This window comes from Stenotrophomonas sp. Steno-Z1 (genome assembly GCF_056393175.1).
Window position 1 is genome coordinate 1 of sequence record NZ_JBWJPB010000002.1, and the last position, 55406, is coordinate 55406.

The 55406-nt window shown below is 65.2% G+C and carries 52 protein-coding genes, 2 tRNA genes and 1 pseudogene (1 of these 55 running past the window's edge); 34 read left to right on the forward strand and 21 right to left on the reverse strand.

Annotated features, from left to right (window positions below; translation table 11 throughout):
* Window positions 1-181: 181 nt before the first annotated feature.
* The 3 genes from AC06FD_RS06685 to AC06FD_RS06695 all read right to left on the reverse strand — a co-directional run bounded on the left by AC06FD_RS06685 (window position 182) and on the right by AC06FD_RS06695 (window position 3412).
* Window positions 182-952, reverse strand: coding sequence for an NYN domain-containing protein (locus AC06FD_RS06685; protein WP_478077384.1), 771 nt, complete (start codon window positions 950-952; stop codon window positions 182-184).
* 80 nt (window positions 953-1032) lie between these two features.
* A complete protein-coding gene (locus AC06FD_RS06690) occupies window positions 1033-1860 on the reverse strand; it encodes an HNH endonuclease (RefSeq protein ID WP_478077386.1) in 828 nt (275 codons plus the stop codon).
* A 154-nt stretch (window positions 1861-2014) separates the two neighbouring features.
* Entirely contained in the window at window positions 2015-3412 is a 1398-nt protein-coding gene (locus AC06FD_RS06695) for a site-specific integrase (RefSeq protein WP_478077387.1), read from the reverse strand.
* A gap of 524 nt (window positions 3413-3936) precedes the next feature.
* Between AC06FD_RS06695 and AC06FD_RS06700 the strand changes: the two genes are divergently transcribed.
* The gene (locus AC06FD_RS06700) at window positions 3937-4326 is read left to right on the forward strand and encodes an H-NS histone family protein (RefSeq protein ID WP_074726082.1); all 390 of its coding nucleotides are present in this window, start codon (window positions 3937-3939) and stop codon (window positions 4324-4326) included.
* A 71-nt stretch (window positions 4327-4397) separates the two neighbouring features.
* Here AC06FD_RS06700 and AC06FD_RS06705 read toward each other — a convergent pair whose 3' ends face one another.
* Both AC06FD_RS06705 and AC06FD_RS06710 read right to left on the reverse strand, forming a co-directional pair.
* Window positions 4398-6599 carry a hypothetical protein gene (locus AC06FD_RS06705; RefSeq protein ID WP_478077388.1) on the reverse strand — a complete coding sequence of 734 codons (2202 nt, stop codon included), beginning with the start codon at window positions 6597-6599 and terminating at the stop codon, window positions 4398-4400.
* Window positions 6600-7125: 526 nt separating this feature from the next.
* Complete coding sequence (locus AC06FD_RS06710) at window positions 7126-7473, reverse strand: helix-turn-helix domain-containing protein (RefSeq protein ID WP_478077757.1); 348 nt, start codon at window positions 7471-7473, stop codon at window positions 7126-7128.
* A 117-nt stretch (window positions 7474-7590) separates the two neighbouring features.
* On the opposite strand from AC06FD_RS06710, the gene AC06FD_RS06715 reads away from it, so the two are divergent.
* The 3 genes from AC06FD_RS06715 to AC06FD_RS06725 are packed head-to-tail and all read left to right on the forward strand — an operon-like array spanning window position 7591 to window position 8619.
* Window positions 7591-8049 carry a hypothetical protein gene (locus tag AC06FD_RS06715; protein WP_478077389.1) on the forward strand — a complete coding sequence of 153 codons (459 nt, stop codon included), beginning with the start codon at window positions 7591-7593 and terminating at the stop codon, window positions 8047-8049.
* Window positions 8050-8062: 13 nt separating this feature from the next.
* Window positions 8063-8362, forward strand: a complete 300-nt coding sequence (locus tag AC06FD_RS06720) for a hypothetical protein (RefSeq protein WP_478077390.1) — start codon at window positions 8063-8065, stop codon at window positions 8360-8362.
* Window positions 8363-8400: 38 nt separating this feature from the next.
* On the forward strand, window positions 8401-8619 hold the full coding sequence (locus AC06FD_RS06725) for a hypothetical protein (RefSeq protein ID WP_478077391.1): 219 nt from the start codon (window positions 8401-8403) through the stop codon (window positions 8617-8619).
* A 105-nt stretch (window positions 8620-8724) separates the two neighbouring features.
* Here AC06FD_RS06725 and AC06FD_RS06730 read toward each other — a convergent pair whose 3' ends face one another.
* On the reverse strand, window positions 8725-10551 hold the full coding sequence (locus AC06FD_RS06730; protein ID WP_241874602.1) for an ATP-binding protein: 1827 nt from the start codon (window positions 10549-10551) through the stop codon (window positions 8725-8727).
* A 317-nt stretch (window positions 10552-10868) separates the two neighbouring features.
* On the opposite strand from AC06FD_RS06730, the gene AC06FD_RS06735 reads away from it, so the two are divergent.
* Complete coding sequence (locus tag AC06FD_RS06735) at window positions 10869-12434, forward strand: MobA/MobL family protein (protein WP_478077392.1); 1566 nt, start codon at window positions 10869-10871, stop codon at window positions 12432-12434.
* A gap of 495 nt (window positions 12435-12929) precedes the next feature.
* On the opposite strand, the gene AC06FD_RS06740 is transcribed toward AC06FD_RS06735, so the two are convergent.
* Window positions 12930-14354, reverse strand: a complete 1425-nt coding sequence (locus AC06FD_RS06740; protein WP_478077393.1) for a DUF6538 domain-containing protein — start codon at window positions 14352-14354, stop codon at window positions 12930-12932.
* Between the two features lie 82 nt (window positions 14355-14436).
* Window positions 14437-14529, reverse strand: a tRNA-Ser gene (locus AC06FD_RS06745).
* Between the two features lie 136 nt (window positions 14530-14665).
* Here AC06FD_RS06745 and dnaX point away from each other — a divergent pair.
* The 4 genes from dnaX (at window position 14666) to AC06FD_RS06765 (ending at window position 18093) form a co-directional block, all read left to right on the forward strand.
* Window positions 14666-16609 carry a DNA polymerase III subunit gamma/tau gene (gene dnaX, locus AC06FD_RS06750; RefSeq protein ID WP_478077394.1) on the forward strand — a complete coding sequence of 648 codons (1944 nt, stop codon included), beginning with the start codon at window positions 14666-14668 and terminating at the stop codon, window positions 16607-16609.
* A gap of 6 nt (window positions 16610-16615) precedes the next feature.
* Window positions 16616-16936, forward strand: a complete 321-nt coding sequence (locus AC06FD_RS06755; RefSeq protein ID WP_259210031.1) for a YbaB/EbfC family nucleoid-associated protein — start codon at window positions 16616-16618, stop codon at window positions 16934-16936.
* 97 nt (window positions 16937-17033) lie between these two features.
* A complete protein-coding gene (recR, locus tag AC06FD_RS06760) occupies window positions 17034-17633 on the forward strand; it encodes a recombination mediator RecR (protein ID WP_478077395.1) in 600 nt (199 codons plus the stop codon).
* Window positions 17634-17733: 100 nt separating this feature from the next.
* Complete coding sequence (locus AC06FD_RS06765; protein WP_259210034.1) at window positions 17734-18093, forward strand: histidine triad nucleotide-binding protein; 360 nt, start codon at window positions 17734-17736, stop codon at window positions 18091-18093.
* 276 nt (window positions 18094-18369) lie between these two features.
* Here the strand turns inward: AC06FD_RS06765 and AC06FD_RS06770 are convergent, their stop codons facing one another.
* From AC06FD_RS06770 to AC06FD_RS06785, 4 genes are read right to left on the reverse strand one after another with little or no spacing between them, the layout of a single operon-like run.
* Window positions 18370-18897, reverse strand: coding sequence for a Slp family lipoprotein (locus AC06FD_RS06770; protein ID WP_259210035.1), 528 nt, complete (start codon window positions 18895-18897; stop codon window positions 18370-18372).
* A complete protein-coding gene (locus AC06FD_RS06775; RefSeq protein ID WP_478077396.1) occupies window positions 18894-20843 on the reverse strand; it encodes a transglutaminase TgpA family protein in 1950 nt (649 codons plus the stop codon). The genes AC06FD_RS06770 and AC06FD_RS06775 overlap by 4 nt, the downstream gene beginning before the upstream one ends.
* A complete protein-coding gene (locus AC06FD_RS06780) occupies window positions 20836-21792 on the reverse strand; it encodes a DUF58 domain-containing protein (RefSeq protein WP_259210037.1) in 957 nt (318 codons plus the stop codon). The genes AC06FD_RS06775 and AC06FD_RS06780 overlap by 8 nt, the downstream gene beginning before the upstream one ends.
* A gap of 2 nt (window positions 21793-21794) precedes the next feature.
* A complete protein-coding gene (locus AC06FD_RS06785; RefSeq protein WP_259210038.1) occupies window positions 21795-22721 on the reverse strand; it encodes an AAA family ATPase in 927 nt (308 codons plus the stop codon).
* A gap of 67 nt (window positions 22722-22788) precedes the next feature.
* Between AC06FD_RS06785 and AC06FD_RS06790 the strand changes: the two genes are divergently transcribed.
* A complete protein-coding gene (locus AC06FD_RS06790) occupies window positions 22789-24636 on the forward strand; it encodes a glycosyltransferase family 39 protein (RefSeq protein WP_259210039.1) in 1848 nt (615 codons plus the stop codon).
* A gap of 16 nt (window positions 24637-24652) precedes the next feature.
* Here the strand turns inward: AC06FD_RS06790 and AC06FD_RS06795 are convergent, their stop codons facing one another.
* Window positions 24653-25225: a Maf family protein gene (locus AC06FD_RS06795; RefSeq protein WP_478077397.1), complete on the reverse strand. Its 573-nt coding sequence runs from the start codon at window positions 25223-25225 to the stop codon at window positions 24653-24655.
* 112 nt (window positions 25226-25337) lie between these two features.
* Between AC06FD_RS06795 and AC06FD_RS06800 the strand changes: the two genes are divergently transcribed.
* The 19 genes from AC06FD_RS06800 (at window position 25338) to AC06FD_RS06890 (ending at window position 41105) form a co-directional block, all read left to right on the forward strand.
* Window positions 25338-25847 carry a YceD family protein gene (locus AC06FD_RS06800; protein WP_259210041.1) on the forward strand — a complete coding sequence of 170 codons (510 nt, stop codon included), beginning with the start codon at window positions 25338-25340 and terminating at the stop codon, window positions 25845-25847.
* 108 nt (window positions 25848-25955) lie between these two features.
* A complete protein-coding gene (gene rpmF / locus AC06FD_RS06805; RefSeq protein WP_038690090.1) occupies window positions 25956-26153 on the forward strand; it encodes a 50S ribosomal protein L32 in 198 nt (65 codons plus the stop codon).
* Between the two features lie 88 nt (window positions 26154-26241).
* The gene (locus tag AC06FD_RS06810; protein ID WP_259210044.1) at window positions 26242-27219 is read left to right on the forward strand and encodes a beta-ketoacyl-ACP synthase III; all 978 of its coding nucleotides are present in this window, start codon (window positions 26242-26244) and stop codon (window positions 27217-27219) included.
* A 74-nt stretch (window positions 27220-27293) separates the two neighbouring features.
* A complete protein-coding gene (locus AC06FD_RS06815) occupies window positions 27294-28076 on the forward strand; it encodes a BUD32 family EKC/KEOPS complex subunit (RefSeq protein WP_478077398.1) in 783 nt (260 codons plus the stop codon).
* Window positions 28077-28508: 432 nt separating this feature from the next.
* Entirely contained in the window at window positions 28509-29453 is a 945-nt protein-coding gene (gene fabD, locus AC06FD_RS06820; RefSeq protein ID WP_478077399.1) for an ACP S-malonyltransferase, read from the forward strand.
* A gap of 70 nt (window positions 29454-29523) precedes the next feature.
* Entirely contained in the window at window positions 29524-30267 is a 744-nt protein-coding gene (gene fabG / locus AC06FD_RS06825; RefSeq protein ID WP_259203563.1) for a 3-oxoacyl-ACP reductase FabG, read from the forward strand.
* 153 nt (window positions 30268-30420) lie between these two features.
* On the forward strand, window positions 30421-30660 hold the full coding sequence (gene acpP / locus AC06FD_RS06830; protein WP_017357544.1) for an acyl carrier protein: 240 nt from the start codon (window positions 30421-30423) through the stop codon (window positions 30658-30660).
* 136 nt (window positions 30661-30796) lie between these two features.
* The gene (gene fabF / locus AC06FD_RS06835; protein ID WP_259203566.1) at window positions 30797-32059 is read left to right on the forward strand and encodes a beta-ketoacyl-ACP synthase II; all 1263 of its coding nucleotides are present in this window, start codon (window positions 30797-30799) and stop codon (window positions 32057-32059) included.
* Window positions 32060-32144: 85 nt separating this feature from the next.
* The gene (locus AC06FD_RS06840) at window positions 32145-33500 is read left to right on the forward strand and encodes an aminodeoxychorismate synthase component I (RefSeq protein ID WP_259203568.1); all 1356 of its coding nucleotides are present in this window, start codon (window positions 32145-32147) and stop codon (window positions 33498-33500) included.
* 66 nt (window positions 33501-33566) lie between these two features.
* Window positions 33567-34625, forward strand: a complete 1059-nt coding sequence (gene mltG / locus AC06FD_RS06845) for an endolytic transglycosylase MltG (RefSeq protein ID WP_259203570.1) — start codon at window positions 33567-33569, stop codon at window positions 34623-34625.
* On the forward strand, window positions 34622-35281 hold the full coding sequence (gene tmk, locus AC06FD_RS06850; RefSeq protein ID WP_478077400.1) for a dTMP kinase: 660 nt from the start codon (window positions 34622-34624) through the stop codon (window positions 35279-35281). The genes mltG and tmk overlap by 4 nt, the downstream gene beginning before the upstream one ends.
* Window position 35282: 1 nt before the next feature.
* A complete protein-coding gene (locus AC06FD_RS06855; RefSeq protein WP_478077401.1) occupies window positions 35283-36242 on the forward strand; it encodes a DNA polymerase III subunit delta' in 960 nt (319 codons plus the stop codon).
* Window positions 36239-36592, forward strand: coding sequence for a PilZ domain-containing protein (locus AC06FD_RS06860; RefSeq protein ID WP_259203574.1), 354 nt, complete (start codon window positions 36239-36241; stop codon window positions 36590-36592). Before AC06FD_RS06855 ends, AC06FD_RS06860 begins: the two co-directional genes overlap by 4 nt.
* Window positions 36593-36657: 65 nt before the next feature.
* A tRNA-Val gene (locus tag AC06FD_RS06865) sits at window positions 36658-36732 on the forward strand.
* A 198-nt stretch (window positions 36733-36930) separates the two neighbouring features.
* Window positions 36931-37410 carry a hypothetical protein gene (locus AC06FD_RS06870; protein WP_478077402.1) on the forward strand — a complete coding sequence of 160 codons (480 nt, stop codon included), beginning with the start codon at window positions 36931-36933 and terminating at the stop codon, window positions 37408-37410.
* A gap of 123 nt (window positions 37411-37533) precedes the next feature.
* A complete protein-coding gene (locus AC06FD_RS06875) occupies window positions 37534-37830 on the forward strand; it encodes a hypothetical protein (RefSeq protein WP_478077403.1) in 297 nt (98 codons plus the stop codon).
* Window positions 37831-38291: 461 nt separating this feature from the next.
* Window positions 38292-38675: a YbjQ family protein gene (locus AC06FD_RS06880; protein WP_259203585.1), complete on the forward strand. Its 384-nt coding sequence runs from the start codon at window positions 38292-38294 to the stop codon at window positions 38673-38675.
* On the forward strand, window positions 38638-40137 hold the full coding sequence (locus AC06FD_RS06885; RefSeq protein ID WP_478077404.1) for a serine hydrolase domain-containing protein: 1500 nt from the start codon (window positions 38638-38640) through the stop codon (window positions 40135-40137). The genes AC06FD_RS06880 and AC06FD_RS06885 overlap by 38 nt, the downstream gene beginning before the upstream one ends.
* Before the next feature lie 89 nt (window positions 40138-40226).
* Window positions 40227-41105: an SDR family NAD(P)-dependent oxidoreductase gene (locus AC06FD_RS06890; protein WP_478077405.1), complete on the forward strand. Its 879-nt coding sequence runs from the start codon at window positions 40227-40229 to the stop codon at window positions 41103-41105.
* A gap of 90 nt (window positions 41106-41195) precedes the next feature.
* Here AC06FD_RS06890 and AC06FD_RS06895 read toward each other — a convergent pair whose 3' ends face one another.
* From AC06FD_RS06895 to AC06FD_RS06915, 5 genes are all read right to left on the reverse strand, one after another.
* A complete protein-coding gene (locus AC06FD_RS06895) occupies window positions 41196-41993 on the reverse strand; it encodes a hypothetical protein (protein WP_478077406.1) in 798 nt (265 codons plus the stop codon).
* A gap of 74 nt (window positions 41994-42067) precedes the next feature.
* Window positions 42068-42865 carry a hypothetical protein gene (locus AC06FD_RS06900; RefSeq protein ID WP_478077407.1) on the reverse strand — a complete coding sequence of 266 codons (798 nt, stop codon included), beginning with the start codon at window positions 42863-42865 and terminating at the stop codon, window positions 42068-42070.
* A 30-nt stretch (window positions 42866-42895) separates the two neighbouring features.
* Window positions 42896-43078 (reverse strand): hypothetical protein, encoded by a 183-nt coding sequence (locus AC06FD_RS06905; protein WP_478077408.1) that lies wholly within the window; start codon window positions 43076-43078, stop codon window positions 42896-42898.
* On the reverse strand, window positions 43075-44211 hold the full coding sequence (locus AC06FD_RS06910; protein WP_478077409.1) for a PepSY-associated TM helix domain-containing protein: 1137 nt from the start codon (window positions 44209-44211) through the stop codon (window positions 43075-43077). The genes AC06FD_RS06905 and AC06FD_RS06910 overlap by 4 nt, the downstream gene beginning before the upstream one ends.
* Before the next feature lie 58 nt (window positions 44212-44269).
* Entirely contained in the window at window positions 44270-45193 is a 924-nt protein-coding gene (locus AC06FD_RS06915) for a LysR family transcriptional regulator (RefSeq protein ID WP_478077410.1), read from the reverse strand.
* Window positions 45194-45299: 106 nt separating this feature from the next.
* On the opposite strand from AC06FD_RS06915, the pseudogene AC06FD_RS06920 reads away from it, so the two are divergent.
* A pseudogene (locus AC06FD_RS06920) lies at window positions 45300-46821 on the forward strand (MFS transporter).
* Window positions 46822-46824: 3 nt separating this feature from the next.
* On the opposite strand, the gene AC06FD_RS06925 reads toward AC06FD_RS06920, so the two are convergent.
* Window positions 46825-48195, reverse strand: coding sequence for a sensor histidine kinase (locus tag AC06FD_RS06925; RefSeq protein WP_478077411.1), 1371 nt, complete (start codon window positions 48193-48195; stop codon window positions 46825-46827).
* Complete coding sequence (locus AC06FD_RS06930) at window positions 48188-48871, reverse strand: response regulator transcription factor (protein WP_259203597.1); 684 nt, start codon at window positions 48869-48871, stop codon at window positions 48188-48190. The genes AC06FD_RS06925 and AC06FD_RS06930 overlap by 8 nt, the downstream gene beginning before the upstream one ends.
* Before the next feature lie 153 nt (window positions 48872-49024).
* On the opposite strand from AC06FD_RS06930, the gene AC06FD_RS06935 reads away from it, so the two are divergent.
* Both AC06FD_RS06935 and AC06FD_RS06940 read left to right on the forward strand, forming a co-directional pair.
* Entirely contained in the window at window positions 49025-50212 is a 1188-nt protein-coding gene (locus tag AC06FD_RS06935) for an efflux RND transporter periplasmic adaptor subunit (RefSeq protein ID WP_478077412.1), read from the forward strand.
* Window positions 50213-50216: 4 nt separating this feature from the next.
* Window positions 50217-53318, forward strand: a complete 3102-nt coding sequence (locus AC06FD_RS06940) for an efflux RND transporter permease subunit (RefSeq protein ID WP_478047516.1) — start codon at window positions 50217-50219, stop codon at window positions 53316-53318.
* Between the two features lie 266 nt (window positions 53319-53584).
* On the opposite strand, the gene AC06FD_RS06945 is transcribed toward AC06FD_RS06940, so the two are convergent.
* Window positions 53585-53998, reverse strand: a complete 414-nt coding sequence (locus AC06FD_RS06945) for a GFA family protein (protein ID WP_259203601.1) — start codon at window positions 53996-53998, stop codon at window positions 53585-53587.
* A gap of 161 nt (window positions 53999-54159) precedes the next feature.
* Here AC06FD_RS06945 and AC06FD_RS06950 point away from each other — a divergent pair, with 161 nt between their 5' ends.
* Window positions 54160-55137 (forward strand): Lnb N-terminal periplasmic domain-containing protein, encoded by a 978-nt coding sequence (locus AC06FD_RS06950; protein ID WP_478077758.1) that lies wholly within the window; start codon window positions 54160-54162, stop codon window positions 55135-55137.
* A protein-coding gene (locus AC06FD_RS06955; protein ID WP_478077413.1) for an esterase/lipase family protein crosses the window boundary here: on the forward strand, window positions 55134-55406 show its beginning. 1680 nt of this gene lie beyond the right edge of the window; the window shows 273 of its 1953 coding nt (coding positions 1-273); its start codon is at window positions 55134-55136; its stop codon lies beyond the right edge, outside the window. The genes AC06FD_RS06950 and AC06FD_RS06955 overlap by 4 nt, the downstream gene beginning before the upstream one ends.

Here is a 55406-nt window from a genome sequence, read left to right on the forward strand (position 1 = left end):
GTCAGTTCGTGGCGCGCTGGTCAGGGTGAAAGCAACTTTGGGGGCTGGGGATTCTGGGGGGGATGATGATGGTGGTCCCCTTACGCAGTAACCCTGCGAAATTGATGGCATCTGGTGGATGCGGCCCTGCCTTGGCAGGGCTTTTTTATGGTAACTATCAGAACACTAAGGCTCGTTCGCGTCAGGCTGTGTCTGGCTTAGGCGCCAAGCTTACGGACCACTGCCCATTTTCTTCCTGCTTGAGCGACAGGAGATCGTAGGTCTTCACCATGTTGAGAAGGCCTGAATGCCCGTAGATGCCAGGGGAGAACCCGGAATCTGCTCGCTTCAGGTAGGAGCCTAAGGAGTTGAGGCTTACCTTTCCCTCTGGCGTGCTGCCGGCAAGCAGTGAGACAGCCTCGATAACGAAGCGAGGACGACGCTTCGGGAGCGGTGCGTTGGCGGTGGTCTTGGCTTCGTTACTGTGGTCAGCAGGATGCGGCGGCTCCTGAAGATCAGGCGGCTCTGGCGATGAGGCTTCTTGCGCGGACCACTCGAAGAACTGATCACAAGCATTGCGCAAAGCATCCGGGGTCTTTGCTTCGCCGACGATCAAAACCGTGGCGCCGCGCTCTCGAAGCTTCCTACAGAGGTAGGCGAAGTCGGAGTCGCTGGTCACCAGGCAGAAGATGTCGGCACGCTGATCGAAGAGCGCTTCCAGGGCATCCAAGGCTAGGGCGATATCGGAGGTGTTCTTCTTCGCTGCGTATTGGAACTGAAGGCATGGAGTGAATGCCTGGCGAACCAGGGCCTCTTGCCAAGAGTTGCCTAAGGTAGTGCGATTGCCATAGCCCCGTCGAAGCGTTACGCGCCCGGCTTGGGCCGCCATGAGGAGCGCGAAATCCACGATTTCGGGAGCAACGTTGTCGCAGTCAATCATTACTGCGACGGTCGATTCCTGCGGTTGAGCCATGAAGGTGTCCTATGTCTTTACGCTGGTCTAGCTTGAAGTCCAGGCGCAGCGCCTCTTGGTCGGAAGGCGACGCTTTCGTGTCAGGCTTGAAGTCTGGCCGCTAAGGCGTAGGTCGGGCTCGGATAGTCGGCAAACAGCTTGATGCGGATCATCGAAGCGCTGGAGCCATCACCGCCCGTCAATGGAACGTCTTGGAGAAGGTGCAAGCACTGACGATCAGATGGAAGCGGATCCTGCTCTGTGCAACCAATCCAGTTTCGCGCATCCCATCGCTTGCCAAGAATGATGGGCACCAGTGGGCTTTGCTCAATCGGGAAAGCACCGTGCACCGCGACCTGGTAGCCGTGAGCAATCTTGGCCAGCATCCGAACGAAAGACCAGATGTCCATCCTGTCCTGAAACTGCATCCCTACAGAGGCGTGCTCCCGAACTATCTCTCCTTTGCCAAGTCCCATGGTCAGCGTATCCATGGCGGAAACCTCTATCCCCTGTGCAGAAGGATCGGGCGGAAATTTAGGGTTGAGGAAGCCTGGGAGAGTGAGGACGGGGAGGTGCATGACTTTGACGCTTTGATCCCAAGGCAGATCGTGTTCAACCAAGGAATTGTCGGCGCGTATGAAGGTCTGTTTGATCGATTCCGTGGCGGGCCGTCGATGAGATTTTCGACCCTTTATTCCCAAAGACTGGCGGCCGCGATCCAAAAATCCGCGAAGCACTCTCATTTCGAACTGGGACGTAAGCTTTGCACACGGATCGCAGCTTGAATCTGGCAGTACGAGAGTTCCACCAAGGCCTTTTGGCACGATGTGCTCTTCGGTCAAGCGCCCTTGTGTAGCACCACAATAGATACACGCGCCAACTGGCTTGAAACGATGGGTAACAGGTGCCCGCAATCGAGTTGAATCCATTTAGCTACCAGCTCCTTCTGGGACCAGAAATGTCAGGGGCACGGTTCGGCGGCGTCCTAGCCTTGCCCATAGGCCTCGAATGTATCCCATGTAGCAAGGCTAGTCAGCGTGGAGGCTGGACTACCTCCCGGCTGGGCTGATTCTGCTTCGATGCTTAAGGATAGAACCTCTTTCTGTCCTTCAAGCATTGCTTGAATTGCCCCTTGGCATAGACTGGAAGCACCACGGCAGGCCTGTATTTCTCCAAGGTCTCTATCTGCTTCTTCCGCATTACGACGGGCTTCTTGTGAAAGTAGGCCTCGTGAAGCACCGGCACGCGCTTGCTTACAGAGTGGCCTGTGATCAGAGCAATGTCTTCGTCAGGGACGTTCTGGTGGTGGAGCTCTGTGGCGATGGTGTGGCGAAATGCATGGAACCCGACCCCTCTGGGGAAACCAAGGTCCTTCATGTAGCGGCTGAACTGGCTAAGCGCTGCCAGGCTGTAGCGAGCATTGGTCTCACCGGTCTTACGGTTCACGCCAGCGGATAGGTGTGGGAAGAGGCGAGGGTGGCCGCACTCTCTGATGTCATCCATGAAGTCCAGGAAGCCTGCGTCCAACAGGGGCTTCGGGATGGGGATCGTTCGGATAGATGCCTTGCCTTTTAGGCTTTGCCGACTCCTGAGCCTGGTCCGGTGCGCCAAGTCAGGATCCACAGTTTTCTGGATGCGGATACACCAGACCTCGCTCTCCTGGACGATGTCGGCGACCTTCAGCTGAGCGACTTCGTTGATGCGGGCACCTGTGTAGAGTCCGATCATGGGAAGCCACCATCGATGCGGATACTTGCTCGCCCAGGGAATGAACGTCTTGGGGTCGAAGATGCGGCGGAGGTCGTCTTCATCAAAGAGCCGCTCAGGCTTGTTGGGGTCGGTGGCCAGGTCCTTCTTGATCTCAGCGAACGCAGCCATAGGAGAGGCGTCAATGGCTTTGGTCTTGACCAGTTGATTGAAGAAAGAGACCAGGAAGCGTCGATGACGTTCAAGCGTTGCAGGCGCGAGCTGAGGAACATCTAGCTCCTTGCCGCAGGCAATGGCTTCGTCATAGCTGATACGTTGATAGGCGGGGTCAGAGAAGAGGCCTGGGGGCGACCAGCGCATGAGGTCCCAGAGCCGGTAGATGTGAGGGTGGTCAATGCGCGAGACCGGGATGTCGCCGCAGGTCATCTGGAGAAGCCGCAGGGTTCGGGCCGTGGAGTCGATGGTCTCTTGTGCGAGGCAGCGGCGTTCCCGGTCCCCCAGGTAGTCCTTGATCTCTACGGACAGAAGTCGGGCAGGGTGGCCTGCGGAGAGTGGCTCAAGGTAGCGCGTGCCTGCGGCATTGATGCGAGAGCGTCGGGAGCGCTCTATTGCAGCGTTGAGGATTTCTTGCGCATGGATGGCCGCTTCGCGTCCGGTGATGACTAGTTCATCAATCCGGAAGCGTCCGATCTTGACGCCCTTAAGGTGCAGCGTGTCATCGGCGTCGGGATTGAAAGGGAAGTCTTGAAGGAAGTTTTTTACTGTTTTTGGCATTGCACTGTCTCCGTAGATGATGGGAGCAGTGCTAAGGCCCGGCTTTGATTCGTCAAACGAGATCTAGAGTGTTGCCGCGTTGCTTAGGCATTCGCCGAAAAGTTGGAATTAGCGCGAAAAAGTTTAGAGGAAATTAGTGGGATGTGCGTTGCGAGGCGCTGTGGCGCAAGGGTTTTCTTTGGGTGACCGCTTCTATCTTGCAGTCATTTTTGTACTGTACGATTTTGAGGGTGCTTACGCCTAAGCGTGCTTTCTTACAGAATAGGCATGCAGGATATTTTCGGATTTGCGACGGGCATCACCATCCTCCATTCTCTTTGTTGGGTCGCCTCGCCCAGGCTCTATGGCAAGTGGCAACCCCGGTTAGGTTGAGTGGATGGGACTGCGTCCCTTTCGGGTCCGGACCGGTTGTCTAGGGGGAAAAGACCGTATAGCTTGTTCCCGGTGGATGGGGCAGTGGCGCTTAGCGTCCAAAGCTTCCTAGCTACCTTCTCTCTTTTTGCTACCAATTTCAGGTTTAAAGAATGACCAAGCCGTCACTCGATTCCATTGCCTCCGCCAAAGCCAAGCTTGCTGAAGAGCTGCGCAAGCTTGAGGAACAGGAAGTTCAGCTTCTCCAGGAACAAGCCGCTGATGCCTTCGCAGAAGTCGCCAACCTCGTGTCCCAATACGGCAAGAGCTTCTCTGCGAAGCAGCGCGCCGAGATCGTAAGCATGCTGGCGACGGATGTCCCTAAGAAGGCGGGAAGTGTGAAGAAGGAAGTCGCGCCCAAGTATTGGCTCCCACACACGGGCGAAACCTGGAGCGGCCGAGGCAGAACTCCTCGTGCGTTCGCTGCCTGGGAAGGGACTTCCGCTTACACAACTTGGAAGGCTTCCCATCCCAACGAAAAGTTCCCGGCGTTTCCGGGTTGAGAAGACAGAAGCCCCGCGATGCGGGGCTTCTGGCTAGCGGATGCTGTGTTTTCGCTCGGATACTTCAAGCCTCATTTATGACCGGCAGATAGCTTCTCGGCCACCTCAGCCCAGGTGACCTTCTTTATCATGGAAACTCCGGGTCTGTAGTCGGCGAAATAAACCTCATTGTCTGTGCTTGTCAGTTCCGGGAGAAATTTCCCTTCTTCGGGAAGGTGCCCGGTTCCGTAGCGACCCGAAGAATCAATCATTACAGCCGGCCTTCTATCTCCGCGTCTAAATATAGTTTCTATGCCGTTCTTAATTGCGGTCATGTCTACATTAACTATTGCTAGTGGTCGCAGAGTGTGATGTACCGGATTTAGGAAAGAGTCGACTGCGTCCGCACATAGGCGAAGTGCGCGGAGCAAAACTGGAAAAGAAAGCTTCTCCAGAATTGTCCTAGTGCTGCTCTTCTCGAATTCGCGCGGATAAAGGGCTGCCAGCTGTTGCAGATAGTCTCTCGCCTCGTCCTTGGCCTGATCTCCTATCTCATTATCTTCCGCACGCTTCATTAGAACGAGTACAGTCTGTTCACAGAAATGAATTGCGTTACTGCTGGCCTCCTTAAGCTCCTTGGGCGCACCCGCTGTAGTCTGCGGCTGTGAGAAATACTCGTAAGCAAACCCAAGGCTGAGGCCCAGGATGAAAGAGTCCGAATGTATTTCATGGTCGTCGCCTATTAGGTCCTCGTGGACCCACGCGACGATTTTATCAATGTGATCTTCGACTTTGGTGAAGTCGTTGGTTAGCGGCGGCGGCGGCCCAAGATCTTCGTAGGACAGTGAAAGCTGGGCTAGCTCGGCCATCAACACTACTGCTTCGGGCAGGATCCATTTAAAGCGCGCCGAATACACTGTTAACGATTCTTTATTGCGAGATTCTTCCGAATCTTGCAGGATAGCGTTCATGTTGACGCAGGTCGTGGCCAGCGATCCAAGGGTGATTCCCGCCTCTAGCAGGTCGCGAGATAATACCTTGCCTTCGGCGAATGGTGGCCTGTCAGTCATATATTCGATGAGCGGGACTGCAACTATCGGGTCGCGCCAATCAAGTTTGGATTGTGGTAAGAACGTAAGAAGAATATTGCGAACACTTTTCTGAGATATGAAATCTCTTGCGAAGTCCCCGGGGGCGCCCCAGAATTCATAAATCACTGGTTGGGATCGTAGTCTATGCGCGCTAACTTTCTGCTTCCAGTTGCTGTGATTCTCAATCTGTACATCATATTCTTCGGATAGCAGATCTATTGAGGTCTTAGGGATTTCATAACCTCCTTTGGGCATTGATCCATAGGATAGATCGTTCTCTTCAAGGAAATAAGAGGAAATCTTAGAAACCTTTGAGCGTTCATTCGCAGACGATCTCGAAGCGAAGACCCCGTAGTCGAAGGTGCACAGTGTTATTACCCATTGCAGTGGGAATGGGGATATATCTCTCCAAAGCAAAAGAAAGCCATGGGATCGCATGCGGTCCCCGCTTCTGGCGATCATATCAATTGCTGTTTGGATGAGTCTTGGAACTTCGATGTCGGTTGAAAGCGATTCTTGCTCGTTCTTGTCATAGAGAACTAAGTCGTAGCATTGAAGCGCATCGTCGGGGATGGTTGTGGAGCCAGTGAGACTCCAGGCTTCCACAATCTTGCAGCGAAGTTCTCTAGGAACTGCGTCGTAGTCGAGACTGAGCGCTAAGCACTGCTTTCCTGCCCAAGTTGTGAGGCCTGCCAGCCCGTGCGACATGAGATCTGACCAGTCCTTGGCAACTAGGACAAAGCAGATATCCATGTTGGACAAGAACGGGAAGAAGTTCTGAAGTTCATGCTCGTAACCTGCCAACTCCGAGATGGCTTGGCGCTCCGGCCCCTTGTCACGCTTTACTTCGAAGAGAACTATCACCCTCGACTCGGGGTTGTAAGCAATGATGTCAGGTCGAAGCACCTCACCCTTGTCTAGTGAAATGCTCCTGTCTATCGAAACTATTTCCAAATTGCGGAGTTGTTCCAGCACAAAATTTGATGATCTAGCGCTTGCCAGTCGGCTTGCGTAGTCAATTGAGAACTTCGGTATTACGTAGGGGTCGTCAATTGCAAGAGTGACTTCCTCAATGCTCTCTTTGCCTAAAATTGTCTCATGTAATTTATCAGACTCAATCAGGTCGACCAGCCAATTCGTAACTTCAGCTTCATTGCTAAGCTTTCGGCCCATCGGGGGCTTGATCTTCTTTGTTTTTGCCATCGTATCCTCCGTGATTTGATTGCGTTCCTAATTGATTTAGACCTTTGTAGCCTTCCAGGTCCGAAGGTCGAAAAGTAAAGCTGCGTCACCGGATCTGTTCCACACAGTTCGTCCAAGGTTCCAGTAAAAAACGTGTGTGGTGGTCCCTTGATCGTTCTCAAGTGTTGTGCTTTTGCCGTTTCGAGTTGCGAGCTGTATCCAGTCTCCTTTCTTTACGGATTTCTTTGGAAACCAGAAGAGATGACGAAGCTCATTCGATATGTGATTCTCGTCCGTATAGGTGGTGTCACAAACGAGGTAATAGCTAAGATTTTCTATGTCCTCTGTTATCTGGATCCATATAGATTCCTCTTGAAGGTTTCCTTTCGAATGAACGCTGTGCACATTTAAGCTGCTCATTGCAATCCTCAGTAATGTGACTTGGCTAACGACGGTGTCAGTGATTCTTTTGCGCAGGCCATGGCTTATTAAATTAATGAAGAGTAGCTTTTCGTTGAGAGTGTGGGCTTTCTGCGGGCTTCTCGGTTCATTCAGAAGAGTCATTCCTGTCGGAGAGCTTTCTCAGGAACTGTAGTGCTTCTTTTTGGCGCTTGTGATTGAGCTGAGACAGCACCAGAACGGCCTCAGCTACGACATCAGATGCCGCCAAGAAGTAGGCAGCAGGTAGGTCTAGAAGCTCCGCTAGCTTCTCGATTGTCTCCAAATCCGGCTTGTGCATCCCGCGTTCATATCGGCTGATCCGAGGGGCCGTCGTATTTGAATCATCCACGCCCATGAGCATTTCGCCTAGCTGAGCTTGGGTCCAGCCTTTGGCGACGCGTGCTGCGCGTAGGCGATGACCAAGGGCTGTGGGCGTGGGCTGAGGGGCGGGCATCCGGCAGAAACAAACACGTTGACTCTCCAGAGTTTGACCGCATAAGCTTAGCTGGTCATTTGCGTTCAACGCAAAATAGAACCTGGAGGCTGTCGTATGGATATGAGGTGCTGGGCAGTGGTGGGTCTCCTGGCGTTCGCTGCTTCTACCCAGGCAGCGCCCAGCCTGTCGTGCCAGCTGCAGAGCGGCCAGTTCAAGGCGGGTGGGGGAGGGAAGCCCAAGGTCTCCGAGTTCATCTGGGCCACCGGACATGCCTCCGTTCCCCCCACCGGCCCCATCCCAACGCGGATCGGCCGCATCGACCCCGTCGAAGGCTGGGACTACAAGCGCGCTATCAAGCTGGACGGCAAGCCCGTTCTGTTGCCTCCCGAAGCGCATAGCGTCATTGGCTTCGGCAAGGTCTACGACTTCAAGGACGCCATCGCGCTGGCTTACCTCGGCGAGCGTGAGGAGGACTCATCTGCGCGGCCTAGCCAGATCATCGTCGTCATCAACAAGGCCGGGGCAGTGATCGATAGCGAAGTGCTCCCTGGCACTGCAACCAATCCGGGCAGTCACTGCCTACTTATCGACTGATCAAGGAGCTGACATGAAGAAGCTTTGGACGCTTTCCGCCGCAGTGCTTCTGGCCGCCTGCTCGGGTGGCCCTGGTAGTGGCGATATTGAGAATGCGCTGACGGCGTATTTCAAAGAGGCAACAGGCACGACGATGACCTTTGAACGTCTCAAGGTGGGCGAGTGCGTGCGTGGGGACAGTCCGGGCTATGCGTGCAGTGTCACTGGAACCGCGCGGTATCAGCTGGGCACTCGCACTGAGCAACAGCAGCTTGTCGGCACTTTCGTCATCGACAAGGTCGATGGCACTTGGACTGTCGTAGATCGTCGCTGAATTCAAGTCCGCCACCAAGCACTGGCTAGGAGGTTCAGATGTGGATGTTTTTTAACGTGGTGCGTTGGCTCATCACGGTCGTGGCACTGTGGTGGCTTTGTAGCGTGGTGTTTGAGGAGGGCACTACAGCTGAAGGGGCCGTGTTCGGGCTGATGCTCTTCGGCCAGGCTGTCTTCTGGCCTCTCTTGCTTTTGTGGGGGCTGCCGTGGCTGCTCCGCCGCCGCTCAAGGCGCGCTCAAGCCCAAAAGTTCTACTGACGTTCGCCTGCGTGAGCCGAAATTGAGCATGAAGTAGCGCTCTACCATTCTCCAAACCATATGACATGTTCGTCCGCTCGGGGCGGACGAACATGTTGAATCAATTTAGTTGGCCATCTCACTCAGCTTTTGCAACCATCCCCGCACTTCACCTGCCGGGTCTCGGTTATCGAGCATTGCTGCGGTCATCTTAGGGAACGCGCTTCTGGCAAGGTGCTGCTTGGCCTTTTTCTCACCCATGGGAGCGCCAAGACCGCGATAGGCGGTATAAGCCTCCGCAAACATCACGGGTGTGGTCTTCCCATCGACCGGATGATCGTTCACTTCGACTCGAACTCCGAACGCCGCTTCGATAGCATCAGAATGAAGGTAGCATTCCATCTCATGCTTTCTGGTCTGAACTCCCCAAGAGCCGTCCTCTCTGGCATTTATCGCAGTGACCGCGTTTGCGTAATCTGCAACGTCGCCGTCGTAGATGTGCGCCTCTCTACGGCCAAGTCCTTTTAGGTAATTCGTATTAACCCAGTGGCCAAGCGTCCCGCCTCCTAGAGAGACGAATGCAAAACGTTGGTCAATTTCAAGGTTTGGCAGCGTTGGGTCCTGTGAATGCAGTGCTTTGCTAAGCGCTTTGAGAGCAGATATGTCATTGGGACCCTCAACGCAAAGCAAGACCTTGACTCGATTGTCCGGAGTCACTCCGAGTGCGTCTGCGACCATTCCGAAGACATCCACGCCGCTAAGTACAGTTGGCCAATTTGTGACTGCATCGCGACAGATAAAGCGAATGCTGTCTTGTGGTAGTTCTGAAGCAAAGCCAGGACTGTGCGTGGTAAGAATGACTTGGCACCCCGAATCCTCCGCTAAAGACTTAAATGAATCGATAAGAATTCGCTGGTTATTCGGATGCTGCGCTGTTTCTGGTTCTTCGATTGCGTAGATGATGCTTCGGCGGCTACTCGTCTTCAGTCTTCTTTCCGCTTCAGCTTTGAAGAAGCTAACAAGAACAAGCCGCCTGACGCCACTTCCACGCTTGTTTAGTGGGATGCCATCATCAGTAGTAAGGCCCACTGAAAAGAGTCCGAGCCACTTTGCTGCGGTAGGTGGAGTGAACTCAGGCGTTAATTCGCTGGCCAGATTCGGATCGAGCGTCATCAGTGCACGATGGGTGTGCTTGGCGATCTCTTCCGCTTTGTCCCTCACGCGTGCTTGGATTCTTGCTATGTCATCTTGCACCTCTGCCAATGCTGCGGAGACTGCCGCTTTCATTGGACTCTGCACTTCGTCGTCGGAATCTTTACTGCTACGGTCGCTTTGAAATAGAGCAAAGATTGGCAAGTGGGGTTCAATCTGTTCCCAAATGCGCTTCACATCTTCTTTGGGCTTGCTGACGGGAATTGCTTTCTCTGCTAGTTCAAGATCCTGGGTGGCCGCCCACAGAGCTCTTCTCATGCCAGGATTTCCTTTGAGCGCAACATCCAGCTTCAGTTCTTTCACTTTTGCCTGAAGCTCCCTCTCCTTCAGTTCTAAGAGATTGTCCACGCTTTGAGCTGTTGGGTGGTTGGCAATGATGAAGATTTCAGTCGCCGGTTTTTTCGCCGCGCATCCATAAATCTTCCGAATTTTGAGGTGCCCCTGCGGATTGAGCAGAAATTCATCCGCTAATGTGGTTTCCGCCCCAGCGTCCAAAGTCAGTTTTGAGGGGAGCTCCGAAAACGTACAGGTTATTTGCACATCGGTGCTGCCACTTCGAATATTTGCGTCGGTGGACTCCATTGAGATCAAGTCGCTATTGAAGAAGATCTCAAGCGCTTCCAGCAAGGTTGATTTGCCGATGTCGTTTTTTCCCACCAGCGTGGTCAAATCCGATAGTTTGACCTCTACCTCATGCTCATAGCAGCGAAAGTTCTTAACACTGACAGATTCCAGGCGCACTATATACCCCCTGTATTTATATGGCCTATTACTTCATGGGAGAGCTTTTGGTGTAGCGTCTGAAATCTACCACTTGCAAGATTATTTTTTCTGTAGGGAAATTCCTACGCGCTCCTTGCGGTGAAGGGGGGGAGAAGGGGCTAGCTCAACTCGATTCAGGGTGCTTCAAATGTCAGAAGCAAGAGCGCACTTAGGCATTGCCCTTCGGGCAATGCGTGCGCAAGAGGCTGTGCCCCTTGACCCCCTAGAAAAGCGCTTGCCAAAGCCTAAAACGTAGGCATAAAGGCAAGTGCGGGGGCCAAGAATAGGGAGCATCAATGGCCATTTATCACACCAGAGTAAAGACTTTCAGCCGTGCCCAGGGGCACGCATCTACCGCCGCCGCCGCTTACAGGGCGGGGCTGCTCATCATCGATGAGCGAACGGGGCTTCGGCACGACTACCGAAGGCGCGGTGGGGTCGTTGAGACCCGTTGCCTCGCTCCCGACAACGCTCCCGATTGGGCTTTCGATCCTCGGCAGCTCTGGCCAGCGGCAGAGGCTTCGAAGCGCCGAAAAGACGCCACCGTTGCCCGTGAGTTCGAGGTGGCTCTGCCGCACGAACTGAGCAACGAGCAGCGCTCAGACCTGACAGCCGAGATATCGCGCTGCCTGGTCCAGCGTTACAGGTTCGCAGTCCAGGCAAGCATCCATGAGCCGCAAACGGCGGATGGCCTCAACTATCACGTGCACATCCTTGCTACGACCAGGCGTATGGACGCAGACGGGTTGAAGGACAAGACCAGGGAGCTGGATGGTGGCCCCTCAGGTCGAGGGGAAGTGGAATGGATTCGCCAGATGGTAGGGCATGCCATCAATGCCCATCTTGCTGCTGCAGGTGTCTCGGCCCGTGTCGATCACCGTAGCCTTAAGGACCAAGCGGCAGAGGCCGCAGAGCAAGGAGATGAGCTCACAGCAGCGGAGCTTTCCCGTGCTCCAGGACTTCACATGGGCAAAGACGCGACGGCGCTTCATCGCCGAGGCGCCGATACAGTCCTTAAGCAGGGCAATGACGGAATTGCTCAGGCTAACAGCGCTGCTTGGGATCGCGCCGTCGCTGACCTGGCAGAGCAGGGCAGGTTGATGCAACCCGCATCCGATCAGATTGGGCCGGTCGCGCCGCGCGTAGTTGAACCTACTCCCGTCATCCAGACCCGGACGCCTTTTCATGTCGTTAGCCCTCTAGGTGTGGCGATGGGCGAAGACTCGCCGCGTGGGATCACGGTCGACAATCGGATGCGGCAGAGGGCTACGGCGTCCCAGCCTGCCTTGAAAGCAGTCTTGGAAATCTGGGCCGAAGCGTGGATTGAGGCGCTTCGAGATAGGCTCAAATTCACGCGCAGGTTGCTGCGCAACAGTGCCGCTTTGATATCCGCTCATGTGTCGGCGCCCAAGCTCCGTGGCGACTTGGAAGAACTGCTCGTGCGACTGAAGACGTTGAAGCGGGACGCTCTACGCTTCAAGCGTAGGCTGAAAGCTGAAGACCGTGCCCAGCACGTATTGGCCCAGGCAGAATTTGCCTTGGAGAACTTCGAAAGCCAAAACCCAAGGCCGGGCCTCTTGAATCGCTCAGACTGGTCGCGGCGTCGGGCGCGCCGTGTCAGAGCTGTTGATCTGGGGCGCGAGGAGTATCAGCGCGCTCACGAAGCCACTGGCCCGAAGGCTCAGGAAGACTACAACTGTCGAACAGGCGAGTCGTTGTCGCAGCTGGAGAACTGGAGTGAAGTGTTGCTTCGGAGATATCCGGTGGAGGATGCGCCCATTGACGCTCCTGAAGCTCCCATTCCAGCTGCCCCCTTGCTCCTAATCAATCCTGCCAGAGAGCCTGGAGCCCGGTTGCACTGATAGACAAGCGAAGGCCCCGGCGAACCGGGGCTTTAGCGAACTCTGTTCTCGTTGCCATCAATGGTAGGTAGGCCCCCGGGTGGGCTTGGACACTGCGCCACGGCGTTCTGAAATCATGTCGCTGAGCTGTACCTGGTCGCGTTCTACCACGGCTTCTCTGACCCTAACAGCAGGTTTCAGCGTGTGGTCGTCAGCAGGAGGCTTGGGGTGCATGCATCGGTTGATCAGCTCGTCGGCGATTTCGAGGGCATGGATGATGTCCTCTATCCGCTCCTGCGTGTCTCGTGTCCGGTCTTGGGCAATCAAAGGGCATAGCACTCGACTAGCGATAGCTAGCTTTCTTTCTAAGGGCATATGAAGCTCCTAACGTGGGGGAGCTTTCATAAAACCACCATTTGCGTTGATCGCAATAGTTGCGGCGTTTGTCAGTGCCAATGTTGGCCCGTTAGAGATACTCCTAGACGTTCCATGTAATTTGCCCGGCGCGGAGATCCGCTATCCCAGCAACTCCTTCAGTGCAGCGAGCTCAAGATTGAAGCTCAGGGATGACAGGCCTGCTGTTTTAAATTCAGGGGTGACCAGCCCATTGAGCTTTTCTGCCGGGGTGAATTCGCGGCTATAGACGGGATGGTGCTCATCATCAAGCTCGTGGCCGACGATCTGGGCGCGCATTTCTGAGGCGACACCGAAGCCCTGCATCTGCTGGATGACCGTCTTACGCAGGGAATGGAAACCGCGCTTGGCCTTGGGCCAGGTCTTCCCGTGCTCGGCGAGGTGGCGGGTAAAGGCCTTGGAGATCCAGTTCCCCGCGCCATTGACGGCATTGGCCTTCGCTTGGGGGAAGAGACGGCTTGAGGTAGGCAGGCTGGCAACATAGTCGCCGAAGCCCAGGGCCATCAGGTCAGCGTGGATCGGGACAGTACGAATACTAGCCTCGCTCTTGAGGCGTTGGTGCTCGCCGTCGTCATTAATATGGATGTAGGCCACGCCTCCCTCCGTTTGCACATCGCTCACTAGTAGCTGACCAACTTCAGAGGCGCGGGCACCCGTATACAGGCCCAACAAGGCTGCCCAGCGGGCGGCAGGTGACAAGGTGGCAAAGGCCGAGGGAGCAAAGAGAAGGCTGATTTGCTTCAGGTCGAAGGCCTTGAAGCCCAGCTTGCGCCGCTTTCGCTTGGCGCTATTGCCGTATGAGACATGGCTTCGGGCCGGATTGCTGTCTGTGTAGTAGCCAGCGGCAATCAACCAGTCGAAGAAGCCGCCCAGGTAGGACTGTTTGTTCACTCGGGTCGGGGTTGAGATGCCAGCATCGGCGAGTGACTGATAGAAGTTCGACAGGTCGATCCGGTTGATGCTCGGCAAGGGATAGTCAGGGCCGGTGGTGCGCACGAACCCGTCAATCGCCGACTTCTTGATGCTGTAGGTCTTGGGGATGGTGTCTGGGGCGATGGCCTTGAGCCAAAGATCACGCGCTTCCATCAGCGACAGGATCTTGCTGGGCTGCGGCTTGGAGGGGGCTGCTGGGGCTGCGGCTACCGGGCCGAAGAACGCAGGGTTGACCCGTCCGATGCTCTCGATGGCGCGAGTCAGCGCCTCGGTGTCTTCGCCTGGCTCCGCTTGGATACGCAGGGAGCCGTTGGCGTCTCGCTCCAGGGTGTAGTCCTGGAGCCGTTGTCCCCGAAGCTCCTGGAGCCATTGCTCTGCCGTCTTCTCGCCCATGCCGTTCTTCCTGATGGCGCTGAAGACTTCAGCATAGCGGGCGGCCAGGACTAGGGCGCAAGCCTGGGCGCTACGCATTTCGCGCGTTCGAAGGCTTCGCTTGAGAATTCGGCAGCCCAGAAGGGGCTGGAGATCGACGGGCACGCGCTGACGGAACGAAAAGCCCGCTGGCGTCTTGATCAAGTGATGGGGAACTCTCATCGGGATGTGTCCCGATTTGTGTCCTGCCCCTTGCTGGGCCCAGAAAAGCAAAACCCCTGACTTCTCAGGGGTTTGCAGAGTCTGGCGGAGAGAGGGGGATTCGAACCCCCGAAGCGCGGTTTAGACGCTTACACACTTTCCAGGCGTGCTCCTTCAACCGCTCGGACACCTCTCCGGACCTGCTGCGATAACCCGCTGCAGGGGCGCAGATTCTAGCGGGGGAATTGCAATCGCACAAGCGGTACGAACCGGAGGGCAGGGGGGCTGGACAGGCGTGGCACAATGGACGTCCCGATGAAGACGGTGGCCTGATGTCCTATCTCGTCCTTGCCCGCAAGTGGCGTCCGAAGCGTTTTGCCGAGCTGGTGGGCCAGGAACACGTGGTCCGTGCGCTCAGCAATGCGCTGGACAGCGGCCGGGTGCACCATGCGTTCCTGTTTACCGGCACCCGCGGGGTGGGCAAGACCACCATCGCGCGCATTTTCGCCAAGTCGCTGAATTGCGAGCAGGGCACCAGCGCCGACCCGTGCGGCCAGTGCCCGGCCTGCCTGGACATCGACGCCGGGCGCTACATCGACCTGCTCGAGATCGATGCCGCGTCCAATACCGGCGTGGACGATGTCCGCGAGGTGATCGAGAACGCCCAGTACATGCCCTCGCGCGGCAAGTACAAGGTCTACCTGATCGACGAAGTGCACATGCTGTCCAAGGCGGCCTTCAATGCGCTGCTGAAGACGCTGGAAGAGCCGCCGGAACACGTGAAGTTCCTGCTCGCCACCACCGACCCGCAGAAGCTGCCGGTGACGGTGCTCTCGCGCTGCCTGCAGTTCAACCTGAAGCGGCTGGACGAGGACCAGATCCAGGGCCAGATGACCCGGATCCTGGCCGCCGAGGAAATCGAGTCCGACCCGACCGCGATCGTGCAGCTGGCCAAGGCCGCCGACGGCAGCCTGCGCGACGGCCTGTCGCTGCTCGACCAGGCCATCGCCTATGCCGGCGGCGCGCTGCGTGAAGACGTGGTGCGCACCATGCTGGGCACGATCGACCGCACCCAGGTGGCCGCCATGCTGGAGGCCCTGGCCGATGGCGATGGCGTGCGCCTGCTGCAGGTGGTGGCCGCGCTGGCTGAATTCTCGCCGGACTGGAGTGGCGTGCTCGAGGCGCTGGCCGAAGCCCTGCACCGCATCCAGGTGCAGCAGCTGGTGCCGGGCGCGCAGGCCGATGGCGAGGGGATCGATGCCGCCGCCTTTGCCCAGCGCCTGCGCCCGGAAGTGGTGCAGCTCTGGTACCAGATGGCGCTCAGCGGCCGTCGCGACCTGTACCTGGCCCCGAGCCCGCGTGCGGGCTTTGAAATGGCCGTGCTGCGTATGCTGGCCTTCCGCCCGGCCGCCGCCGTGCCGCCGGTGCCGCGCGATCCGGGCACTGGCATGGACGTGGGCAGTGGAACCGCAGGCAGCGTGCAGGGCAGTGGCATGGCCGCGGCACCTGCCGCAGTGGCCGCGGCCGTCGCCGTGCCTGCGCCGGTCATCGCCGCGCCGGTTGCGGTCGCCGCTCCATCGGTGGCGCCGCCGGCGCCTGCCGAGGTCGCGCGGCCGGCGCCCGCACCGGCGCCTGAACCCGCACCGGAAGACGATCCGCCGCCGTGGCACCCGACCGGGGCGGAGGAGCGTGACGAGGCGCTGGCCGCGGAAATGGCCAGCCCCGACGCGGCCATGGTCGCGCCGTGGGAGGCGCCGCCGTCCCGTCCGGCCCCGCCGCCGGTCGCGGTTGCCGCCCCCGTCGCCGCGCCGCGCCCGCAGGGCATCGCCATCACCCCGTCCGCCGCGCCGGCCCCGGCGGCCGCGCCTGCCGCTATGCCGATCACGCTGTCCTCGCCGGAGGCCTGGCTGGAACTGGTCGCCCAGAGCCAGCTCAACGGGCCGTCGCGACAGTTGGCCGCGCATGCGGCGTTCATCAGTTTCCAACACGGTGTCTTGAAACTGGCGGTATCGCCCGGATTTGAGTACCTGTGTTCAGATCGTTCGCTGGCAGCGCTGACCGATGCGCTGTCCGGGCCGCTGGGGCAGACCCCGCGGATCGTGATCGAACACGGCAACGCCGAGGCCGAAACGCTGCACCAGCGTTCCGACCGCCAGCGTGGCGAGCGGCAACAGGCGGCAGAAACCGCCTTCATGGCCGACCCGCAAGTGCAGATGCTGGTCCAGCAGCACGGTGCGCGGGTCGTGGCCGATTCCATCCGTCCTTTTGATGAGTAACACGACATGCGCGGCAACATCGCTCAATTGATGCAGCAGGCCCAGAAGATGCAGGAAAACCTGCAGAAGGCCCAGGAAGAACTCGCCAAGCTGGAAGTCACCGGCAGCGCGGGCGGCGGCATGGTCAGCGTGACCCTGACCGGTGCCAAGGAATGCCGCAAGGTGCGGATCGATCCGTCGATCCTGGCCGATGCGGAAATGACCGAAGACCTGGTGGCCGCGGCGTTCAACGATGCGTCCAACAAGATCGATGCGGAGTCCAAGAACCGCATGGGGTCGGCCACCGCCGGCATGCAGCTGCCGCCGGGCATGAAGCTGCCGTTCTGAGCCCGTGCGCGCGGTGGGCCTGCCCGCCGCCCCGCTGGCAACCGCGACGCGAAGCCCCCGGGCTTCGCGCGCTTGTTTCCGAGATGAGCCCACCGCCATGAGCCTGCCCCTGCTCGAACAACTGATCGAGGCCTTCCGCGTGCTGCCGGGCGTGGGGCAGAAGACTGCCCAGCGCATGGCCTACCACGTGCTCGAGCGCGAACGCGAGGGTGGGCAGAAGCTGGCTGAGGTCCTGGCCAAGGCGATCGAGCGTATCGGTCACTGTGCGCAGTGCCGCGATTTCAGCGAGACCGAGATCTGCGCGGTGTGTGCCAACGGCAGCCGCGAACGCCAGCAGCTGTGCGCGGTGGAGTCGCCGGCCGACCGCCTGGCGATCGAGCATGCGACGGGGTTCCGCGGGGTGTACTTCGTGCTGCAGGGGCGCTTGTCGCCGCTGGATGGGGTGGGCCCGCGCGAGCTCGGCTTGGACCAGCTTGAGGCACGCCTGAAGCAGGGCGAGGTGCAGGAGTTGATCATCGCCACCAGCGCCACCGTGGAAGGCGAGGCCACGGCGCATTACCTGGCGCAACTGGCGCGCGCGCACGCGGTGCGACCCAGCCGGCTGGCCCAGGGCCTGCCGCTGGGCGGCGAGCTGGAGTACGTGGACCGCGGCACGCTGTCGCACGCGTTCGGCACCCGCACCGAAATCCAGGAATGACCGCAGCGCCGACGCGCCGGCGCCGCGCGTCGGCCGGCTTCCCGAGGACCGAGGCCCTCATCCGCGCTAAGCTCCAAGGCCCTGTTCCAACTGGTGCCCCATGAGCCAAGACACCCTGTTCGGCAAGATCATCCGCCGCGAAATCCCCGCCACCATCGTCTATGAGGACGAGGACGTGCTCGCCTTCAAGGACATCGCGCCGCAGGCGCCGGTGCACGTGTTGTTCATCCCGAAGAACGAGGCGATCCCGACCCTTGATGACGTGCAGCCTTCGCAGGCGCACCTGATCGGCAAGCTGGCGCTGGCCGCCGCCGAGTACGCCCGCCGCGAAGGCTTCGCCCAGGACGGCTACCGGATCGTGATGAACTGCCGCGAGCATGCCGGGCAGACCGTATTCCACATCCACCTGCACCTGCTGGCCGGCGCCCCCCTGGGGCACTTCGGCACGCCCAACGCCTGAAGCACCCAACCACGACGCCCCCGCGTAGAGCCACCCCATGGGTGGCTGCACGTAAAGTCGGATCCGGTAGAGCCACCCCACGGGTGGCTGCACGCATCGCCGGATGAGGTAGATCCACCCCATGGGTGGCTGCACGCATCGCCGGATCGGGCTGCACGCAGCGCCGGATCCAAAAGCAGCCACGCATGGCGTGGCTCTACCGCGCGCAAAGAAAAAGCCGCACGACGGCGGCTTTTTCTTTCAACGCATACCGACCAACGGTCGGCCGCTAGGTGGTTACCACCAGCCCCAGCCGCGGTAGCCCCAACCCGGGCCCCAGCCCGGCGGGCCCCACGGGCCGTACGGGTAAGCGGGCACCACATCGACCTGGCGCACTTCCGGCCACAGGTAGATGACGTCGGCCTCCAGCTTGGGCAGGCGGTAGTCGTACTCGCCGATACGGGTGCTCTCGTACCCGGCGATCTTGCCGATGAAGGTCACGTCGCGGCCCGGCTCGAACACGGCCGGATCATAGAACCCAGCGCGGCAGGCGATGAAGCGACCGTCGCTGGCGTCGGCCGAGGTGGTGCTCGGGCGGCCGCTGCCGTTGAGCGGGCGCGAGATCAGCTGGAAGCAGGTCTGGCCCTGGCCCGGGTTGGTCTCGATGATGCGCCCGCCCCAACGAACCGGCGTGCCCACCTGCTGGGTCGGCACCGCATCGCGCGGGCTGACCATGCTGAACTGGCCTTGCAGCGGTTTGGGTGCGGTCGCGCAGGCGGCCAGCGCCAGGGAAGCGGCGAGGGGAAGCAGAATCTGGATCTTCATGGGGATGCTCCGGAGGACGGGCGATGCCTGCGCAGGTCGCGCAATAATGAAGTGAGGTCGACGTCCGCGCCAGCGTAGCGCGCGAGAACGAAACGGCTGCTGAGTGACAGCAGCGCCGGGTCGGGACGTTGCTGGTGCACGCGCCGGGCCCAATGGCCCGCCGGTTCGGCGTGGTCACGGGCCAGGCCCAGCCTGGCGTAACGCTGGCCCATCCGATGCCAGGCGCGCAGCAGGGGGTCGCGCTCGCGTTCGCCGCGGGCCAGCAGCCACGCCATCCACCCTAGCGCGACCAGTGCGAAGAGGGTGAAAACGCCAATCAACTGCGCCGGCTCCAGTTTGTCCACGCCGAAGGGCCGCAGCAGTTGCTGCTGGCGGGTGGCGTTGAAGGACAGCACCAGGTCGTTCCAGCCGCGACGCAGCCAGTCGCTGGCCTGGCCCAGTTGCACCCAGCGGCTTTCCAGGGTGGCATCGCCACCGACCTGAAGGCGATCTTCCAGAGTGTCGTAGATGCGCTCGGGCGCCACGGCGGCAGTCGGGTCCACCCGCACCCAGCCACGCCCGGGCAGCCAGACCTCGGCCCAGGCGTGGGCATCCATGCGCCGAACCACCCAGTAGTCGCCGTAGCGGTTGCGGGTGCCGCCGGCAAAGCCGGTCACCACCCGGGCGGGAATGCCGGCGTTGCGCATGAGCACCACGAACGCCGAGCTGAAGTGCTGGCAGAAACCGGCCTGCTGGTCGAACAGGAACTCGTCCACGCCATCACGCCCGGGCAGCGGCGTGCTCAGGGTGTAGGCGAAACGCGCGCGGATCCACGCCATGGCACGGCGCACGATCGCCTCGTCGTCGTTACCGGCCTCACTGCGCCACTGGTGGGCCAACGTGGCCGTGCGCGGGTTGAACCCCTGCGGCAACTGCAATGCCCGGCGCCGTTGATAGGGCGAGAGATCCTCGACGTAGCCGGTGGCCGGCGCGGACTGCATCCGCCAGCGGGTGAGGGCGGTCAGGCTGGCCTGGCTGCGCAGGCTGTGGTCGGCGCCCAGCTCGCTGCCGGGGGGCGCCTGCATAGGCAGGTCCAGGGCGACGAGTTGCCGACGGTCGGTGGGTTCGTAGTCGATCTGATAGTCCCAGCGCGTTGCGCCGTGGGTGACCTCCGGCGGCGCGCGTCCGAGCGCGCTGCGGTCCTGTTCCCACACCCGGCCGTCGAAGTAGGTCATCACCGGGCCGCGCCAGTAACGCTGCTGGGGTGTCGGCACGGGGCCGAAAAACTGCACGCGCAGCGCCGGGCTGTCATCGGCCATCAGGTCCAGCCATTGGCCCGGCTCCATCTGATCGGACAGTCCTGGCTTGCCGACCGCGCGTTCCGGGATGCCCCAGAGCGGCTCGCTCAGCCGCGGGAACAGCCAGAAACCGGCCAGCGCCAGCGGCAGGCCGAGGGCGATCAGCCGGCCCACGCCGCGGATCTGCCCGCCGAGGGGTGGCGTAGGCGCCTGGCCTTCGGCCTGCGCCAGCCGCTGCAGGGTGAGCAGCGCCGTCAGCGCGGCCAGCACCGCCAGCGCCATGGTGGACGGCCCCTGGTCGAGCAGGAAGGCCGCGAACGGTGAGAACAACGCAAAGCCGAGCAGGCTGCGGGCATCGCGCAGGCTGCGCAGTTCGCTGGACTTGAGCGCCAGCATCGCCGCCAGCAGCGCGCAGCCGGTATCGCGGCCGGGACGGGCGCCCATCTGCCAATAGATCGCGGCCAGCATGCCCAGCACCAGCAGCAGGCGCAGGGGAGCCGGCAGCACGCGCTGGCGCGAGACCAGCGCGATGAGGACCGCGACCAGCGCGATGATCGCGGCCAGCAGGTCGGGCAACTGCAGCAGCAGCGGCACCAGGCCCAGGGCGGCGCTGGCCAGTGTCCAGTGGCGCGCGCTCGGACTCAGGAGGGGCGAGGTCGGCTCAGCCATGCGGCATCAGCGCCAGTGCGCGTTGGCAAAGGTGGTGGTGGGCACTGCCATTGCCGGGCCCCAGTGCGGGTTGCCCGGGCAGCAGCAGCGTATAGCGGCGGCCATCGCGTTCGGCCATGTCGACCCAGCGCGCCAGCCGCGCGATCCGCGTTTCCACCGGCAGCGTGGACACCTGCCGCCAGTCGAGCAGTACATCCATGCCAACCGGCTTTTCATACTCGCGCACCAGCAGGGTGTCGCGCCGCGCCGAGTGCTTCCAGGCGATGCTGCGTTGCGGGTCGCCGGCGCGATACGGGCGCAGCTGGTGCAGTTCGTCGCCACTGGCGTGCACGCGGGTATGCAACGGGTCACCGCCGCTTTCCGGCAGCGGGGGTGCCTGGGTGGCCGGTGCGGCATAGACCAGCAGCGGGGCATCGGGCCACACCCACGACCAGGCGCGCACCAGGCCGAGCGGCTGGGTGGTGGAGATCCGGATGCGGTCCAGGTCCAGCCAGCCACGGCGGACGGTGGGCAGTGCCAGGTCCACTTCGATCTGGTCGCTGTCGATCAGGTGGCCAAAGGTGGTCGCCTCGGCATGGGCCACTTCCAGCCCACGCCGCGCGCGCGCATCCGGGCGCGACAGGATGATCCGCAGCCGCATCGGCACGCCGGCATGCACCGGTTCGGCCGAGACCGCGTCGATGCGCAGGCCGGACAACTGCAGGTGCGCGCTGATGGTGCTGGCGATCGCCACGGTGGCCAGCAACAACGCCAGCAGCATGGCCGGGTTGTTGTTGTAGTTCAGCGCACCCAGCAGCATCGCGCCCAGCAGCGTCGCCACGAACAGGCCGAACCGGGTGGGCAGCACATAGATCCGGCGCCGGTCCAGGCGACGCGGCAACGTCTCCGGTCGGCGCGGTCGCGCCAACAACTGCAGTGTCCGCCAGCGGTCTCCCCAGCCGCGACGCATCGTCAATCCACCGGCACGGTCTGGAGGATGGCGCGCGCCAGCGCCGGTCCGTTGCTGGCTTCCGCCTCGGGGACCAGGCGGTGCCCGGCCACGGCCACGAACAGGGTCTGCACGTCTTCGGGCACCACGTGCGCGCGACCGAGCAGCAGTGCATGCGCCTTGGCCGCACGCAGCAGGGCCAGTCCGGCACGCGGCGAGAGCCCCACGCGCACGCCGGCGTGCTGGCGGCTGCGGGTGAGCAGGGCCTGCACGTAATGCACCAGCGCATCGCTGGCATGCACCTGGCTGGCGGCCTCGCGCAGCGCGCGCACCTGGCCGTCGTCCAGCCGCGGTGTGGCCTTGGCGATCAGGTGGCGGCGGTCGGTACCGCGCAGCAGTTCGCGCTCGGATTCGGGGTTGGGATAGCCCAGTGCCAGGCGCAGCAGGAAGCGGTCCAGCTGCGAATCGGGCAGGGGGAAGGTGCCCGACAGGTCGACCGGGTTCTGCGTGGCGATCACGAAGAACGGGTCCGGCAGCGGATGGGTCACTCCGTCCAGCGTGACCTGCTGCTCGGCCATCGCCTCGAGCAGCGCGCTCTGCGTGCGCGGCGGCGCGCGGTTGATCTCGTCGGCCAGCAGCACGTGGGTGAACACCGGTCCGGTATGGAACTGGAACTGGCGGCTGGTCGCGTCATAAACCGAGACGCCGAGCACGTCGGCAGGCAGCAGGTCGGAGGTGAACTGCACGCGCTGGAAGCCCAGCCCCAGGCTGGAGGCCATCGCGTGGGCCAGGGTGGTCTTGCCCAACCCGGGCAGGTCTTCGATCAGCAGGTGGCCGCCGGACAGCAGCGCGACGAACGCCAGGCGCACTTCGTGTGCCTTGCCCAGCACCAGCCCGTTGACCTGGTCCTGGGCGCTGCGAAGGGCCTGTCGCAGTACATCGGTTAGCATGGCTGGCACGTGGGGCGAATTTTCCATGTCCGTCTCGTGTCGATGATTCCTTCGATTCTATAGAGCAATGCAGGGCGAACAACGCGCACGCACCATTTTCCTGTTGTTGTGGACGCTGATCACCGCGGTGAAGCTGGTGATCGCAGCGCGTCTGCCGTTGTTCGTGGACGAAGCCTTTTACTGGCAGGAGGGCCAGCACCTCGCGGCGGCCTATTCGGACCTGCCTGGCCTGACGGCGTGGCTGTCGCGGCTGGGCGTGGAGCTGGGGGGCACCCACATCCTGGCCCAGCGCCTGCCGTTCCTGGCCATCGGCGCGGCGCTGCCGTGGCTGGTGTCGCGCATTGCCACGCGCTGGTTCGGTGCGGTGGCGGGCTGGCAGGCCGGTAGCCTGACCTTGCTGATGCCCTTGTCGGGCACGCTGGGCATGTTGGCGGTGCCGGACGTGCCGATGGCGCTGGCGGCGGTGCTGTGCCTGGATGCAGGCGCGCGCCTGCTGCGCAACGTCGATGCCGCCGCCGCGGTCAAGCTGGGCCTGGGCCTGACCATCGGCGCGCTCAGCCATTACCGCTTCATCGGCGTGATCGTGGTCGGGTTCATCGCGCTGCTGCTGTTGCCGCAGGGGCGGCGCATGCTGCGCGATCCGCGGGTCTGGGTGGCGTTGGCGGTGGGCGTGCTGGCCTGGTTGCCGCTGCTGTCCTGGAATGCCGACAACCATGATGCCGGCCTGAAGTTCCAGGTGGTCGAGCGCCACCCGTGGGCGTTCCAGTGGAGTGGGCTGTGGTTCCTGGTGATCCAGCCGATGCTGGTCACCCCGATCCTGTGCATGGCGATGTGGAAGGTGGCGCTGGCCGGCACCCGCTCCGGTGGCGGCGCGCGCGCGCAGTGGCGCTATTTCGGGCTGGTGGGTGCGGTGTCGACGCTGTCGATCTTCGCGCTGGGCTTTTTCACCGACGTGGAGCGGATCAGTTTCCACTGGCCGCTGCCGGGTTACCTCGCGCTGCTGGTGGCGGTGCCGGTGGTGCTCAACGGCTGGCCGCGCTGGTTGCGTCGCACCGGCTGGTGGCTGGCCGGCGCCGGGTTGGCGCTGGCGTTCGGTTATTACCTGATGGCGTCCACGCCGAGCCTGCGCGAGCAGTTGGCCGGCTACAAGTACTACCCGCGCAACTTCGCCGGCTGGGAACCGTTGGCGGCGGTGGTGCGCGACGAACTGGCCGACATGCCGGCCGGTACGCGGGTGCTGGCCGGCAACTTCAAGGTGGGCGCCGAGCTGGGCTTCCAGCTGCGCGACCCGGCCATCGAGGTGCTGCGTCATCCGCTCAACGACAAGCATGGGCGCAGCGCGCAGCTGGGCCTGTGGGGGCTGCTGCACGAAGGGCCGCGCACGGGGCCGATGCTGCTGGTGCTCTCGCCCAGCGACCAGCGTTACCGCGACCTGCTCGCGCGTTACCACGACATCTGTGCGCAGGTGGGCCCGCTGCCGCCGCCGCGCGTGGTCAGCTACGACCATGGCTTCCAGCGATTCCTGTTGTTCAGGCTGCCGGCGGCCCGGGCCCCGGGCCCGTGCGTCACCCCGGCGATGGCCTGGATCGATACGCCGCAGCCCAATGCCGCCGTCGACGGGCTGCTCGACGTGCGCGGCTGGGCATTCAAGGACGGGGTCGGGCTGACCCGGGTGGAGGTGCTGGTGGACGGCGTCCCGGCGGCCGAAGCCGCGTATGGACGTGCGTATGACATCACCAGCTTCTGGACCATTTCCAATGATCCGCAGCACCCCAACGTGGGCTTCGATGCCCGCATCGATACCCGCGCACTGACCCCGGGCCGGCATTGGCTGGGGCTGCGCCTGCATGGCAACGACGGCAGCGTGGAGACCTGGCAGGAACAGCCCCTGGTGGTGCCGGCGGCCCGCCCCTGAGCGGCCGAAAGGGCGCTCAGGGCAGGATGTAGCCGGCCTCGCGCAGCAGCCCGCACAGCGCGATCAGCGGCAGGCCGATCAGGGCGGTGGGGTCGCGGTTGTCGATCGCCTCGAACAGGCTGATGCCCAGGCCTTCGCACTTGAAGCTGCCGGCGCAGTCCAGCGGCTGCTCGGTGGCCACGTAGCGTTCGATGCTGGCCGCGTCCAGCACGCGGAACTGCGCGCGGGTGAGATCGCAGGCGTCCAGCACCCGCTCGTCACGCTGCAGGCAGACCGCGGTATGGAACGCCACCTGCTGACCGGACATCGCCGCCAACTGCGCATGGGCGCCCTCGACCGAACCGGGTTTGCCCAGCGGGGCCCCGTTCAGCTCGGCCACCTGGTCCGACCCGATCACCCAGCGGCCGGGCTGGCGCGCGGCCACCGCCGCAGCCTTGGCCCGGGCCAGCCGCACCGCCAGTGCGCGGGGAGCTTCGCCGGGCAGGGCGGTCTCGTCCACCTCCGGGCGTGCGCATTCCGGGGTCAGACCCAGCCGCTGCAGCAGTTCCAGGCGGTAGCGGGAGGTGGAGGCAAGGACGGGCGGAAGCATGCGAAAATACCGGTCGGCGGGGCTGGCAGTCTGGCCCGGGGGTCCATCGCGGGCAACCCCGGAAAAGAGGGATTTGACAGCCGGGCAGACGGTCCTTAACATTCAGCGGCTTATGTCCGCGAACGTGCCCGAATTGCTGGATGCTTGGCGGATGGTCGCAGCGCGCAGGCGCTTCGATGGTCAAGTCGATCTGGCTGAACTTACCCGCCTGCAAGGGCTTGTTGCCGATACCGAAGGCCGGTGCAGCTATGCACTGGAATTCGCGCACGACGACATCCTGCGGGTATCCTATGTCGAACTGTCCATCGACACCGAGCTGCCGCTGATCTGTCAGCGCAGCCTGCAGCGTTTCCTGCTGCCGGTCTCGATGGTGCAGCGGCTCGGCCTGATCCGCAGCGAAGAAGATGAAGCTTCGCTGCCGGAAGGGTACGAACCCTGGCTGGTGCCCGAAGACGGCATGCTGCGACCGCTGGAACTGGTCGAGGACGAACTGGTCCTGGCCGTGCCCGTGGTGCCGCTGTCTCCCGATGGCGAGGCGGTGGACCAGGATTGGGCACCGACCGAAGAAGAAATCAGCAAGGCCAATCCGTTCGCGGCGTTGGCGGCACTGAAAAAACAATAGCAGCCGGATTGTCGTCGGCGGCTGCGGCGAAAGCGAAAACTGTGCTGGGCGCTGGCGTCCTGCGCGACGATACGACGAAGCAAAACGAACCGAGTTTGGAGCAATCCCATGGCTGTGCAGAAATCCCGTGTCACCCCGTCCCGCCGCGGTATGCGCCGTGCGCATGACGCACTGAGCGCCAAGCAGCTGTCCACCGATCCGACCACCGGTGAAGTGCATCTGCGTCACCACATCACCGCTGACGGTTTCTACCGTGGCAAGAAGGTGATTGCGACCAAGTCGAATTCGGCCGTCGAAGAAGATTGATTCGTGAAGGCCGCTGCCCGGTCGGGCAGCGGCCTTTACCCCTTTCTTCCCGGCTGTCAGTGTTGATGGCCGTGCTACAGGATATGCAATGAGCAAGCGGATCTACTCGAGGATCGCGGGCACTGGTAGCTATTTGCCCGAAAAAGTGTTGACCAACCAGGATCTGGAGAAAATGGTCGACACCACCGATGAGTGGATCCAGTCGCGCACGGGTATCCGTGAGCGGCACATTGCAGCCGACACCGAAACCACCAGCGACCTCGGCTACCACGCCGCGGTGCGTGCGCTGGAAGCGGCCGGTATCGACGCATCCCAGCTGGACATGATCGTGGTGGGTACGACGACCCCCGATCTGATCTTCCCGTCCACCGCGTGCCTGATCCAGGCCAAGCTCGGTGCGACCGGTTGCCCCGCCTTCGACGTCAACGCGGCCTGTTCGGGCTTCGTGTTCGCGTTGAGCGTGGCCGACAAATTCATTCGTTCCGGTGATGCACGCCATGTGCTGGTCATCGGTGCGGAAACCCTGACCCGGATCGTGGACTGGACCGAGCGCACCACGTGCGTGCTGTTCGGCGATGGCGCCGGCGCCGTCGTGCTCAAGGCCGACGAAGACACCGGCATCCTCAGCACCCACCTGCATTCGGATGGCAGCAAGAAAGAGCTGCTGTGGAACCCGGTGGGCGTGTCTGCCGGGTTCGGCGAGGGCGAAAACGCCCGCGGCGCCATCCTGATGAAGGGCAACGACGTGTTCAAGTACGCCGTGAAGGCGCTGGACTCGGTCGTGGACGAGACCCTGGAAGCCAATGCGCTGACCAAGGCCGACCTGGACTGGCTGATCCCGCACCAGGCCAATCTGCGCATCATCGAAGCCACGGCCAAGCGCCTGGAGATGTCGATGGAGCAGGTGGTGGTGACGGTGGACAAGCACGGCAACACCTCCTCGGCCTCGGTGCCGATGGCGCTGGACGTGGCGATCCGCTCCGGCCGCGTGGAGCGTGGCCAGCTGCTGCTGCTGGAGGCCTTCGGCGGTGGCTTCACCTGGGGTTCGGCGCTGCTGCGCTATTGATAGTGCTGGTTACGACAGCGTGACGTTGTCGTTACGGCCCCATTTGGGGCCGTCTGCATTTCAGGAGATCCGTCATGGTTGAGCCCATCGTCATTGAAGGGCAACGCGCCTGGCTGAAGCAGTACGGCGAAGGAAGCCGCGCGGTTGCCTTGGGCCTGCTCAATTTCGTCGCCCATCGTTTCCAGCTGGACGCCCTGCGCCCGCCGCCGCACCGTGGCGGTGATGCCGCCAGGAAGACCGAGGCGCGCCGGCTTGCCGAGCTGTCGGCACAGGGCGTGAACGTGCCCCACGTGATCGGCAGCGGCCACGCCGCGCTGGTGCTGGAAGACAACGGCAGTTCGTTCAATACCTGCCTGCGCGAAGCCGATGAGGCCGGACGCGACCGCCTGGTGGCCGCGGCGATGCAGGCGATCGCAACGGCGCATCGGAAAGGGGCGTATTTCGGGCAGCCGTTGCCGCGCAACCTGACCTGGGACGGTACGCGGGTGGGCTTCATCGACTTCGAAGAAGACCCGCTGGAGGTGATGGACCTGGCGCAGGCGCAGGCGCGCGACTGGCTGATGTTCGGCTACGGCGTGGCGAAGTACTACGAGGACCGCCCGCAGCAGCTGCAGACACTGATGGCCGACGCGATGGACGGGGTCGAGGCACCGGTGCTGGCCCACGCCCACGCGGTGTCCGGGCGACTGCAGGGGCTGGCACGGGCGAGCATGAAGATGGGACGGTCGGCGCGCGCGCTGGCGCACGCGATCCTGATCGTGCATGGGGCGACGACGCTGGGCATGCTGATGCTGGCGGTGATCTGTTTCGACTTCTTCTCCGACGGCGACCTGGACATCCTGCAGCTGCTGGTCTGATCGGGGCTGGCTCTCTCAGGGCCATCGCGGTGAAGTCGAAGAAGCCGAAGCCTTAGCCGTAGCTAAAGCCGATGCATCATTGCTCGTGTGCCGAGACCCCGACAGTGCGTCGGAGCGCACGAGCGATCAACGGCACGCCGCCTCGGCGTCATCGAGCCTCACCAGGGCGTCCCTGCCCGCGGGTTTTGGGAAGAGGGCACTGCCGAGCCATGCTCGCCCCCCCCAAACCCAAACGAACGCCGCGGCCCCGCCTTGGCCTTTCCGCGCATGCCGACCATCCCCAGCCCTCTCCCCGACAGTACGGTCGCGCTTCTGGCCTTTGCTCCCGCTAGAACGCGGCCATAACTCCCTCCTCACATACGCGCCAGTACAGACGAAGGGCGCTGTTCGGCCTTATCATTCGCCGTTCGATTTTTGCAGGCGGATGACCGCGTGACCGATTCCAATCTCGCATTCGTGTTCCCCGGCCAAGGCTCGCAGTCGCTGGGCATGCTGGCCGAACTGGCCGAGCTGCACCCGCAGGTCCGCGAGGCCTTCACCGAGGCGTCCGATGGCGCCGGCGTCGACCTGTGGGCCCTCTCCCAGGGCGGCCCCGAGGAAATGCTCAACCGCACCGAATACACCCAGCCGGCCCTGCTCGCTGCCAGCATCGGCGTGTGGCGCGCCTGGAACGCCGTCGGCGGCGCCAAGCCGGCCGTGCTGGCCGGGCACAGCCTGGGCGAGTACACCGCCCTGGTCGCTGCCGGCGCGCTGACCCTGCACGATGGCGCCCACCTGGTGCGCCTGCGTGGCCAGCTGATGCAGGACGCCGCGCCCGCGGGCGTGGGCGCCATGGCCGCCGTGCTCGGCGCCGAAGACGCCCTGGTCCAGGACGTCTGCGAACAGGCCGCGGGCAGCCAGGTCGTGGTGCCCGCCAATTTCAACTCACCCGGCCAGATCGTCATCGGTGGCGACGCCGCCGCCGTCGACCGCGCCCTGGCCCTGCTCGCCGAAAAGGGCGTCCGCAAGGCGGTCAAGCTGGCCGTCAGCGTGCCCTCGCACACCCCGCTGATGCGCGAAGCCGCCAACCGCCTGGCCGAGACCATGGCCGGCCTGGATTGGCGCGCCCCCGCCCTGCCGGTCGTGCAGAACGTGGACGCCCGCGTCCACGACGGCATCGACGCCATCCGCCAGGCCCTGGTCCAGCAGCTCTACCTGCCCGTCCAGTGGACCGGCTGCGTGCAGGCGCTGGCCGCCCGCGGCGTCACCCGCGTGGCCGAGTGCGGTCCGGGCAAGGTACTGAGCGGATTGATCAAGCGCATCGACAAATCGCTGGACGCGCGCACACTGTCCACGCCCGCCGATTTCGAAGCCGCCCGCGAGACCTGGGCTGCCTGATCCTTCGACTGGTCCTGCGTCGCCCGGCCCCGGCCTGGCGCGCGGGCCGGTCCCGTACGAGGAAACACAGATGAGCAAGCCCCTTCAGGGTGAAATCGCACTGGTGACCGGCGCCAGCCGTGGCATCGGCGCCGCCATCGCCGATGCACTGGCCGCGCAGGGCGCGACCGTGATCGGTACCGCCACCACCGACGCCGGTGCCGCCGCCATCGGCGAGCGCCTGGCGGCCGTCGGTGGCCATGGCCGCGCGTTGAACGTCACCGATGCCGCTGCGCTGGACGCCGTGCTGGACGGGATCGCCAAGGAATTCGGCGCCATCACCATCCTGGTCAACAATGCCGGCATCACCCGCGACAACCTGCTGCTGCGCATGAAGGACGAGGACTGGCAGGCCATCCTGGACACCAACCTGACCAGCGTGTTCCGCACCTCCAAGGCCGTCATCCGCGGCATGATGAAGGCCCGCAAGGGTCGCATCATCAACATCGCCTCGGTGATCGGCGTGACCGGCAATGCCGGCCAGGCCAACTATGCCGCCGCCAAGGCCGGCATCATTGCCTTCTCCAAGTCGCTGGCCAAGGAAATCGGCTCGCGCGGCATCACCGTCAACGTGGTCGCCCCGGGCTTCATCGACACCGACATGACCAAGGCGTTGCCGGAAGAGCAGCGCACCGGCCTGGTCAAGTCGATCGCCCTGGAGCGTCTCGGCGAACCGGGCGATATCGCCAACGCGGTGGCGTTCCTGGCCGGTCCCTCGGCCAGCTACATCACCGGCGAAACCCTCCATGTGAACGGCGGCATGTACATGCCGTAAGCATGTGGCGCATGGATTGCGCCGCAAGTGGTTGATCTGAATGATGTTTTGCAGCGATGCAAGGCGTCGCCGGTTTCCACTACACTATCCCACGGTCATCCATCTTCGGATGACGTCATTTTTGAACCACTACTCCATCTGGAGCGATATCCAATGAGCACCATCGAAGAACGCGTCAAGAAAATCGTCGTCGAACAGCTTGGCGTCAAGGAAGAAGAAGTCACCAACAGCGCATCGTTCGTCGATGACCTGGGCGCTGACTCGCTGGACACCGTTGAACTGGTGATGGCGCTGGAAGAAGAGTTCGAGTGCGAAATCCCGGACGAAGAAGCCGAGAAGATCAGCACCGTCCAGGCTGCGATCGACTACATCAACGCCCACGTCAAGGCTTGATGTCAGGCGGCTTGCGCGCGGTTGTGGCCTACGCCGCCACCGCGTGCGGCAAACCCATGGGGCCGCGCTTGCGGCCCCGTGCATTTGAGCGTTACACCGCGTCATACCCGCAACACCCGGGTCAGGAGAATCTGCAATGAAGCGTCGCGTCGTCGTTACCGGCATGGGCATGGTCTCGCCGTTGGGCAATGATATGGCCACCAGTTGGAAGGGCATCACCGAAGGCCGTTCCGGCATCGGTCCGCTGACCAACGTTTCGCAATCCTACCTGGACCGTTTCACCACCAAGATCGCAGGTGAGGTCAAGGACTTCGACATCACCGCCGACAACGAGCAGTTCGGCAAATTCCGGGTCACGGGCAAGGACGCCAAGAAGATGGACCCGTTCATCCATTACGGCCTCGGTGCCGCCTTCATGGCCTTGAATGATTCGGGCCTGGAGATCACCGATGGCAACGCCGAGCGCGTGGGTGCCATCGTCGGCGCCGGCATCGGCGGCCTGCTGGGCATCGAGGAACAGACCATCGAGTTCCACGAGGGCAAGAAGATCTCGCCCTTCTACGTGCCCAAGACCATCATCAACATGCTCCCGGGCCAGTTGAGCATCATCACCGGCTTGAAGGGCCCGTCGTTCTCGGCGGTGTCCGCCTGTGCCACCTCCAACCATTCCATCGGCACCGCCATGCGCATGATCCAGTACGGCGATGCGGACGTGATGGTGGTGGGCGGTGCCGAGCGCGGCTCCTCGCCGACCGCACTGGGCGGCTTCTGCGCCATGAAGGCCATGTCCACCCGCAACGACGCACCGGCGGAAGCCTCGCGCCCGTGGGACAAGGACCGCGACGGCTTCGTGCTGGGCGACGGCGCCGGCATCCTGATCCTCGAGGAATACGAGCACGCCAAGGCGCGTGGCGCGAAGATCTACTGCGAGCTGGCCGGCTTCGGCGCCAGTTCCGATGCGTACCACATGACCGCGCCCAGCGAGAACGGTGAAGGCGCTGCCCGCTGCATGACCATGGCGTTGAAGGACGCCGGCGTCACGCCGGACCAGGTCGGTTACCTCAACGCGCATGGCACCTCGACCCCGCTGGGCGACCTCGGCGAGACCATGGCGATGAAGACCGCCTTCGGCGAACACGCCTACACGATGATGGTCAGCTCGACCAAGTCGATGACCGGCCACCTGCTCGGCGCGGCCGGCGGCGTGGAAGCCATCTTCTCGGTGCTGGCGCTGCGTGACAACGTGATCCCGCCGACCATCAACCTGCACCAGCCGGGCGAAGGCTGCGACCTGGACTACGTGCCCAACGAAGCCCGCCAGGCCAAGGTGGACGTGGTGATGTCCAACGGCTTCGGCTTTGGCGGCACCAACGGCACGCTGGTGTTCAAGCGCATCTGATTCCACCGCTGCCGCAACCGCGCCCGGGCCGCCATCATGGCGGCCTTGGTGTATCTGGCCCCCGCGCACTCCCTGGTGTCCTGCCATGCTCCTGATCCATCCGTTGCCCGCCACCACCGACCTGCTCGCCCTGCAGCGGGTGGATCCCGCGCGTTATCCGCTGCTGATGGAGTCCACCGCCTCGGGCACCGCCCAGGGCCGCTGGGACCTGCTGCTGATGGGCAATGGCCAGGCGCTGGCGCTGCACGCCGATGGCGTGGTCCGCGATGCCGACGGCCACGCGCACGCCGGGCGTTTCCTGGACGTGCTGGACGCGCACTGGGCCGCGCTGCGCCTGCCGCGCGAAGAGACCCAGCTGCCGTTCCGTGGCGGCTGGGCGCTGATGCTGGACTACGAACTGGCCGGACAGATCGAGACCGTGCTGCAGCTGCCGCCGCGTGCCGATGGCCTGCCGTCCGCGCTGGCGCTGCGCTGCCCGGCGGCCGTGCTGCACGACCGCGTGCTCGGCCAGTACCACGCCGTGTGCGAGACCGACCACGCCGGGCTGCTGCCGGTGCTGCTGGCCGACCTGGACGCGGCCAGTGCGCTGCCGCCGCTGCCGGCCTGGCAGGCGCCGGTGGCGGTCGGTGAAGACGCGCCGACGCGCTTCACCGATGGCGTCGGCAAGGTGATCGACTACCTGCGCGCCGGCGATGTGTTCCAGGTGAACCTGTCGCGGCGCTGGAACGCGCAGTTCGCTGCCACGCTGGCGCCGCAGGCGCTGTACGCGCAGCTGCGGGTGGCCAACCCCGCGCCGTTCGCCGGGCTGTTCATGGCGCAGGGCAGGGCGGTGGTGAGCTCCTCGCCGGAGCGGTTGGTCTCGGTGCATGGCGATGACGTGCAGACCCGCCCGATCGCCGGCACCCGCCCGCGCTTTGCCGGCGACGACGATGCCGCGCGCATCCAGGAGCTGGTCGGCCATCCCAAGGAGCGCGCCGAACACGTGATGCTGATCGACCTGGAGCGCAACGACCTGGGCCGCATCTGCACGCCGGGCAGCGTGGAGGTGGATGAGCTGATGACAGTGGAAAGCTACGCCCACGTGCACCACATCGTGAGCAACGTGCGCGGCCGCCTGCGCGCGGGCGTCAGCCCCGGCCAGGTGATCGCCGCGACCTTCCCCGGGGGTACCATCACCGGTTGCCCCAAGGTGCGCTGCATGCAGATCATCGCCGAGCTGGAGCAGACCGCGCGCGGTGCCTATACCGGCGCGTTCGGCTGGCTGAACCGCGATGGCGACCTGGACCTGAACATCCTCATCCGCACCGCCGAGGTGGTCGCCGACAGCGCGGCCTTCCGTACCGGGGCGGGGATCGTGGTGGATTCGGACGCGGACAAGGAACTGGACGAAACCCGGGCCAAGGCACGCGGCCTGATGCGTGCGCTGGGCCGGCATGACTGAACCGTTTGGCCGCGTGCAGCGGCCGCGCGGTATGCTGCGCGGCGGCGAAAACCATTCGAGGTGACCATGGCGGGTGCGAAACGGGGATGTCTGGCCGTGCTGGCGGTGCTGCTGTTGGGGGCATTGCTGCTGGCTGCGGCAGGGGCGTGGTTCTGGCACAGCCAGAGCGGGTTCGCCGATGCGCCGTTGACCCCGGACCAGCCCAGCATGGTGATCGCCCCCGGCGATGGCCTGAACACGGTGCTCGGCAAGCTGCGCGCCGCCGGCGTGGACGAGGGCAGCGACACCCAGTGGCAGCTTCTGGCGCGCCAGCTGGATGCCGCCGGCAAGCTCAAGGTGGGCGAGTACGCGCTGGATGCCCGCCTGACCCCGCGCGAGCTGCTGCTGCGCATGCGCCAGGGCCGGGTGCTGCAGCACCGCGTGACCATCGTGGAGGGCTGGAACATCCGCCAGCTGCGCGCCGCGCTCAAGCGTGCCGAGCCGCTGGTGCACACCACCGACGCCCTGGACGACGCTGCGCTGATGAAGGCGATCGGCTTCCCCGGCGAGCATCCGGAAGGCCGCTTCCTGCCCGAGACCTATGTCTACCAGCGTGGCGACAGCGACGTGGACGTGCTCAAGCGCGCGCACGCGGCGATGGAAAAGGAACTGGCCGCGGCCTGGGACAGCCGCGCCGACAACCTGCCGTTGAATTCGCCGTATGAACTGCTGACGTTGGCCTCGATCATCGAGAAGGAAACCGCGTTGCCCAGCGAGCGCCCGCAGATCGCCGGCGTGTTCGTACGCCGGTTGAACATCGGCATGCGCCTGCAGACCGACCCGACCGTGATCTACGGCATCGGCAGCAGCTACGACGGCAACATCCGCAAGCGCGACCTCACCACCGATACGCCCTACAACACCTACACCCGCGCCGGCCTGACCCCGACCCCGATCGCCATGCCCGGCCGCGACGCGCTGCACGCCGCCGCGCAGCCGGCCGGCGGCGATGCGCTGTATTTCGTGGCGGTGGGCGATGGCAGTGGCGCGCACGTGTTCTCGGCCAATTACACCGAGCACAACGCCGCGGTGGCGCGCTACCTGCAGCAGCTGCGCCAGCAGCGCAGCCAGGCGGCACCGCAATGACCGCATCGCTGCTGCGCCACCCGCGTTTTGTCAGCCTGGAAGGCGGCGAGGGCGCGGGCAAGACCACGGCAATCAACGCGCTGCGCGATGCGCTGCGTGCGCGCGGCAATGACGTGGTGTTGACCCGCGAGCCGGGCGGCACGCCGCTGGCCGAGCGCATCCGCGCGCTGGTGCTCAAGCCCGACGCGGAGATTGCCGCCGAGCCGCTGTCGGCGGAGGCCGAGCTGCTGCTGGTGTTTGCCGCGCGCGCCCAGCACGTGCGCCAGGTCATCCAGCCGGCGCTGCGCCGCGGGGCGTACGTCATCAGCGACCGCTTCACCGATTCCAGCTATGCCTACCAGGGCGGTGGACGCGGCCTAGACCCGGCGTGGATCGCCGACCTGGAGCGCCGCGCCGTGGGCCTGCTGCCGGGCCTGACCCTGCTGCTGGACGTGGACGTGGCCGTGGGCCGGGCCCGCGCCAACGGCCGCGATATGTGGCCGGACCGCATCGAGAGCGAGCAGGACGATTTCTTCCAGCGGGTACGCGCGGTGTTCCGCCAGCGCGTTGGCGAAGACCCCGGTCGCTTCCGTCTCATCGACGCCAGCCAGGACCAGGCGGGCGTCGCTGCGGCGGTGGTGGCGGCGGTGGACGCCTGGCTGGCACAGGAGAGCTGAGATGAGCGAGACCTTTTCCCCCTGGCAGCAGCGCGCCTACGACCAGACCGTGGCGGCCCTGGATGCCGGACGGCTGGGCCACGGCCTGCTGATCTGCGGCCCGGCCGGGCTGGGCAAGCGCGCGGTGGCGCTGCGCATGGCCCAGCACATCCTGTGCCGGGGCGAGCCGGCCGCGGCGCAGCGCAGTGCGCAGCTGATCGCGGCCGGGACCCATCCGGACCTGCAGCTGATCTCGTTCATCCCCAACAAGTCCGGCGACAAGCTGCGCACCGAGATCGTGATCGAGCAGGTCCGCGAGATCTCGCAGAAGCTCTCGCTGACCCCGCAATACGGCATCGCCCAGGTGGTGATCGTCGACCCGGCCGACGCGATCAACCGCGCCGCCTGCAACGCGCTGCTCAAGACCCTGGAAGAGCCGCAGCCGGGGCGTTACCTGTGGCTGATCAGCAGCGACCCGGCGCGCCTGCCGGCGACCGTGCGCAGCCGCTGCCAGCGCCTGGAATTCAAGCTGCCGCCGCGCGAGGAAGCGCTGGCCTGGCTGCAGGCCCAGGGCCACGCCGAAGCCGCTGCGCGCGAGGCGCTGGACGCCGCCCGCGGCCACCCGGGGCTGGCCGACGAGTGGCTGCGCGAGGATGGCCTGACCCTGCGCAGGCAGGTGGCCACCGACCTGGAGGCGCTGGTCGCCGGGCGCGCCGGTGCGGTGGAGCTGGCCCAGCGCTGGGCCGGCGATGACAACACCGCGCTGCGCCTGCGCCATGCCGCCGACCTGGCGCTGGCCCAGGCCACCGGCGGTGGCTTGACCGATCCGGATCGATTGAACAAGCTGGCGGCGTGGTTCGACGCCGCCAACCGTACCCGCGATCTGCTGCGCACCACCGTGCGCGCCGACCTTGCGGTGGTGGAATTGTTGTTGGCCTGGAACAAGGTCAACGAGCGGCAAGCAAAGGGGAATAGAGCATGAGTGCCACCAACGCCCGCCAGGGCATCCTGTCGCTGGCGGTCAAGGACAAGGCCGCGCTGTACAGCGCGTACATGCCGTTCGTGAAGAACGGCGGGGTCTTCGTACCCACGCCCAAGCGTTACTTCCTGGGCGACGAGGTGTTCCTGCTGCTTACCCTGCCGGACTCCAGCGAGCGCCTGCCGGTGGCCGGCAAGGTGATCTGGGTGACCCCGGCCGGGGCGCAGGGCAACCGTGCGGCAGGCATCGGCGTACAGCTGGCGGAAGGCGCGGAAGGCGAGAACGTGCGCAACAAGATCGAGACGCTGCTGGCCGGCATCCTGAGCGCGGACAAGCCCACGCATACGATGTGAAGAAATTTACGGAAAACCGTTGACGTCGAAATTTGCCGCCCTATAATGAGCGGCTCAGCAGCATCGGGCGGTTAGCTCAGCGGTAGAGCATTGCCTTCACACGGCAAGGGTCGCAGGTTCGAACCCTGCACCGCCCACCACACTGCAACATGAAGAAGCCGGCCCTTGGGTCGGCTTTTTTGTTGCCTGCCGTTCCCCGAGCGGGTTCGGGTGGGCTGCCCGGTGCGTACGGCTCGCGCGCCCGCGGCCACGCCGGCTTGTTGCCGCCTTCCTGCCCGCATTAACATCGATGCGGACGGGCCGCTCGCGCCCTTGGCTGACAGGATGTTGGGCATCGCATGAAATGGCGTGAACCCTGGGGCGTCTCGCTCCGGCACCAGGCGCGATTCGATCCGCTGGGCAAACCGGTACGCACGACGTTCCTCGGGTTGTTCGGCGCGTTCGCTGTGGTGTTCATCATGGCCAGCTGGGGCAAGGATGCGGCCGGGTGGTGGGAGAACCTGACGACGGTGTCGTGGATCGTGCCGGTATTCTCCGCCGTGCTGGCCCTGTTCGTGCGACTGGTGACCTGGCTGAGCCCACGCCGAATCGACTATGCACCCCACGGCATCATCGTGTTCAAGGCTGAGGACATGTTGCTGATTCCCTGGGGGGCCATCGGCAGCCATCGCTTCACGACGGTCGAGGGCGATGCGGCGTTGGAGATCACCACCCTCGCAGGCGAAGTGATTCCCTTGTTCCTGCCGTCCACGATCAGCCGCGCCGCCATCGAGCGCGAGCTGGCCGAGCACATGCGCAAGGCGGCCGCGCACGCATAGCAGCGGGTGCCGGCCGTACAGGGCGCGCATTGCCGATTTTGTGGATGCCCGGGCTCAGGGCCGGGCTATCGTGTGCATGCGGCCCTCTCCGCCGCCTTCCTGACACCGCCCCAGGAGCACCGCATGGACCCCGACGCAACCGATCCCACCCTGGGCACGCCCGCCGATTACAGCGATGCGCTGTACCCGGTCTACTTCGAAGTGGGCGAGTGGCAGCATGTGGCACGTGACGCGCTCGTCGCCTTCCTGGTGCAGCGCAGCGAGGATCATCCCGCGTTCGAGTTTGAACCGGCAGAGTTGCGCTGCAGCGCGCATGGCTATGAGGTGGACCTGCCGATGCAGTTGATCCCCGAGGTCGTGCGCGCGCTGGCCGAGCACAACGTGGCCGTCTACCAGGTGGTGCGGCTTGCGCGGGAATGACGTCGACCGGCTATGCTCGGCGCACGACAGGGAGGCGACGGGGACGGGCATGGAGACGCGTTTCAAGCGAAGGTGCTGGCTGCTGCCACTCCTGCTGCTGGCCCCCCTGCCGGCGATGGCCCGCGATTTCCCCGGCATGCTGACCGTGTTCGTCGGCTTGCCGCTGCTGGTGGTGGCCGCGGCGGTGATGGCGCTGCTGCTGGTCTTCCGGCGGCACGGCTGGGCGAGGGTGATGGGCATCCTCGTCGGCCTGCCGGTGCTGCTCACCGGGGTGTATGTCGCCTGCGTGGATACCTGGCGGTTCTGGCCGAGCCTGGAGAGTGGGGAGCTGGGGTTCCGGCTGGTCGTCATTCTCGGCTGCGCCGCGCTGTGGGCGTGCGTGTTGGCCATCACCTGGCGACTCTGGCGCGGCGCGGCGCGCCGCGCGCTGCGTCTTCCCTCCACTGACCGCGAGGCCACCCATGGCAGACCCCTACAACAGCAGTCCCCGTGCCAGCACCGCCATCCGCCTCGACGATGCGATGGTTACCACCGCTTTCGAACTGCCCGGCTACCGGGTGGTGCGCAGCCTGGGCGTGGTGCGTGGCATCACCGTGCGCTCGCGTTCGATCGTCGGCAACCTGCTGGGCGGCCTGCAGACCCTCTTCGGCGGCAACATCACCATCTACACCGAGCTGTGCGAGCAGGCCCGCGAAGAGACCTACCGCGACATGGCCAAGCATGCGCGGCTGCTCGGCGCCAACGCGATCATCGGCATGCGCTACGACGCCACCGATGTCATGACCGGGCTGACCGAGGTGCTGTGCTATGGCACGGCCGTGGTGGTGGAGCCGGCGCGCCTCTAGGACGCTGCGGCTCGACCGGACCGTGGTCGGCCATGCGGCCACGCCCCCTTTCACACTGGCTACGGTGGATTGCATGCGTCGTCTGACATTTTTTGTACTCGCATTGATGTGCTTCCCGGTCAATGCGCACGCCGCAACGCCACTGGCGCCGGATGCCGCCGAACAGGCCCTGAAGGCGTGGCTGGCTGCGTTCAATGACGCTGACCGTGACGCGCTGACGGCGTTCCGCGCGCAGTACGGAATGCGCCCGGACACGCAGGGCGATCTTGAGTTCCGCGAGGAGACGGGCCGCCTGGCGGTGCTGGAGGTCGTCGCGACCACCGCTGCCAAGGCGCAGGTGCTGGTGCTGCCCGCCGCCAATGATCGCGCGATGCGGGTGACCACGACCCTGAATCCGGACACGGGCGCGGCCGAGTTCGTGTTCGAGGGCGCTGAAACGCCCGCGAAGTACCAGCCTGCACGCATGGCCTTGACCGATGTGCTCGCTGAAGCTCGCACGCGCCTGCAGGCATTGCAGGGCTCCAACGATCTGGGCGGCGCATTTCTGGTGGCCGAAGGCGGGGAGATCCGCATGGCATGGCACGGCGGGTTTGCCGATCGCGAGCACCGCGTGGCGGTGGGCCGGAACACACGGTTCCGGCTGGCGTCGTTGAACAAGATGTTCACTGCCGTGGCCATTCTGCAGCTGCAGGACGCCGGCAGATTGTCCCTGGACGATACGCTCGCCAAGCATCTGCCGGCGTACCCGAACCCGACCGTGGCCGCGTCGGTGACGCTCCGGCAGATGCTGACCCACACCAGCGGCCTTGGCGACATTTTTGGTGACAAGGCGACCGAACACGTCGACAGCCTGCGCACGCTCCAGGACTACTGGGCGGTATTCGGCGCAGAACCCCTGGCCTTCGCGCCGGGCGAGCGCGACCAGTATTCCAACTACGCGTTCGTGCTGCTGGGCAGCGTCATCGAGGCGATCTCGGGCCAGTCGTACTACGACTATGTCGATGAACATATCTACCGCGTGGCCGGCATGCGCTCGACCGGCTCGGCGCCGGAATCCACGCCCGTTGCCGACCGGGCCAGGCCTTACACCCGCGTCGATGGCCGCTGGACGCTTGAGAAGGCATCGCTGCCCTGGCGGGGCACGTCGGCCGGTGGCGGCTATAGCACGGTCGACGACCTGCTGAAGTTCGGCGAAGCGCTGCGTACGGGCAAGCTGCTCTCGCCGGCATCGCTGGCCATGGCCACTTCGCCACAGAACCACAACGCCTGGTACGGCCATGGCTTCATGGTGCGCGGACAGGGCGATGCCCGGTTGTATGGGCATGAGGGCGGCGCTCCCGGTGCCAACGCGGTGTTCTACGTGATGCCGGAACAGGGCTATGTGCTGGTGGGCCTGAGCAACGTGGACCCGGATGCGATGGGGAACGTGGTCAATTTCGTGGCCAACCGGTTGCCGCTGTAGCGGCGGACGGCGCGCGATACCCGCAACGTATCGCAGCAGCACACCATCGGTATTGGCCCGGCGCGCAGCCTGCGCTGCATGCTGCCTGCATGGATCGACACGACCCCCTCTCTTTCACCGGCCAGGTCGGTCTGGTCACCGGCGCTGCCGGTGGCCTGGGCCTGGCTTACAGTCGCTTGCTGGCACGACGTGGCGCGCAGGTGGTGATGCACGACGTCGGTGCGGGCGTGGATGGCCGTGGCGGCGATCCACGGCGGATCGCGGGCGTTGTTGCCGACCTGGCTGCGCAGGGCCTGGCGGTGCATCCGGCGCACGGGCTGATCGACACGCGCACCCATTGCCGGTCACTGGTCGCTGATGTCCTGCAGCGCTTCGGTCGCCTGGACTTCATCATCCACAACGCCGGTTGGGTCGAGTACCAACCGATCGATGCGCTGGAAGAAGACCGCTTCGACGCGATGATGGCGATTGCCGCGAAGGCGCCGCTGTGGCTGGCGCAGGCTGCGTGGACGTCGATGCAGGATGCGCGCTACGGACGCATCGTGCTGACCACCTCCGATCGCGCGCTGTACCCGCAGTACGTGCAGAAGGGGCTGGCCGCGTATGCCGCCGCCAAGCTGGCGGCGGTGGGCATCGTCAACGTGCTTGCCGCCGAGGGGGCGCCACACGGGATCGTGGTCAATGCGGTGTCGCCGGTGGCCAAGACCCGCATGTGGGGCGTGGAAGGCGAGCCGGATGAGCTGCACCCGGACGCGGTGGCGCCGGGCGTCGCGTTCCTGGTGTCCCCGGCGTGCGTGGACGGCGGCTGGATCCTGCGGGCCAGCAACGGCCAGTTCCATGCCACGCGCAGCACCGAGGCCGAGGGTGTGGCCTACCCGCGCGATCTGCGCGCGGTGCGTGCCGGCAGCATCGAAGACATCGCCGGGCAGTGGCCGTCCATTGCACCGACGGTGGTGGAATCGCGCTGACGGTCGCGCTGTGACGGGATTCTTTACCGGTCCACCGAGGGTGACGGCGCGCGCTTCGCGCTCCAGCGGTGGATGTGCGGCGCGACGCGCTTACAGATAGGCGCGCAGGTGCTGGATGGTGCGGAACACATCGGTGATGGTCTCCAGCGCGTCACCGCGCATCAGGCGGCTGTTGTCCGGGGCGTCGGCACCGCTGGCAAGCAGCACGAACTGGTTGGCGGGGTCCGGCTGGTGGACCAGCCCGTAGAGTGCGCGCCGGTCCAGGTAGCTGTTTTCCGGAGTGCGCGAGGTGCCGCGCTCCGGCACGTTGGCCAGCCGTTCCAGGGTGGGCGGAGTGCGGTCCAGGTAGTCGTAGAACGCCACGACCGGCGCACCGTCGCTGATCTCCAGCACGTAGAGCGCGTGGTAGTGGTCATCCACCTGCATGGACGCAACGTCACCGGCGCGCCAGAGCGTGAGTGATTTCTGCAGGCCCGGGCGTCGCACCGGCATCACCGGTGCGCTTTTGAGCAGGCGGACGATGTCCGGGCTTTTGCGGTAGAAGTGGTCACTCAGTGCCACGGCCTTGTTCATGGCCTTGATCGCGGCAAGCGCCTTGGCCGTCAACGCAGGGGACTGGATGCCCTGTTGATGCAGGGCGGTGGCCAGGGCCAGCGCAGTGGTGTGGCGGTACAGCGGCGTGGCGACCGTGTCATCGCTGTCCAGGATGTGGTGCCAGCGCATCAACAGCGTGTCGACGACGCCCTCACCGATGGTCGCCTGGCTGTCTGCGGCAGGATCGGGACCGGAGCGCGCGCGCCGCACGCAATGCTTCACGTCGCGTTCGATGGCATCCACAAGATCGCCGCCGGCGAGCTGCTGGAGAATGCTGCGATGGGTGATCGACATGAACGGCTCCGGTCCGTGGAAGGCCGGACAGCATAGCCCGCGCGCTGGACGGCGACGCTGTGCGGTTCAGCGGTTCAGCGGTACGCACGTAGCCAATGGAGGGTGCGGAACACGTCGCTGACGGTGTACAGCCCGTCGCGGCGAAGCAGGTGACGGTTGTCCGGCCCTTCGGCGCCGCTGGCGAGCAGAACGAACTGGTTCGCCGGATCCGGTTGGTGGACCAGGCCGTACAGGGCCAGACGATGCAGGTAGTTGTCCTTCGGATCCGGCGAGGTGCCGCGCGCCGGTAGCGTGGCCAGCACGTCCAGGGTGGGCGCGACAGGGCCGAGGTAGTCATAGAACTCCACCACCGGTGCGCCCTGGTTGGCGCTCAGCACGTAGAACGCATGGTACTGGCCGTCCACCTGCACCGAGGCGATGTCACCGGCGCGCCACTGGGTGAAGGACTTCTGCATGCCCGGGCGGCGCGCTGGCATCACCGGTTCGCTTTCCAACAGGCTGGCGATCTGCGCGCTCTTGCGGCGGAAGTGATCGCTCAAGGCCCCCGCCTCGCTCAAGGCGCTGATCGCCGCGATGGCCTGGGCGGTCAGCGCGGCGGATGCGAACCCCTGCTGGTGCAGTGCGGTGGCCAGCGCCAGTGCGGTGGTGTGGCGGTACTGCGGGGTGGCGATGCTGTCGTCGCTGTCCAGGATGCACTGCCAGCGCAGCATCACGGTGGCAATGACCTCCGCGCCGATCTCGGCCGGATCACGCGCAGCCTTGTCGGGGGAAAGACGCGCCCACAACGCGCAGCGCTTCACGTCAGATTCGATCGCCTCTACCCGTTCGCCGCCGGCCAAGAGGTTGAGCACGCTGCGGTGGGTGAGGGTCATGGCGGCCGTTCGGTATGCAGGCCGGACAGTTTAACGGGTGCGTTTGACCCAGGCGCGCACCGCCAGCGCTACCAGACCGGCGAAGATCAGCCACGACACCGCATCGAAGAGGCCATCGCCGAGCAACGCGCTGACCAGCCCCAGCAGGCTGGCTGCGGCGATCCAGGCCGGGGCGACGAACGGGCTGCGCGGGGCAGACGAGGGCCGGCTCATTCGGCCACTCCGGTACGTGCGGCGCGTTCGATCTCACTCACGCGCGCGTCGGTGTTGCCGCGCTTGAACCACAGGTACAGGCCGCTGATGAGCACGCCAATCGTGAGCAGATCGAGCAGTGCCCACAGCACCTTCAGCGGCAGCTTGCCGTAGTCACCGAAGTGCAGCGGCTGGCTGAGCAGCAGCACGCTCATGTAAAGCGGCAGTTGCGGCTGCGCGGTGAGCGCGCCGGTCTGCGCGTCGATCAGCACCGGGCGGTAGAGGCGTTCGGTGAGTGCGCTGTTGCCCTGCATGAACACGCCATAGTGATGGTCGCCGCTGTAGCCGGTGCCGGGGAAGCTGACGAACGCCTGGCGCATGCCCGGTTCCGCAGCGCGCGCGGTGTCCACCGCGGCCTGCAGCGAGGCCAGCGTGGTGGGGCGTGGCTGGCCGGCGTAGCGTGCGGCGAATTCGCCCAGCTGCTCGCCTTGCCAGGCCTGTTCGAGCGGCTTGGCGACGGTGTTGATCGCCCCGGTGATGCCCACCACCAGCGCCCAGCCGAGGGTGACCACGCCGAGCACGTTGTGCAGGTCCAGCCATGCCAGCCGGCGGCTGCGCCCGGTGCGCAGCGTCCCGAACGGCTGCTTGCGCATGAAGGGGCCGTACAGCACCAGCCCGGAGATGATCGCCACGGCGAACAGCACCCCCATCGCGCCCATGAACAGCATGCCGGGCAGCCCCAGGAACAGGTCGGTGTGCAGGCGGTACAGGAAGTACATCACCCCTTCGTTGAACTGCGCGGCCGGCACGACCTCACCGGTGATCGCATGCAGCAGCGCGGTCTGCATCTGCGGCGGCGGGGTGTCGGCGCGTGCGCCGGTATTGACGTATACGGTGGGCGCATCCGGGTCCCAGCCGACGAACAGCGGCACGTTGCCGGGGTACTGCGCCACGGCGGTGCGGACCTGCGCGTCGAGGTCGCGCGGTGGTGCATCGCTGGCCGCTGCATCCACGTGCGGTTCGGCCAGGTGGGCGATCTCTTCGCCGAACACCAGCGGCAGCCCGGTCAGGCACAACAGCAGCAGGAACAGGGTGCAGACCAGGCTGGTCCACTTGTGGACGAGGAACCAGGTTTTGAGGGTGGCACGTTGCATGGGGCTGGCGCAGGGCTGGCGGGGATGCGGGCGATGGTACGTGATGCGGCCGGGGCGGTCAGCGGCGGCTGCGGCGCTGCGGTGGCGCGGCAGGGGCGGCAAACAGCTGCTCGGCCATGAAATCGATGAACACCCGCAACCGTGCGTTTGGCTGGCGGTTGCCCGGCCACAGCAGCGAGAACTGGCCCGGCTGGCGTGGTTGGTCGGGCAGCAGTTCCTGCAGGCGGCCATCGGCCAGTGCTTCGGCGGCGAGGAAGTCGGGCATCCATGCCACGCCCATGCCGCCGATCGCCGCGGCCAGCAGTGCCTCCATGTTGTTGCAGGTCATCACCGTGTCCAACGCGGCGCCGGCGTCGCCGTCATGCCCGGGCAGCGACCAGGCCTGCAGCTTGCCGGTGGTGGGAAAACGGAAGCGCACCGCAGGTTGGGTGGCCAGCTGCGCCAGCGTGGCCGGTCGACCGTGCGCATGCAGATGCACGGGCGCTGCGCACAGCACGAAGTGGAACGGGCCGAGCCGGCGTGCCATCAGGCTGGAGTCGGCCAGCTCGCCGCTGCGGATCACCACGTCCAGCCCTTCGCTGACCACGTCGACCAGCCGGTCGTTGAAATCCAGCTCCAGTTGCACGCCGGGGTAGCGTTGCCGGAACAGCGGCAGCAGTGGCAGCAGGAAGCGGTAGCCGATGGTCGGCAGGCCCACCCGTAGCAAGCCGCTGGGCGACTGTTGGCGCTGGCTGAGGTCGGCGCGTGCTTCGGACAGCTCGTCCAGCGCGCGCTTGCACCGCTGCAGCAGCACTTCGCCCTCGTCGGTCAAGCGCACGCGCCGGGTGGTGCGCTGGAACAGGCGCACGCCCAGGTCCTGTTCGAGCCGGGCCACGCGCTTGCCAACGGTGGAGGGCGACAGGCCCAGGCTGCGGGCGGCACCTACGAAGCTGGCGGCCTCGGCGGTACGGACGAAGGCGAGCAGGGCAGTGATCGAGTCCATGCCGGGATCATTACGGAAGAAGTGTCCGTAATCAAACGCATCTGGCGCGGTTTATCGCAGATAGCCGCGCACCTATCGTCAATGCTCGACTTCGTTGGACGATCCCATGTGCCTGTTTACCCTTGAGCCGTCCCGGCGCGATCCGCGTTGGGGCGTGCTGGCCGTATGCCTGGCGGCGCTGGCCCTGCCACTTTCTTTTTCCGCCGGTGCGGTGGCGGTGCCGGCATTGGGCGACCGCTTCCAGGGGTCACCCGCGGCGCTGGCGTGGGTGACCAATGCCTTCCTGCTCAGCTTTGGCAGCCTGCTGCTGGCCGCCGGTGGCCTGGCGGACCGGCTCGGGCGTCGTCGCCTGTTTCTGTGCGGCAGCGGTGGTTTCGTACTGGCCACGCTGGCGGTGTGCCTGGCGGTGGATCTGCGCGGGCTGGATCTTGCGCGTGGCGCGCAGGGCGTGGCGGCCGCCGCTGCGCTGTCGTCCGGCGGCGCGGCACTGGCGCAGCGCTTCGCTGGGCATGCGCGGACGCGGGTGTTTGCGCTGATGGGCACGATGTTTGGTGTCGGCCTGGCATTGGGGCCGCTGCTGGCCGGGATGCTGCTGCAGGCGCTGGGCTGGCGCAGCGTGTTCGCCTCGGGCGGGGTGCTCGCGTTGGCGGCGTGGGCGCTGGCCTGGCGCCATCTGGACGAGAGCCGGGGCGAGTACCTGCGCCTGGATGTGGCCGGCATGATCAGTTTCAGCCTGATGCTGGCGGCGCTGACCGTGGCCTTGTTGTTGCTGGGCGAACATGGGCTGCGCTCGCCAGCCGTGGTGGGCGCGTTGCTGGCCACGGCGCTGCTGCTGGTCCTGTTCGTGCGGATCGAGCGCCGCCAGCGGCAACCGCTGCTGGACCTGTCGTTGTTCGCGCAACGCGGCTTCCTCGGCGTGCAGTTGCTGCCGGTGGCGACCTGCCTCGGTTACGTGGTGCTGCTGGTGGTAGTGCCGCTGCACCTGCTGGGCGTGCAGGCGCAGTCGCCGCTGCAGGTGGGCCTGCAGATGCTGGCGTTGTCCGCGCCGATGCTGGTGTTGCCCATGCTGGCGGCGGGATGGGCGCGACGCCTGGGTGCGGCACGGCTGTGTACGCTGGGTCTGGCGGTGTGCGCGGTGGGCCTGTATCTGTTGTCGCAACGCGCCCTGCAGGTGGCCCCCACGCAGTGGTGGCCGGCACTGCTGCTGATCGGCGCCGGCACCGCGCTGCCATGGGGCTTGATGGACGGGTTGTCGGTGAGCGTGGCCGGTACAGCGCGCTGGCATGGCCGCCGGCATTTTCGGCACGGTGCGGGTGGCGGGCGAGGGGATCGCGTTGGCAGCGGTGACGGCATTGCTGGCGACGCTCGTCGCACAGCGGTTGGCGCCGGGCAGTAGTGCGTCGCCGGCGACACTGGGCAAGGCCGGTGCCTACCTGGCCACCGGCTCGCTGGCGCAGGCCTCGGTGCTGCTGCCGGGATTGCCGGTGGAGGTATTGCAGCAGGCCAGCCGCGACGCGCTGGTCTGGCTGCTGCGGGGGTTGGCCGCGCTCACCGCCGGCAGTGCGTTGCTGATCCATGCGTTGCTGGGCCGCCAGCGGATGCCTGCGGCGGTGACACCGGATGACTGATGGTCAAGCCAGCGTGTCGGCGAGGCAACGAATGCTCAGCCACGCGCCGCCGTCGGGCGCATCGCCGGTGCGCAGGCCGAAGCCGTGCAGGCCGGCGATGGCGGCGACGATCGACAGGCCCAAGCCGAACCCGTCGCCCGGTCCGGTCTCGTCGGTGCCACGGAAGAAGCGCTGGTAGACCAGGGCGCGGTCCTGCGGCGCAATGCCGGGGCCATCGTCGATGACATCGATGCGGGTAGCGCCCGCGTCCTCCACCGCGCGCAACAGGATGCGGCCGTGCTCGGGGGTGAAGCGCAACGCGTTGGACAGCAGGTTGGCCAGGGCCTCGAACAGTAGTTCGCGGTCGCCGCTGACCGGCGGCAGGGGCGCGGCGATCTGCAGGTCCAGCACCTGCTGTTTTTCCTCGGCCAGTGGCAGGTAGAACTGGTGCAGTTCCTGCAGCAGGTCGGCCACGTCCACCTCGACGAAGGCCGAACGGCGCTGATGGCTTTCCAGTTCGGACACGCGCAGCAGCGCGGTGAAGCGCGCCATCAGCAGATCGGCCTCGAGCAGCGCCTTGTCGATCTGATCGGCGTGCGGATCGTGTTCGCCAAGGGCGACGCGGGTGCGATACAGGTGTGCGCGCAGCCGCGTGAGCGGGGTGCGCAGGTCGTGGGCGATGCTGTCGCACACGCCTTTGACCTCGGTCATCAACTGCTCGATGCGCTCGAGCATGGCGTTGACGATGCTGGAGAGCCGGTCGATCTCGTCCGGGCGCCCCGATACCGGCAAACGCTGGGCCAGGTCGCCGGCGATGATCCGTTTGGTCGCCGCCTCGATCTGCTGGATGCGTTTCAGCGGCCGGCGCCGCAGCAGGTGCCAGCCGGCCAGGCCGGGAATCACGCTGAGCCACACGCCCCACAGCAGCGCGTCGAGGATGATGCTGTTGATCGCGCTCAGCTTGCCGCTCTGGCGGACGAACACCAGCAGCCGGCCATCGTGGGTTTCCACCCCGAGCGCGCGGCCGGGCTCCTCGCGCGGGCCCGCGACGAGCGTCCAGGCGTCCACCGGATGCGAGCGGCCGTCGATGCGCAGTTCTTCGGGGATGGCCAGCAACGGGCCGGCCAGATGCTGGCCGCCGGTACTGAAGATGCCGTACGCGTAGGCACCGTGGATGTCGTAGCGCAGGCTGTCACGCAGCGCATCGTCCAGGGCCTGGCCTTCGAATTTCTCGAACAGGTGCGCGCGCTGCAGCAGGCCCGATTCGGACAGGTCGTTGAGGTAGTCCGACACCCGCCAGTACATCACGCCGAGCAGCACGCTGGACCAGGCCACGAACAGCACGCAGTACAGCCCGAGCAGCCGGCTGCTGGAAGAGCGCCACTTGTCAGACATGCGCGTCGAGGACATAGCCGGTGCCGCGCAGGGTGCGGATCGGTTGCGGCCGGCCGGGCTGGTCGATGCGCTTGCGCAGCCGCCCGATATGCACGTCGATGAGATTGGTGCCGGGATCGAAGTGGTAGCCCCACACTTCCTGGAACAACATGCTGCGGGTGACTACCTGGCCGGCGTTGCGGACCAGGAATTCCAGCAGTTTGAATTCGGTGGGCAGCAGCGTGATCGCCTCATCGCCGCGGCGCACCGAGCGGGTCATCAGGTCCAGTTCCAGGTCGCCGGCCCGCAGCACGCTCTCGACCACGCCGGCCTGGCCGTGGCGGCGGATCAGGACTTCCACGCGGGCGGACATCTCATCGGAGGCGAACGGTTTGGTCAGGTAGTCATCGCCGCCGGCGCGCAGGCCGCGCACGCGTTCATCCACGTCCGACAGCGCGCTGATCATCAGCACCGGCGTGGTGATGCCTTCGCGACGCAACGTGGTGACCAGGGCGAGGCCGTCGAGGCCGGGCAGCATGCGGTCCAGCGTGATGACCGCGTAGTCGCCCGCGCGCGCCAGGGCCAGCCCGGTGCCGCCGTCCGCGGCCAGGTCCACCTCGAAGCCGTGGCTGCGCAGTTCGGTGGCGATTTCCTCCGCGGTGACGAGGTCGTCCTCGATGGTGAGTACGCGCGGCATGGGCCATCTTGAATACTGGGACCTGCGCATCCTCGCAACCGCGGCCGGGCAGCGCAAATGAAAAATGTTTCATGCGTTTTTCGCAGGTTCCACGCGTCGCGTCTCCTATATTCAGGCCCCAGCGCTCCCCCCACGCCTGGAACCCCGCACCCGATGATCCGCCCGCTTCGCCCTGCCCGCGCCCGTCCCCGGCGGCTGCCCCGATCCTGCCGCGCGGCATGGCTGGTGGTCGCCGTGGCCAGCCTGCTGTCCGGCTGCGGCAAGGACGCCCCCAAGGCCGCGCCCGCCGCGCCGGAGGTGGGGGTGTTGACCCTGCAGACCCAGCCGCTGGCGCTGGACCAGGAGTTGCCGGGGCGCAGCATCGCCTCGCAGGAATCGGACGTGCGCCCGCAGGTGGATGGGGTGCTGGTGGCGCGCCTGTTCGAGCAGGGCCAGATGGTGCGGGCCGGGCAGCCGCTGTTCCAGATCGAGCCGGCGCTGTACCAGGCGGCCCTGAACGAGGCGCAGGCGAACCTGAAGACGGCCGAGGCCAGCGCGGTGGCCGCGCGCCTGCGCGCGCAGCGCCTGCAGGCACTGGGCAAGGACCAACTGGCCGCACGCCAGGACGTGGACGATGCGGTGGCCAATGGCCAGCAGGCCGCCGCCGCGGTGCAGGCGGCGCAGGCCGCCCGCGATACCGCGCGCACCCGGCTCGGCTTTGCCACGGTGACCGCGCCGATCGCCGGCCGCATCGGCCGCGCGCTGTTCACGCCGGGCGCGCTGGTCACCTCCGGCCAGGCCGAGCCGCTGGCGCGGATCCAGCAGGTGGATCCGATGAACGTGGATATCACCCAGTCCAGCAACGAGTACCTGGCGCTGCGCCGGGCGATCGCCGCGGGCGGCGTGCAGGCCAGCACCGCACCGGTGCGGCTGCAATTGTCCGACGGCACCGACTACGCGCTGCCCGGCACGCTGGAGTTCGCGGATATCGACGTGCAGCAGGACACCGGCAGCATCACCTTGCGCGCGCAGTTCCCGAACCCGGACGGGCAACTGCTGCCCGGCATGTACGTGCGCGCCCAGGTCGGGCAGGGCACCCGCCAGCAGGCACTGCTGGTGCCGCAGGCGGCGGTGGACCGCAGCCCCAAGGGCGAGGCCCAGGCCTGGGTGGTGGACAAGGACGGCAAGGCGCGGCAACGCACGTTCAGCACCGCGCGCGCGGTGGGCAACCAGTGGCTGGTGCTGGACGGCCTCAGCGCCGGCGAGCGGCTGGTGGTGGCCGGCAGGCAGGGGCTGGCCGATGGCATGCCGGTGCGGGTGAAGCCGGCGGCCGCGGCCGCGGCCGTCGCCGGCAAGGACTGAATACATGCTGCCGCGCTTTTTCATCCACCGCCCGGTGTTTGCCTGGGTCCTGGCGATCTGCATCATGGCGCTCGGCGCGATCGCGGTGACCCAGCTGCCGGTCGAGCAGTACCCGGACATCGCTCCGCCGCAGGTCAACATCACCGCCAACTACACCGGCGCGTCGGCGCAGACGGTGGAAGACAGCGTTACCCAGGTGATCGAGCAGCAGATCAAGGGCATCGACCACCTGCTGTATTTCTCCTCGACCAGTTCCTCCTCCGGCCAGTCGCGCATTACCGTCACCTTCGACCAGCGCGCCAACCCGGACATCGCCCAGGTGCAGGTGCAGAACAGCGTGAACCAGGCGATCAACCGCCTGCCGCAGGAAGTGCAGCAGCAGGGCGTCACCGTGGCCAAGTCGCAGGGCGACGCGCTGATGGTGGTGTCGCTGTATGACACCAGCCGGCGCATGGAACGGGTGGACGTGTCCGATTTCCTGGTCAGCAACGTGCAGGACCCGATCAGCCGCATTCCCGGCGTGGGCGAGATCAACGTGTTCGGCGCGCAATATGCGATGCGTATCTGGCTGGACCCGCACAAGCTGCGCGCCTTCGACCTGATGCCCTCGGATGTGCGCAGCGCCATCGAAGCGCAGAACACCCAGGTCACCGCCGGGGAGTTGGGAGCGCTGCCGGCCGCGCCCACCCAGAGCCTCAATGCCACGGTGACCGCGCAATCGCGGTTGCAGACCCCCGAACAGTTCCGCGCGATCATCCTGCGCACGCTGCCCAATGGCGCGGCGGTACACCTGTCCGACGTGGCGAGGGTGGAGATCGGTGCGGAGAACTACCAGACCAGCAGCTATCTCAACGGCTACCCGGCGGCGGGCTTCTCGGTGACCCTGGCCTCCGGCGCCAACGCGCTGGACACCGCCGATGCGGTGCGCGCGGCGATCGAGACGCTGCGTCCTGGTTTCCCGCCCGGCGTGCAGGTGGCCTATCCGCGCGACAGCACGCCGTTCGTGCGGGTCTCCATCGAGGGCGTGATCCACACGCTCATCGAGGCGATCGTGCTGGTGGTGATCGTGATGTTCCTGTTCCTGCAGAACGTGCGCGCCACGCTGATCCCGGCCATCACCGTGCCGGTGGTGCTGCTGGGCACGTTCGGCGTGCTGGCGGTGGCCGGCTTCACCATCAACACGCTCACCCTGTTTGCGATGGTGCTGGCGATCGGCCTGCTGGTGGACGATGCGATCGTGGTGGTGGAGAACGTGGAGCGCATCATCCACGAAGAACACCTGCCGCCGCGCGAGGCCACCGAAAAATCGATGGGTGAGATCACCGGCGCGCTGGTCGGCATCACCGTGGTGCTGGGCGCGGTGTTCCTGCCGATGGCCTTGTTCGGTGGCTCCACCGGCATCATCTACCGCCAGTTCTCGATCACCATCGCCTCGGCCATGGCACTGTCGGCGCTGGTCGCGCTGACCCTGACCCCGGCGCTGTGTGCCACGCTGCTCAAGCCGTCCTCGGCGCAGAAACCGCCGGGGCGTTTCTTCGCCGGGTTCAACCGCGGCGTGGAACGCAGCCAGGAAGGCTACCAGCGGCGGCTCGGCGGCGTAGTGGCCGCACCGAAACGCTGGATGGCGTTCTACCTGCTGGTGATCGTGGGCATGGTGGCGCTGTATGCGCGCATGCCCACCGGCTTCCTGCCGGTGGAGGACCAGGGCCAGGTGATGTTCCAGTTTTCCACCCCGGAAGGCACGCCGATGGCGCGCACCGAAGCGCTGGGCGCGGCGATCAGCCAGTACTTCATGGACAACGAAAAACAGAACCTGGACGTGGTGTTCGTGGTGGTGGGCCGCAACAACGCCGGCACCGGCCAGAACGCCGGCCAGGGCTTCCTCGCACTCAAGCCATGGGGCGAACGCGACGGCGACAACACCGCCGCGGCGATCATCGCGCGCGCCAACGCGCACTTCCGTGGCCTGGCCGATGCCAAGGTCAACGTGCTGGCACCGCCGGCGGTGCGTGGGCTGGGCCAGTCCAGCGGCTTCGAGCTGTGGCTGCAGGATGCCAGCGCCGCCGGGCGCGGCGCGCTGCAGGCCGCCCAGCAACGGGTGGTGCAGGCGGCCAACCAGGACGACGGGCTGAGTTCGGTGCGCTTGAACGGACTCGGCGACAAGGCCGAACTGCACCTGGACATCGACCACGCCCAGGCCAGTGCGCTGGGGCTGGCGCAGGGCGACATCAACGCCACGCTGGCCGCGGCCTGGGGCGGCACCTACGTCAACGACTTCCTTGACCGCGGCCGGGTCAAGCGTGTGTACCTGCAGGGTGACCAGCCCTACCGCAGCGTGCCCGATGACATCGGCCAGTGGTACGTGCGTGGCAGCAATGGACAGATGGCGTCCTTCGCCAGTTTCGCCAGCAGCCACTGGGCACGTGGGCCGCAGTTGCAGCAGCGCTTCAACGGGCTGCCGGCGATGGAGATCCAGGGCAGCGCCGCCGAAGGGCGCAGTTCCGGCGAGGCGATGCAGCGCATGCAGGCGCTGATCGCCGACCAGCCCGGGTTCGAGCTGCAGTGGAGCGGGCTGTCCTACCAGGAACAGCTATCCAGCAACCAGACGCTCTGGCTGTACGCGGCGTCCATCGCCTTCATCTTCCTGTGCCTGGCCGCGCTCTACGAGAGCTGGACGGTGCCGGTGGCGGTACTGCTGGTGATTCCACTGGGCGTGATTGGCACCGTGCTGGCGACCACCGCGGCCGGTTTCGTCAACGACATCTATTTCCAGGTGGGCCTGTTGACCACGATCGGGCTGTCGGCGAAGAACGCGATCCTGATCGTGGAGTTCGCCGAGGCCCGCTACCGTGCCGGCAGCAGCGCGGTGGAGGCGGCACTGCAGGGCGCGCGGCTGCGCCTGCGTCCGATCGTGATGACCTCGTTGGCGTTCATCGCCGGCGTGATTCCGCTGGCGCTGGCCACCGGCGCCGGCGCGGTCAGCCGGCGCGAGATCGGCATGAGCGTCATCGGCGGCATGCTCTCGGGCACCGTGCTGGCGGTGGTGCTGGTGCCGCTGTTCTTCGTGCTGGTGCGGCGCATGGGCAAGGCGCGACCGGTTGCGTAGCGGCCCCGGGCGATCGTCACATGGTTGTCGTGCCGGCCTCACCTGGCCTATGCCGGGGCGTCGGTAGCGTAAGGGTCCCGTCCCCCACGGAGACCTGCCATGTGGTTGCTCGACCGACTCTGGCCCACGCGTACCGCTGCCGCCGTCCCGCCTGCGCCGCCGGCGGAGGCCTCGCCACGGCGCGCGTTGTTCAAGCGCCCGTTACGCGCCGGACGCACCCGTATGGCGCCGTGGCAGAAGGTGGCACCGCCGCCGCGGCGGCGTGGTCACTGAGGGGGCGTGCGGTCGGCGGGGTGGTTGACCCCGTCGTTGACCGGCACCTCGCCCAGCGCATAGGGATTGATCCCATCCAGGCAGCCCAGGTTGTAGCCGTACTCGTCCGGTGAGGAGCGCCGTTGGTGGTGGGTGTAGATCCCACAGGTGCCGCAGAACCAGTGCTTGGCCACATGGGTGTTGAACTGGTACAGGCGCAGCACGTCCTGGCCCTGGATGACCTCCAGGTCGGCCAGCTTGGCCGAGCCGACGATGGCGCCCCTGCGCCGGCACAGCGAGCAGTCGCAGCGCCGGGGCGAGAGCACCCCGTCCGGCAGATGCAGGCGCAGCACCACCGCGCCGCAGTGGCAGCGCGCCAGGTGTTCCCGCTGGATCGGCACGCCGCCGATCGAATGCAGACCCTGCATCACACCCTCCTACCTTCGTCGCCATGGGCCCCGGAGTATGCCGTGTGCCCAAACTGAACGCGCGGACATGTTCCCGATGCGCCGGTTATGGCTAACTAGCGCCCCGACCAACGATGGAACGACGCGTGAAGAAGGCAGGACGATGGGGGCTGGCGCTGCTGATGCTGCTTGCGGCGCTGTGGGTCACCGGCATGCTGGCCTACCAGTTGCCGGGTCCAGGCTGGCTGCGCGGGGTGGCGATCGTGGCGTGGGGCGGCGTCGCGCTGACCGCGCTGGTGGCGGTGGCGCGCGCACGTGGCGGACGTTGGCCGGGCGCGGTGTACGTGGCCGCGCTGGTGGCGTGCGGGGTGTGGTGGCTGCTGCTGACGCCGCGCCAGGACCGGGTCTGGGCCGACGACGTGGCGCAGCGGTTGAAGGTGGTGAGCTTCGACGGCCGCCACGTGGTGCTGGACAACGTGCGCGACTTCACCTGGCGCAGCGAGGACGACCACGACGTGCGCTGGGTGCAGCGCAGCTACGACCTGGACCAGCTGCGTTCGGCCGACCTGGTGATGTCGTACTGGATGGGCCCGATGATCGCGCACACGCTGGTGTCCTTCGGCTTCGCCGACGGCCGCCAACTGGTGTTCTCGCTGGAGATCCGCAAGGAACGCGGTGAATCGTTCTCCGCGCTGGGCGGCTTCTTCCGCAAGTTCGAGATGACCCTGGTGGCGGCCGAGGAAACCGACATCATCCGCGTGCGCAGCAACGTGCGCGGCGAGGATGTGTACCTGTACCGCCTGCAGGGCATGACCCGGGAACAGCTGAAGGGCCTGTTCGTGTCCTACCTCGGCGAGGCGCGCAAGCTGGACGCCGCTCCGGCGTTCTACAACACGCTCAGCAGCAACTGCACCACCATCGTCTACGCGCTGGCCAAGCAGATCGCGCCGGGCCTGCCGCTGGACTACCGGCTGCTGGTCTCCGGCTATTTCGCCGAGTACGCGCGCGACCTTGGCGTACTGGTGCCGGGCGTGGATTTCGCCACGCTCAAGGCGCGGGGCCGCATCACCGACCGCGCACGCGCCGCCGGCGATGATCCCGCTTTCTCCCGACTGATCCGCCAGGGCATGCCCGGCGTCGAGCAAGGACGCGTTCCATGATGGCTGTAACCGACGGCGTTCGGCGCCGGATGCTGCCGCTGCTGGCAGTGGCCTTGTCGCTGCTGCTGTCCAGCGGCTGCGCGATGGTGACCATGAAGCAGGTGGCACCCACCGACTACCTGGCCAACAAGCGCGGCGACGTGCTCACCTCCGGCAAGTTGAGTGCGGCCTCGCAGGAAACCCTGAGCGTGATCGGGCTGGACGAGGACCTGTGCGCCAAGGACGTGGAGAGCTGCCAGAAGACCCTGGAAGACACCGCGGTGTTGCCC

Excerpts from the sequence above, each read along its gene's own strand:
- AC06FD_RS06685 (WP_478077384.1), bottom strand. The coding sequence starts at position 952 with ATGGCTCAACCGCAGGAATCGACCGTCGCAGTAATGATTGACTGCGAC.
- AC06FD_RS06690 (WP_478077386.1), bottom strand. The coding sequence starts at position 1,860 with ATGGATTCAACTCGATTGCGGGCACCTGTTACCCATCGTTTCAAGCCA.
- AC06FD_RS06695 (WP_478077387.1), bottom strand. The coding sequence starts at position 3,412 with ATGCCAAAAACAGTAAAAAACTTCCTTCAAGACTTCCCTTTCAATCCC.
- AC06FD_RS06700 (WP_074726082.1), top strand. The coding sequence starts at position 3,937 with ATGACCAAGCCGTCACTCGATTCCATTGCCTCCGCCAAAGCCAAGCTT.
- AC06FD_RS06705 (WP_478077388.1), bottom strand. The coding sequence starts at position 6,599 with ATGGCAAAAACAAAGAAGATCAAGCCCCCGATGGGCCGAAAGCTTAGC.
- AC06FD_RS06710 (WP_478077757.1), bottom strand. The coding sequence starts at position 7,473 with ATGCCCGCCCCTCAGCCCACGCCCACAGCCCTTGGTCATCGCCTACGC.
- AC06FD_RS06720 (WP_478077390.1), top strand. The coding sequence starts at position 8,063 with ATGAAGAAGCTTTGGACGCTTTCCGCCGCAGTGCTTCTGGCCGCCTGC.
- AC06FD_RS06725 (WP_478077391.1), top strand. The coding sequence starts at position 8,401 with ATGTGGATGTTTTTTAACGTGGTGCGTTGGCTCATCACGGTCGTGGCA.
- AC06FD_RS06735 (WP_478077392.1), top strand. The coding sequence starts at position 10,869 with ATGGCCATTTATCACACCAGAGTAAAGACTTTCAGCCGTGCCCAGGGG.
- AC06FD_RS06740 (WP_478077393.1), bottom strand. The coding sequence starts at position 14,354 with ATGAGAGTTCCCCATCACTTGATCAAGACGCCAGCGGGCTTTTCGTTC.
- dnaX (WP_478077394.1), top strand. The coding sequence starts at position 14,666 with ATGTCCTATCTCGTCCTTGCCCGCAAGTGGCGTCCGAAGCGTTTTGCC.
- AC06FD_RS06755 (WP_259210031.1), top strand. The coding sequence starts at position 16,616 with ATGCGCGGCAACATCGCTCAATTGATGCAGCAGGCCCAGAAGATGCAG.
- recR (WP_478077395.1), top strand. The coding sequence starts at position 17,034 with ATGAGCCTGCCCCTGCTCGAACAACTGATCGAGGCCTTCCGCGTGCTG.
- AC06FD_RS06765 (WP_259210034.1), top strand. The coding sequence starts at position 17,734 with ATGAGCCAAGACACCCTGTTCGGCAAGATCATCCGCCGCGAAATCCCC.
- AC06FD_RS06770 (WP_259210035.1), bottom strand. The coding sequence starts at position 18,897 with ATGAAGATCCAGATTCTGCTTCCCCTCGCCGCTTCCCTGGCGCTGGCC.
- AC06FD_RS06775 (WP_478077396.1), bottom strand. The coding sequence starts at position 20,843 with ATGGCTGAGCCGACCTCGCCCCTCCTGAGTCCGAGCGCGCGCCACTGG.
- AC06FD_RS06780 (WP_259210037.1), bottom strand. The coding sequence starts at position 21,792 with ATGCGTCGCGGCTGGGGAGACCGCTGGCGGACACTGCAGTTGTTGGCG.
- AC06FD_RS06785 (WP_259210038.1), bottom strand. The coding sequence starts at position 22,721 with ATGCTAACCGATGTACTGCGACAGGCCCTTCGCAGCGCCCAGGACCAG.
- AC06FD_RS06790 (WP_259210039.1), top strand. The coding sequence starts at position 22,789 with ATGCAGGGCGAACAACGCGCACGCACCATTTTCCTGTTGTTGTGGACG.
- AC06FD_RS06795 (WP_478077397.1), bottom strand. The coding sequence starts at position 25,225 with ATGCTTCCGCCCGTCCTTGCCTCCACCTCCCGCTACCGCCTGGAACTG.
- AC06FD_RS06800 (WP_259210041.1), top strand. The coding sequence starts at position 25,338 with ATGTCCGCGAACGTGCCCGAATTGCTGGATGCTTGGCGGATGGTCGCA.
- rpmF (WP_038690090.1), top strand. The coding sequence starts at position 25,956 with ATGGCTGTGCAGAAATCCCGTGTCACCCCGTCCCGCCGCGGTATGCGC.
- AC06FD_RS06810 (WP_259210044.1), top strand. The coding sequence starts at position 26,242 with ATGAGCAAGCGGATCTACTCGAGGATCGCGGGCACTGGTAGCTATTTG.
- AC06FD_RS06815 (WP_478077398.1), top strand. The coding sequence starts at position 27,294 with ATGGTTGAGCCCATCGTCATTGAAGGGCAACGCGCCTGGCTGAAGCAG.
- fabG (WP_259203563.1), top strand. The coding sequence starts at position 29,524 with ATGAGCAAGCCCCTTCAGGGTGAAATCGCACTGGTGACCGGCGCCAGC.
- acpP (WP_017357544.1), top strand. The coding sequence starts at position 30,421 with ATGAGCACCATCGAAGAACGCGTCAAGAAAATCGTCGTCGAACAGCTT.
- fabF (WP_259203566.1), top strand. The coding sequence starts at position 30,797 with ATGAAGCGTCGCGTCGTCGTTACCGGCATGGGCATGGTCTCGCCGTTG.
- AC06FD_RS06840 (WP_259203568.1), top strand. The coding sequence starts at position 32,145 with ATGCTCCTGATCCATCCGTTGCCCGCCACCACCGACCTGCTCGCCCTG.
- mltG (WP_259203570.1), top strand. The coding sequence starts at position 33,567 with ATGGCGGGTGCGAAACGGGGATGTCTGGCCGTGCTGGCGGTGCTGCTG.
- tmk (WP_478077400.1), top strand. The coding sequence starts at position 34,622 with ATGACCGCATCGCTGCTGCGCCACCCGCGTTTTGTCAGCCTGGAAGGC.
- AC06FD_RS06855 (WP_478077401.1), top strand. The coding sequence starts at position 35,283 with ATGAGCGAGACCTTTTCCCCCTGGCAGCAGCGCGCCTACGACCAGACC.
- AC06FD_RS06860 (WP_259203574.1), top strand. The coding sequence starts at position 36,239 with ATGAGTGCCACCAACGCCCGCCAGGGCATCCTGTCGCTGGCGGTCAAG.
- AC06FD_RS06870 (WP_478077402.1), top strand. The coding sequence starts at position 36,931 with ATGAAATGGCGTGAACCCTGGGGCGTCTCGCTCCGGCACCAGGCGCGA.
- AC06FD_RS06875 (WP_478077403.1), top strand. The coding sequence starts at position 37,534 with ATGGACCCCGACGCAACCGATCCCACCCTGGGCACGCCCGCCGATTAC.
- AC06FD_RS06880 (WP_259203585.1), top strand. The coding sequence starts at position 38,292 with ATGGCAGACCCCTACAACAGCAGTCCCCGTGCCAGCACCGCCATCCGC.
- AC06FD_RS06885 (WP_478077404.1), top strand. The coding sequence starts at position 38,638 with ATGGCACGGCCGTGGTGGTGGAGCCGGCGCGCCTCTAGGACGCTGCGG.
- AC06FD_RS06890 (WP_478077405.1), top strand. The coding sequence starts at position 40,227 with ATGGATCGACACGACCCCCTCTCTTTCACCGGCCAGGTCGGTCTGGTC.
- AC06FD_RS06895 (WP_478077406.1), bottom strand. The coding sequence starts at position 41,993 with ATGTCGATCACCCATCGCAGCATTCTCCAGCAGCTCGCCGGCGGCGAT.
- AC06FD_RS06900 (WP_478077407.1), bottom strand. The coding sequence starts at position 42,865 with ATGACCCTCACCCACCGCAGCGTGCTCAACCTCTTGGCCGGCGGCGAA.
- AC06FD_RS06905 (WP_478077408.1), bottom strand. The coding sequence starts at position 43,078 with ATGAGCCGGCCCTCGTCTGCCCCGCGCAGCCCGTTCGTCGCCCCGGCC.
- AC06FD_RS06910 (WP_478077409.1), bottom strand. The coding sequence starts at position 44,211 with ATGCAACGTGCCACCCTCAAAACCTGGTTCCTCGTCCACAAGTGGACC.
- AC06FD_RS06915 (WP_478077410.1), bottom strand. The coding sequence starts at position 45,193 with ATGGACTCGATCACTGCCCTGCTCGCCTTCGTCCGTACCGCCGAGGCC.
- AC06FD_RS06925 (WP_478077411.1), bottom strand. The coding sequence starts at position 48,195 with ATGTCTGACAAGTGGCGCTCTTCCAGCAGCCGGCTGCTCGGGCTGTAC.
- AC06FD_RS06930 (WP_259203597.1), bottom strand. The coding sequence starts at position 48,871 with ATGCCGCGCGTACTCACCATCGAGGACGACCTCGTCACCGCGGAGGAA.
- AC06FD_RS06935 (WP_478077412.1), top strand. The coding sequence starts at position 49,025 with ATGATCCGCCCGCTTCGCCCTGCCCGCGCCCGTCCCCGGCGGCTGCCC.
- AC06FD_RS06940 (WP_478047516.1), top strand. The coding sequence starts at position 50,217 with ATGCTGCCGCGCTTTTTCATCCACCGCCCGGTGTTTGCCTGGGTCCTG.
- AC06FD_RS06945 (WP_259203601.1), bottom strand. The coding sequence starts at position 53,998 with ATGCAGGGTCTGCATTCGATCGGCGGCGTGCCGATCCAGCGGGAACAC.
- AC06FD_RS06950 (WP_478077758.1), top strand. The coding sequence starts at position 54,160 with ATGCTGCTTGCGGCGCTGTGGGTCACCGGCATGCTGGCCTACCAGTTG.